The sequence below is a fragment of the Jatrophihabitans sp. genome (assembly GCF_036389215.1).
GTDB lineage: Bacteria > Actinomycetota > Actinomycetes > Mycobacteriales > Jatrophihabitantaceae > Jatrophihabitans_A.
Map to the genome: position 1 here is coordinate 1 of NZ_DASVQG010000182.1, position 57,375 is coordinate 57,375.

Genomic DNA, 57,375 nt, shown 5'->3' on the forward strand with positions numbered 1-57,375 from the left:
CCGCGACGCCGTAACGGTTGTTCAGAACCTTGGAGACGGTCGCCACCGAGACCCCCGCATGCCGGGCAACGTCGCGGATGGTCGTTCGAGGGCGTGGGTGCACTGTTGGAGCGTAACTCTGGATAACGTTATCGACAACGATTGACAAGCATGTTTCCAGGCCTGCAAACTCCTTCTACCCCCCACTCGCCGCACGGTGGAACGACACCGAGTGCGCCGAGGGCACGAAGGGACTCTCCTCATGCAGAACATCCGGAAATTCAGCGCTGTCGCGGTCGCAGCCACCGCCACGGTCGCGCTGGCCGCGGGCTGCGGCGGCAGCGGCGGCGGCGGAGGCGGCGGCGGAGGCGGCGCGAAGGCCGGCCAGCCCGTCACGCTCACCTGGTGGCACAACGGCACGTCGGACCCGCTGCTGAGCGTCTGGAAGCAGGCCGCCGCCGACTACCACAAGGCGAACCCGAACGCCACCATCAACGTGGTTCCGGTCCAGAATGAGCAGTTCACCACGAAGATGCCGCTGGCGCTGCAGTCCTCGACGCCGCCGGACATCTACTTCAACCAGGGTGGCGGCCGGCTGTCAAGCCAGAGCGAGTCCGGCCGGGTCGCCGACATCGGCGATGAGACCTCCGACTGGATCAAGGACTTCGGCGCTGTCGCCGAGGGCTGGCAGGTCGAAGGCAAGCAGTTGGGAGTTCCTTACAGCGCCCACGTGGTGGGCTTCTGGTACCGCAAGGACCTCTTCGCCAAGGCCGGCATCACCGCCACGCCGACCACGATGGACGAGCTGAACGCCGCGGTCACCAAGCTGAAGGCAGCCGGCATCGTGCCGATCGCGCTGGGCGGCAAGGACCGCTGGCCGGATGCCTTCTACTACGACTACTTCGCCGTCCGCGAGTGCTCGGTGGACACCCTGAAGTCCGCGATGAAGGACGCGAAGATGGACGACCCGTGCTTCACCAAGGCCGGCCAGGACGTGCTGGACTTCATCGCCACCAAGCCGTTCCAGGAGGGCTTCAACGGCACGCCGGCCCAGCAGGGCGCGGGTAGCTCCGCGGGCATGGTGGTCAACGGCAAGGCAGCCATGGAACTGCAGGGCGACTGGGATCCCAGCGTGATGGCCGCGCTGACCGCGAACAAGAACTTCCACTCCACCCTGGGATGGTTCCCGTTCCCCGCGATCAGCGGCGCGCCGGGCGACCCGACCGCGGCCCTGGGCGGTGGCGATGGCTTCAGCTGCACCACCAAGAACGCCGATGCCTGCGTGGCGTTCCTGAAATACCTCAGTGGCACCGAGATCCAGCAGAAGCTGGTGACCTCCGGCGCGGTGACGATCCCGGTCAATCCCGACGCGCAGTCGGCGATCCAGGACCCCACCATCAAGCAGGTGTTCGACTTCAATTCCAAGGCCAGCTACGTCCAGGTGTACTTCGACATCGCGCTGCCGACCGCAGCCGGTGAGGCACTGGATGACGCCGCCGCGGACCTGTTTGCGGGCAAGGGTGGCGCCGACGCCGTCGCCAAGGCCGTCAACGGCGCGGGCTGATCGTCATGACAAGCACCAGGACGGTTTCCCAGCCGAAGGCAAGCATCGCTCAGGTGGCCGGCAAGGTTCCGGTCCGCCCGCCCCGGCGGGGCACCAGCTCGCGGACCAAGCTCGAGCTGCTCCTGCTGCTGGCTCCGGCGCTGGCGCTCTTCGTGCTCTTCGTGCTAGCCCCGATGGTCGCCGCCATCTACTACAGCTTCTACCACTGGACCGGCTTCGGGCCGTTGAACGACTTCGTCGGGCTGGACAACTACCGCAAGGCACTGTCCGACCCGATCTTCCAGGGTGCGATCTGGCACAACGTGCTGATCGCGGTCCTCTCCCTGGTGGTCCAGTTGCCGCTCAGCCTGGGATTGGCGTTGCTGCTCAACGGCCGGATCCATGGCCGGGCGCTGCTGCGGACACTGGTGTTCGCCCCCTACGTACTGTCCGAGGCGATCACCGCGGTGCTGTGGCTCAGCATCCTGCAGCCAGGTGGCGCCGTCGACAAGATGCTTGCCGGCGTCGGCCTCAAGGGGCTGACGCATGAGTGGCTGGCTGACCGTGGGATCGTGCTGTACACCCTGTTCGCGGTGATCACCTGGAAGTACATCGGATTCGGGATCATCCTGTTCCTCGCCGGCCTTCAGGGCGTGCCGCCCGAGCTGAAGGAAGCCGCCGCGATCGACGGGGCGACCAGCTGGCAGACCACCCGGCGGGTCGTGATTCCGCTACTCGGGCCCACCGTCCGGATCTGGGCGTTCCTGTCGATCATCGGCGCGCTGCAACTGTTCGACCTGATCTGGATCATGACGCTCGGTGGTCCGGCCGGCTCGTCGGCCACCATGGCGACCTACCTCATCGACCGCGGGTTCCGCCGCTACCAGTTCGGATACGGCAGTGCGGTTACCGTGATCCTGTTCACCATCTGCTTCGTATTCGCCTTGCTGTACCAGCGGTTCGCATTGCGCCGGGATACTCAAGGCGCTATCACCCGGAGGGCGGGAGCATGAGCACCAGCACGCTTGACCGGCCAACCCCGACCCAGCCTGATCGCAAGCCGCCTTCCCACCGATCGGCCGCGACTCCGCTGCGCTACCTCGCGGCTCTCGCCATCGTCGCGGTCACCGTGGTGCCGCTGCTGTTCGTCATACTCGGCGGCTTCAAGACCAACGCCGACATCAACGCCAATCCGGCCGGCCTGCCGAAGTCGTGGGTGCTGTCGAACTACACCAAGATCCTCAGGTCGTCGTCCTTCTGGCACTTCGTGGTCAACAGCCTGGTCATCGCGGTCATCGCCACCGTGCTCGCAGTGGGGCTGGGATCGATGGCGGCCTTCGCATTGTCGCGCTATGCCTTCCGCGGCCGGGAATTCATCTACACCCTGTTCACCATCGGGCTGCTGTTTCCGCTCACGGTCGCGACGCTGCCGGTGTACTTGATGCTGCGGAAATTCCACCTGCTGGAGAATATGCTGGGGGTGGCGATACCCGAGGCGGCATTCTCGCTGCCCGTCACAATCATCATTCTGCGACCATTCATGATGGCTATTCCTGCCGAGTTGGAGGATGCCGCTGTGATGGATGGCTCCACCAAGTTGGGATTCTTCACACGGATCCTGCTGCCGTTGTCGCGGCCTGCGCTGGTGACCGTCGGCGTGCTGGCGTTCATCACCAGTTGGAACGGGTATCTGCTGCCGTTGCTGGTCTTCAATGAGCAACAGAACTTCACGCTGCCGCTGGGAGTGGCCACGTTCCAGTCGCAGTTCTCCCAGGACACGGCCGGCATCCTGGCGTTCACGGCCCTTTCCATGATCCCCGCACTGGTGTTCTTCATCTTCGCCGAGCGCAAGATTGTCGGCGGGCTGACCGGCTCGATCAAAGGCTGACACCGCCGCTGATTCCAGCGAAGGCCGGTGGGTATTTCCCGGCCTTCGCTGTTGGCATGCCCTTTGCTGGCAGCATGATTTCGCAGTGGTGAGAACAAGACTTTCGATACTTGTTTACACGCGAAAAGTATTGACGGCGCGCTGATCCGATGCTTAGCGTTGATAGTGATCGGCAGCATGCCAAAACAATTCGGCCTCCGACACTAGTAATCCCACCTCTTGCTTGGAGCCGTACATGAAACTTCGAAAGCTTGCCGTCGCGGTAGCGGGGGCAGCCGTGCTGACCAGCGGCGCCGTCGCCGCCGCCTCGCCGTCCAGCCAGTCCCACTACCGTCCACCGTCGGATTCACTACGCGCGCTGGCCGCCAAGGTCGGCCTGCGGATCGGCACCGCGGTGAACCCGTACGACCTCGACAACCCGGAGTACCGCAAGATCACCCGAACCCAGTTCTCGTCGGTGACACCGGAGAACGAGATGAAGTGGGAAACGGTGGAACCGACCCGGGGCAAGTACGACTGGTCCGCCGCTGACCGCCTGGTGGCCTTCGCCCGGAGCCACGGCCAGCTGGTGCGTGGCCACGTGCTGCTGTGGCACAACCAGATCCCCGGCTGGCTCACCACCGGCGTGCAGGACGGGACGATCGGCAAGCTTGAGCTGCGTGCCCTGCTGAAGAAGCACGTCACCGATGAGGTGACCCACTTCAAGGGCAAGGTCTGGCAGTGGGATGTCGCCAACGAGTTCTTCACCGACAGCAACCCCTCGATGATGAACCCGAACGACTTCTGGGTCGCGCACCTGGGCAAGGGCATCGTCGCCGACGCCTTCCGCTGGGCGCACGCCGCCGACCCGAAGGCGCTGCTGTTCTACAACGACTACAACATCGCCGGTGAGGACGGTTCCAACGCCAAGTTCGACGCGGCGTACGCGTTCGTGAAGGACTTGAAGGAGGACGGCGTCGCCATCGACGGGGTCGGTGACCAGGGCCACCTGGACACCCAGTACGGCTTCCCGACCAAGATGACGCAGGACCTGCAGCGGTACGCCGACCTGGGCCTGAAGGTCGCCATTACCGAGGCCGACGTGCGCACGTTCGTCAACAACGCCACCGAGCAGGTGCCCACCAATCAGCTGGCGATCTCGGCGCACGCGTTCTACTACGACCAGATGCTCAAGGCCTGCCTCGCCGTCCGCAGCTGCATCTCTTTCACGGTATGGGGATTCGGCGACGCGCAATCGTGGGTGCCGGGTGTGTTCACCGGTGAGGGCTACGCCGGGATCTACGACGTCAACCTGCAGCCCAAGCCCGCGTACACGGTGATGCAGCAGGATCTGAAGCTCGCCGCGTACGGAGCGCCGCACCGCACCGGCATCGGAGCGCGCCGGTAGCTGATCGAGCCGGTAGCTGATCGAGCGATTCTGACCCTCCAGCCGTGGGCCCCGCCGTAGACCGGCGGGCCCACGGGCCTGTTCGAGGCGCGTCACACCTGGTCAGGGGTGTACGAGCTGGATCGTTGGCCGCGCTACCGGGTGACACGCCGGGCGGCACTCCGCGGCGCGGCCAACGATCGGGATTGACGGCCAGGTGGCTGGCGCGCGTCACCGCATGCTGAAGTGTCATGCTCACGAGGGCGCTGCAGCGACCCGGGTGCAGGTCCCTCCGTCGGTCACCCGGCCGGGGGCCGCGCCATGGGGTCAGGTGCGATGCCGAGTCCGGGGTGAGGAGGCCGTAGATGGTGGACCAGCCTCGGTTCCTGGCGGCCGTGCCGGCCCTGCCGGTGTCGGACGAGCGGCGCGCGGTCGCGTTCCTGACCGACGCGCTCGGCATGCAGGAGTTGCGCCACGAAGGTCGCGGCATCGGGTTCCTGCACAGGGACCAGGTGCAACTCCAGCTGTGGGTGCCCGACGGCAGCGCTCCCGGTGCCGAGCGCTACCTCGCCGGGACGGCGTCCTGCCGGCTGGAGGTCACCGGCATCGACGAGCTGTACCGGCATTGCCTGGCGCTCGGCGTCGTCCATCCGAACGCGCCGTTGCGGGACCAGCCGTGGGGGATGCGGGAGTTCGCGATCCTGGATCCCGACCACAACCTGATCACGCTGTACCAGCGTCCGACTCCGTCCTGAAGGATCAGCCGCCCGAATAGCGGATCATGAAGTCGCGGTCGGTGTCGCGTCCGCCCTCGGGGTCTCGCGCGACGTTCGTGTCCTTGCTCTCTACGGTGTCTTCCAGCTTCACGCGCTCAGGCAGCCGCTTGAACCGCTGCGAGTCCGATGCCGGCTCGGCGATGGCGTCTCGATCTTCCTCGTTGTCACCCATGCTCGGATTATGCGCCCCTGCCGGCGCCGCCGCGCCCGTCAAGGATCACCGGTCGCCAGCGTGGGAGAAACCCCGGTCCAGCGCGTCAGCCACACTGGACGCATGGTCGAGGTAGATCCCGCTCGCTTCGAGGCGATGGTCGGTGAAGCGCTGGACGGGTTGCCACCGAACCTGGGCCGGCTGATGCGCAACGTGGCGGTCATCGTCGAGCACGATCCCGGCCCCAGGGGCTTGTTAGGGCTCTACCGCGGAGTCCCGCTGACGGAACGCACCAGCCAATACTCCGGCGCGTTGCCTGATCAGATCACCATCTACCACCAAGCGATTTGCTCCATCTGCAGCACCGAGGCAGAAGTCGTGGAGGAGGTGCGCCGGACGGTGATCCACGAAGTAGGCCACCACTTCGGCATCGACGACGATCGCCTGCACGAGCTGGGCTGGTAGTCCTGTAGTCGCAGCCCCACTGCCGACGGAGCTACCAGCCGCGGGCGCGCCATTCGGCCAGGTGCGGGCGCTCGGCGCCCAGCGTCGAGTCGTTGCCGTGACCTGGGTAGAACCAGGTGTCGTCGTCGTAGACGTCGAAGACCCGCTGCTCCAGGTCGTCCATCAGGGAGTTGAAGTCCGCGGGCGACGTCGTCCGGCCCGGACCGCCGGGAAATAGCGAGTCGCCGGTGAACAGGTGCCCGGAACCGTCCGGGTCCCGGAAGTAGAGTGCGACCGACCCTGGGGTGTGCCCGCGCAGGGTGATCACGGTCAGCTCGGCATCGCCGACGTGCACGGTGTCACCGTGCTCCAGCCGGCGCTCGGTCGGCACCGGGATGCCCGCGGCGTCGTCGGCTCCGGCCAGCGTCCGGGCACCGGTCTGGGCCACCACGGCGGCCAGGGCCTGCCAGTGGTCGGCGTGCCGGTGGGTGGTCAGCACCGTGCCCGCGGTCTCGCCGCCGAGCCGGGTCAGCTCGATCAGCCGGTCCGCCTCGTTCGCGGCGTCGATCAGCATCGCCCGGCCGCTGGCCTGGCAGCGCAGCAGGTAGGCGTTGTTGGACATCGGCCCGACCGCCAGCTTGGCGATCTTCAGGCCGGCCAGCTCCCGGACGTCGACCGGGCCGCCGACGCTGACCTCACCCGTGTACGTCATTCTCGGATCACCGGGAGCTCCTCAGTAATGGGATCTGTCAGCACCTTGATGTCGGCGTCGGGAAGCTTCGACAGCACCGTGTCGACGTAGTCGTCCACCGCGGCCTGCCGGCCCACGTCGTGCCCCAGTTGCTCCGACATCAACCACCGGTGCTCGGCGATCTCGTAGAACAGTTCGGCGTCGGGAAGCTTCTTGCGCAGCTTGGGCGGCACCATCTCCAGAACGCCGTAGAACTTCTCATCGAGCCACCGCCGCGCCGCCAGGTCCTCGGGGATGTCGTGCCCGACACCCTCGACCCATTTTGCGCGGAACCTGGCCAGGTCCGACAGGATCTGGCGTGCCTGGTTCTCCTGCACCCGCAGGCCGGTCAGGGCATAGACCCGGCGCTGGTGGTGACCGGGCTCGACGATGTGGGTCTCGAACCGGAGCTTGCGGCCGGCGTCCTCGGTCCGGATGCCGATCTCGGCGACATCGAAGCCGAGCGAGTTCAGCCGCCTCACCCGTTCCTCGATCCGGTAGCTCTCCGCGGAGGGGTACACCTCGTCGTCGGTCAGCTCGGCCCACAGCTGGTCATAACGCGGTTGCAGCGCCTGGGCCGTCTCGATCGGATCGTCGTCGTAGGACAGGAAGCCACCGGCCTGCAGGTCCATCAGCTCGCCGGCGATGTTCTCGGTGGCGATGGACAGGTCGTGCATCCGCTGGCCCCGGGACAGCTGCGGGTGCATCTCACCGGTCTCGGCGTCCACCAGGTAGGCCGCCAGCGCGCCGGCATCCCGCCGGAACAGCGTGTTCGACAGCGAGCAGTCACCCCAGAAGAACCCGGTCAGGTGCAGCCGGACGAACAGCTGGGCCAGCGCGTCCAGCAGCCGGGACCGGAGGTCCGGCAGCGAGCGCTCGGTGAACAGCGACCGGTAGGGCAGCGAGTAGGGCAGGTGCCGGGTGAGCAGCAGGCCGTCGAGGTGGTGGCCCTCGTGGTCGCCGCGGTCCAGCACGGTGCCGAAGGCCTCGACCACCGGCACCGAGGCCTCGGCCAGCTCGCGCAGCAGGTGGTGCTCGCGCATCACGTACCGCTCGGTGGCCTCCTTGATCGCGAAGATCTGGTTGTGGGCCCGGATGAAGCGCACCACGTGCCGGGAGATGCCGCGCGGGACCTGGACCAGCCGGGGGTCCTTCCACTCCTCCAGCGGCTGGTCGAAGGGCAGATCGAGAAGCTCGGTCGCCGCCCCGAGCGTGGTGATCGTGTAGTTGCCCATGACACCTCGAAGCCTAGTGCCGCTGGCGCCTGGTGCCGTTAAGGGCTGATTACGTCGACGCCCCGTAACGCCTACGTCCGGCACGCCTGACGGCTGGTGCTGTGGACGGCTGGTGGCGTGGACGGCTGGTGTCGTGGACGGCTGGTGCCGTTGACGGCTGGTGCCGCGCGCTGCCGCTACGGTGTCAGTCATGCCTGTGCGCTCCCTGGACGAGCTCGTCGAGACCGGCTGGGCCGGGGCGCTGCAGCCGGTGGCCGCCGAGATCCGGGCGATGGGGGAGTTCCTGCGAGCCGAGCTGGCCGCGGGCCGCTCCTACCTGCCGGCCGGCGAGAACGTGCTGCGGGCCTTCAGCCAGCCCTTCGACGAGGTGCGGGTGCTGATCGTCGGCCAGGATCCGTACCCGACGCCGGGGCATCCGGTCGGGCTGTCGTTCTCGGTCGCCCCCGACGTGCGGCCGGTGCCGCGCTCGCTGCAGAACATCTACCGCGAGCTGCGCGACGACCTGGGCGTGCCGATCCCGGCGAACGGCGACCTGACGCCGTGGACCAAGCAGGGCGTGCTGCTGCTCAACAGGGTGCTGACCGTGCAGCCCGGCAAGTCGGGCTCGCACGCCGGCAAGGGCTGGGAACGGGTGACCGACCAGGCCGTCCGGGCGCTGGCAGCCCGGGACCGGCCGCTGGTCGCCATCCTCTGGGGCCGGCAGGCGCAGTCGCTGGAGCCGCTGCTGTCCGACGCCGTCTGCCTGAAGTCGGTGCACCCGAGCCCGCTGTCGGCCAGCGGCGGCTTCTTCGGCTCGCGGCCGTTCAGCCGGGCCAACGCGCTGCTGGTCGAGCACGGCGGCGAGCCGGTCGACTGGCAGCTGAGCTAGCCAGTCGATTGGCGTCCGGACTGGCGGCTGGCCGGGTGGCTGATAGGCGACTGGAGGGTCCGCGGTGGGAATGCCGGTGGCCCGATCGGCGCTGACATAACGGGCTGACTGGCGTTCCGAGGCGGCTGGCAGCGAGGATGTCGTATCCCGCTATTACTCTTCCAGTGCGAGCCGCGCACCTTCGAGGTTGGTGGTGGCCGGAGCCAGCAACAGAGCCCAGCACAGCCCAGCACAGCCCAGCTAGAGAACCCAGCAAGACCGCCTGCTGAATCAGAAAGAAGACCGTGGCTGACCGTCTGATCGTCCGTGGTGCCCGTGAGCACAACCTCAAGGACGTCCATCTGGACCTGCCCCGGGACGCGATGATCGTGTTCACCGGGCTGTCCGGCTCGGGCAAGTCCTCGCTCGCCTTCGACACCATCTTCGCCGAGGGGCAGCGCCGCTACGTCGAGTCGCTGTCGGCCTACGCGCGGCAGTTCCTGGGCCAGATGGACAAGCCGGACGTCGACTTCATCGAGGGCCTGTCACCGGCGGTCTCGATCGACCAGAAGTCCACCTCGCGCAACCCGCGCTCCACCGTCGGCACCATCACCGAGGTCTATGACTACCTGCGGCTGCTGTACGCCCGCATCGGGCACCCGCACTGCCCGGTCTGCGGCGAGCTGATCAGCAAGCAGAACCCGCAGCAGATCGTCGACCGGGTGTTGGAGATGCCCGATGGCACCCGGTTCCAAGTGCTGGCCCCGGTGATCCGGGAACGCAAGGGCGAGTACGTCGACCTGTTCGCCGACCTGCAGACCAAGGGCTATTCCAGGGTCCGGGTGGACGGCACCAATTACCCGCTCACCGATTTCACAGCCTCCGGCGGCGCCGCAACGACCCTGAAGAAGCAGGAGAAGCACACCATCGAGGTGGTGGTGGACCGGCTGACCGCCCGGGCCTCCAGCAAGCAGCGGATCACCGACTCGGTGGAGACCGCGCTGGGCCTGGCCGGCGGCCTGGTGATCCTCGACTTCGTCGACCTGCCCGACGACGACCCACACCGCGAGCGCCGGTTCTCCGAGCGGCTGGCCTGCCCGAACGAGCACCCGCTGGCCATCGACGACCTCGAGCCGAGGTCCTTCTCCTTCAACTCACCGTTCGGGGCCTGCCCCGCGTGCACCGGCATCGGCACCCGCAAGGAGGTCGACCCCGACCTGGTGGTGCCCGACCCGGAGCGGTCGCTGGCCGACGGGGCTGTCGCCCCATGGGCCACCGGCCAGAACAGCGACTACTTCCTGCGGTTGCTCGAAGGTCTGGCCGACCAGATCGGCTTCAGCGTGCAGAGCCGGTGGGACCGGCTGCCGGCCCGGGCCCAGAAGGCGGTGCTGCACGGCAGCTCGGAGCAGGTGCACGTCAGGTACAAGAACCGGTACGGGCGCGAGCGCTCCTACTACGCCAGCTACGAGGGCGTGGTGCCGTGGCTGGAGCGCCGGTACGCCGAGACCGACAGCGACTGGAGCCGGGAGAAGTACGAGGGCTTCATGCGCGAGGTGGACTGCCCGACCTGCGGCGGCACCCGGCTCAAGCCCGAGATCCTGGCCGTCACGGTGGCCGGCAAGTCCATCGCCGAGGTCTGCGCCCTGTCCATCGGCGAGGCGGCGACCTTCCTGGCCGGCCTGCGGCTGACCGAGCGCGAGGAGATGATCGCGGTCCGGGTGGTCAAGGAGGTCAACTCGCGGCTGGGCTTCCTGGTCGACGTCGGGCTGGACTACCTGTCGCTGAACCGGGCCGCAGCCACCCTGGCCGGCGGCGAGGCCCAGCGGATCCGGCTGGCCACCCAGATCGGGGCCGGACTGGTCGGGGTGCTCTACGTCCTGGACGAGCCGTCCATCGGCCTGCACCAGCGCGACAACCGCCGGCTGATCGACACCCTGATCCGGCTGCGCAACCTCGGCAACACCCTGATCGTGGTCGAGCACGACGAGGACACCATCCGGGCCGCCGACTGGATCGTCGACATCGGGCCGCAGGCCGGCGAGCACGGCGGCCAGGTGGTGGTGTCGGGCACCTTTGAGGACCTGGTCGCGTCGCCGGACTCGATCACCGGCAGCTACCTGTCCGGCCGCCGGGCGATCGACGTGCCGGTGATCCGCCGGCCGGTCACCAACGGCCGGGAACTGATGGTCGAGGGCGCCCGCGAGCACAACCTTCGCAACATCGATGTCCGGTTCCCACTCGGGGTGTTCGTCACCGTGACCGGCGTGTCCGGGTCGGGCAAGTCGACGCTGGTCAACGACATCCTGTACGCGACGCTGGCGAACAAGATCAACGGCGCCAAGATGCCACCCGGACGGCACCGCAGGGTCACCGGCGTGGAGCAGCTGGACAAGGTGGTCGGGGTCGACCAGTCGCCCATCGGACGGACCCCGAGGTCCAACCCGGCGACCTACACCGGTGTCTTCGACAACATCCGCAAGCTGTTCTCCGAGACCACCGAGGCGAAGGTCCGCGGCTACCAGCAGGGCCGGTTCTCCTTCAACGTCAAGGGCGGCCGGTGCGAGAACTGCGCCGGCGACGGCACCATCAAGATCGAGATGAACTTCCTGCCCGACGTCTACGTGCCGTGCGAGGTGTGCAAGGGCGCCCGGTACAACCGGGAGACCCTGGAGGTGCACTACAAGGGCAAGACCATCTCCGAGGTCCTGGACATGCCGATCGAGGAGGCGGCCGAGTTCTTCAAGCCGATCTCCAAGATCGCCCGGCACCTGGAGACGCTGGTCGACGTCGGACTGGGGTACGTCCGGCTGGGCCAGCCGGCGCCCACCCTGTCCGGCGGCGAGGCGCAGCGGGTGAAGCTGGCCAGCGAGCTGCAGAAGCGTTCCACCGGGCGCACCATCTACGTGCTGGACGAGCCCACCACCGGCTTGCACTTCGAGGACGTCTCCAAGCTGCTCGGGGTGCTGCACTCCCTCGTCGACCGGGGCAACTCGGTGATGGTGATCGAGCACAACCTCGACGTCATCAAGACCGCCGACTGGGTGATCGACATGGGACCCGAAGGCGGCTCCGGAGGCGGCACCGTGGTGGCCGAGGGCACTCCCGAGGAGGTCGCCGGGGTGCCCGGGTCCTACACCGGGCAGTTCCTGGCCCACATCCTTGCCGACCGGCTGGAGGCTCAGGTTCAGGGCACGCAGGCCGCCGGCACGCAGGCCCGACCGAAGAAGTCCGCCGGCACGCCGGCCCCGGCCAAGGCGGCCGGCCCGGCCCGGAAGGTGCGCCAGCCGGTCGCCGCGGCGTCCGAGCCCGCGTCGGCGAAGAAGGCGGTGGCCAAGGCCGCGACGTCCAGCGCGCTTAGGACCTCCACCGTGATCAGAACGGCTAGCGTCACCAAGACGTCCAGCGCCGCCAAGACCAACGGCGCGGCCAAGACCAACGGCACAGCCAAGACCAACGGCACAGCCAAGACCAATGGCGCGGCCAAGACGGTGCGCGGGGGGACTGCCGCCGCCACCCAGCCGGCCGGTCGCAAGACGGCTGCCCGCGACGCCGAGCGCTGACGCATCCCGAGCGCCGATCGCCTTCCGGCTAACTAGGCTTGACCCCGTGGCTGACCCGTCCTCATACCGCCCGGCTCCGGGCACGATCCCGGTCGAACCCGGCGTCTACCGGTTCCGCGATGCCACCGGCCGGGTCATCTACGTCGGCAAGGCGAAAAGCCTCCGGTCACGGCTGAACTCCTACTTCGCCGACATCACCGCCCTGCACCCGCGAACCAGGCAGATGGTGACCTCGGCCGCCAGCGTCGAATGGACCATCGTCACCACCGAGGTCGAGGCGCTGCAGCTGGAATACAACTGGATCAAGGAGTTCGACCCCCGGTTCAACGTCCGCTACCGCGACGACAAGTCCTACCCGTCGCTGGCGGTCACCCTGAACGAGGAGTTCCCGAGGCTGCAGGTGATGCGCGGGCCGAAGAAGGCCGGCGTCCGGTACTTCGGCCCGTACGCCCACGCCTGGGCGATCCGGGAGACCCTCGACCTGCTGCTGCGGGTGTTCCCGGCCCGTACCTGCTCCAACGGGGTGTTCAAGCGGGCCGGTCAGATCGGCCGGCCCTGCCTGCTCGGCTACATCGGCAAGTGCAGCGCGCCGTGCGTCGGGCGGGTCGACGCCGCCGAGCACCGGGCCATCGTCAACGACTTCTGCGACTTCATGGCCGGCAAGACCGACACGATGATCCGCCGGCTGGAACGCCAGATGGCCGAGGCCAGCGCCAACCTCGAATTCGAGCGGGCCGCCCGGCTGCGCGATGACCTCGGCGCGCTGCGCCGGTCCATGGAGAAGCAGGCGGTGGTGCTGACCGACGGCACCGACGCCGACGTGGTCGCCTTCGCCACCGACGAGCTGTCCGCGGCCGTCCAGGTGTTCCACGTCCGGGGCGGCCGGGTCCGCGGCCAGCGGGGCTGGGTGGTCGACTCCACCGGCGCGCTGGAGGACGAGGCCTCGATCGGCGAGCTGGTCGAGCAGTTCGCGCTGCAGTTCTACGGCCAGGAGGACGCCCTGGTGCCGCGCGAGGTGCTGGTGCCCGAGCTGCCCGAGGACCACGAGGCGCTGGCCGAGCTGCTCAGCGAGCGGCGCGGCAGCCGGGTGTCGCTGCGGGTACCCCAGCGCGGCGACAAGCGGGCCCTGATGCAGACGGTGGAGCGCAACGCCGAGCAGGCGTTCCTGCAGTACAAGCTGCGCCGGGCCAGTGACCTGACCGCGCGCTCGCAGGCGCTGGCCGAGCTGCAGGAGGCGCTCGGCATGCCCGATGCCCCGTTGCGGATCGAGTGTTTCGACATCAGTCACGTCCAGGGCACCAACGTGGTGGCCAGCATGGTGGTGTTCGAGGACGGCCTGGCGCGCAAGAGCGAGTACCGGCGGTTCGCGATGCGCGAATCCGGCGGTGACGTCGACTGGATCGCCGAGGTGGTCCGGCGCCGGTTCGCCCGCTACCTGGCCGAGACCGCCGAGCCGGCCGACGGCTCGGTGAGCAACGGGGTCGCCCCGCTCACTCCGCTTTCTGAGGACGGCCGGCCGCGCAAGTTCGCCTACCCGCCGAACCTGCTGGTGGTCGACGGCGGCGCGCCGCAGGTGGCGGCCGCCCAGAACGTCCTGGTCGACCTCGGCATCACCGACGTCACGCTGGTGGGCCTGGCCAAGCGACTCGAGGAGGTCTGGGTGCCGGACGAGGACTACCCGGTGATCCTGCCCCGCGCCTCCGAGGCGCTGTACCTGCTGCAGCGGGTACGCGACGAGGCGCACCGGTTCGCCATCACCTTCCACCGTCAGAAGCGGTCGAAGTCGATGATCGAGTCCGAGCTGATCGGCATCGCCGGGCTCGGCCCGTCCCGGCGCAAGGCGCTGCTGGCCCGGTTCGGCTCGCTGCGGAAGCTGCGCGCGGCCTCCGCCGACGAGATCGCCCAGGTACCGGGCATCGGCCCGGAACTCGCCCAGCGGGTGGCCGAGACGCTGGCGGCCGGCGCCGCCGACCGCGAGCCTGCGGTCAACATGGCCACCGGTGAGGTACTCAGCTAGCAGACCGCCCCGGCAACCAGAACCGACCATGAAGCGCAACCGAAGGAGTTCCTCGTGATGGCCAGCGCAGAGCGCGGCGCACTGGAAACCGTGATCGTCACCGGCCTGTCCGGCGCCGGGCGCAGCACCGCGGCCAAATGCCTGGAAGACCTGGGGTTCTTCGTGGTGGACAACCTGCCGCCGGAACTGGTCGCGACCATGGTCGACCTCGGCAGCCGCAGCCAGGGTGCCGTCACCCGGCTGGCCGTGGTGATGGACGTGCGCAGCCGGGCGTTCTCCACCGACCTCACCGGCGTCATCGCCGAACTCGAGCGGCGGGAGCTGCAGCCCAGGATCCTGTTCCTCGAAGCCAACGACAACGTGCTCATCCGCCGGTTCGAGAGCGTGCGCCGGGCGCACCCGCTGCAGGGCGACGGACGGCTCTCCGACGGCATCACCGCCGAGCGCTCGATCCTGGCACCGCTGCGCGACATCGCCGACCTGGTGCTCGACACCTCCGAGCGCTCGGTTCCGCAGCTACGGCAGGCGATCGAGCAGGCCTTCGCCGTAGAAGGCCTGGACCTGCCCGAGCTGCGGGCGACGGTGGTCTCGTTCGGTTTCAAATACGGGCTGCCCGCCGACGCCGACCTGGTGGTCGACGTCCGGTTCCTGCCCAACCCGTACTGGATCCCTGAGCTGCGGATGCTGACCGGGGAGGACCCGGAGGTCGCCGACTACGTGCTCACCCAGAAGTCGGCCATGGAGTTCCTCGACATGTACGTCCCGATCCTGCAGCTGATCGGCGCCGGCTACCGCCGCGAGGGCAAGCACTACCTCACGCTGGCGGTCGGCTGCACAGGTGGCAAGCACCGCTCGGTGGCGATGAGCCGCGAGCTGGTGCGCCGGCTGAGCAGCCTGGGCATCCGGGCGACCGCGGTGCACCGGGACCTGGGCCGCGAATAGTGACCGCCGGAGCGCGGGAGGGCAGGGCGGCCGCGGGCAGCAGCCGGCCCAGGATCGTGGCGCTCGGCGGCGGCCACGGGTTGTATGCCTCGCTGTCGGCGCTGCGGCTGCTGGACGTGGACGTCACCGCGGTGGTGACGGTCGCCGACGACGGCGGCTCATCCGGCCGGATCCGGCGCGAGCTGGGACTGCTGCCGCCCGGTGACCTGAGGATGGCGCTGTCGGCGCTGGCGACCGGCTGGCTGGCGGGCAGCGCGGACCCCGCTGGAGACTCTGCCGGGCTGCCCTGGTCGACCGTCCTGCAGCACCGGATGGGAGGCGGCGGTGCGCTGGCCGGCCATCCGATCGGCAACCTCTTGCTCACCGGGCTGATGGAATTGCACGATGACGCGGTGACCGCCCTGGACGCCGTCGCCGACCTGATCGGTGCCCGCGGCCGGGTGCTGCCGATGTCGGTCAAGCCGCTGGACCTGATGGCCGAGGTGACCAGCGTGGACCCCGACGACGCGATCCGGTCCCGCCGGATCCGGGGCCAGTCGGCGATCGCGGCCACCGCCGGCCGGGTGCAGTCGGTGCGGCTGCTGCCCGAGGACGCCCCCGCCTGCCCGGAAGCGGTGCAGGCCATCCTGCGGGCCGATGCGGTGATCCTCGGCCCCGGTTCGTGGTTCACCAGCGTCATCCCGCACCTGCTGGTCCGCGAGCTGGCGGCGGCGCTGACGATGACCGACGCGGTGCTGATCACGGTGCTCAACCTCGAGCCGCAGGTCGGTGAGACCGACGGGTTCTCCCCGGAGGAGCATCTGCAGGTGCTGCGCGAGCACTGCCCGCGGCTGGAGATCGATGTGGTGATCGCCGACCAGGACGCGGTGCTGGACCGGCGCAGCCTGCAGGGCTATGCCGACAGCACCGGCGCGCGGCTGTTGTTGGCACCCGTCGCGGCGGCCGGCGCGCGGGCAAGGCATGATCCGGGCAAGCTCAGTCTCGCGGTCGCCGATGCGGCCGGGCTCAACCGCAGCGAGGGCGACGGTGGCCGGCACCGTGGCCGGACGATTGAAGGAGGGCTCTGATGGCGATGACGGCGGCTGTCAAGGACGAACTCAGCCGGGTGACCATCACCAGGGCCTCCGCGCGCCGTGCCGAGATCGCGACCATGCTGCGCTTCGCCGGCGCGCTGCACCTGGTCGCCGGCCACATCGTCATCGAGGCCGAGCTCGACACCGGCTCGGTGGCCCGCCGGCTGCGCAAGGAGATCGCCGAGGTCTTCGGGCACAGCGCCGAGATCCAGGTCGTCACCGGCGGCAGCCTGCGCAAGGGCACCCGCTACCTGATCCGGGTCAGCAAGGACGGCGAAGGCCTCGCCCGCCAGGCCGGCCTGGTGGACCTGCGGGGCCGGCCGGTCCGCGGGCTGCCCAGCCAGGTGGTGGCGGGCACCCTGTCCGAGGCCGAGGCGGCCTGGCGCGGCGCCTTCCTCGCGCACGGCTCGCTGACCGAACCCGGCCGGGCCGGCGCCCTGGAGATCACCTGCCCGACCAACGAGGCGGCACTGGCCCTGGTCGGCGCCGGCCGGCGGCTCGGCATCCTGGCCAAGGCCCGCGAGGTCCGGGGGGCCGACCGGGTGGTGGTGCGCGACGGCGACGCCATCGGCGCGCTGCTGACCCGGCTCGGCGCCCACGACTCGGTGATGGCGTGGGAGGAACGCCGGATGCGCCGCGAGGTGCGGGCCACCGCCAACCGGCTGGCCAACTTCGACGACGCCAACCTGCGCCGCTCGGCCCGGGCTGCGGTCGCGGCCGGCGCCCGGGTCGAGCGGGCGATGCACATCCTCGGCTCGGACGCGCCCGAGCACCTGCTGCAGGCCGGCCGGCTGCGCCTGGAGCACAAGCAGGCCTCGCTCGAGGAACTGGGCAGCCTGTCCGACCCGCCGATGACCAAGGACGCGGTGGCGGGGCGGATCCGCCGGCTGCTGGCGATGGCCGACAAGCGCGCCCAGGACGAGGGGATCCCGAACACCGAGGCCGCGGTCACTCCGGAGATGCTGGCTCCCTGACAACACGCTCCCTGACAACACGTCCCCTGACAACACGCCCCCTGACAACACGCCGCGTGCCGCCCCAGCCTTCTCCGAACCCGGGCGCGCTGCCCGCGGCCCTACTCGCCGGTATCAGCCTGGCAACATCGCGGCCTGACCCACCCGATAAAGTTGGTCGTGGGCCGGGCGGCCCGAGGTCAGCAGCGTCGCGGCCACGCACGATCGGTATGTGGTTCTTTCGCTGAAGCACACGCGATACACGATGTACAAGGAGACCTGGAATGACTGTTCGGGTGGGTATCAACGGTTTCGGCCGGATCGGGCGTAACTTCTTCCGGGCGCTGCAGGCTTCCGGCGCCGACATCGAGGTGGTGGCGGTCAACGACCTCACCGACAACAAGACGCTGGCCCACCTGCTCAAGTACGACTCGATCCTGGGCCGGTTCCCGGCCGAGGTCGGCTACGACGAGCAGAACATCATCGTCGCGGGCAAGCCGATCCGGGCGCTGGAGGAGCGCGACCCGGCGAACCTGCCGTGGAAGGACCTCGGCGTGGACGTCGTCGTGGAGTCGACCGGCTTCTTCACCAAGGCCGCCGACGCCCGCAAGCACATCGACGGCGGCGCGAAGAAGGTCATCATCTCCGCACCGGCCACCGACGACGACATCACCATCGTGATGGGCGCCAACCACGAGCTGTACGACCCGGAGCAGCACCACATCATCTCCAACGCCTCCTGCACGACCAACTGCCTGGCGCCGCTGGCCAAGGTCCTCAACGATGCCTTCGGGATCGAGAAGGGCCTGATGACCACGATCCACGCCTACACCCAGGACCAGAACCTGCAGGACGGCCCGCACAAGGACCTGCGCCGGGCCCGGGCCGCCGCGCTGAACATCATCCCGACCTCGACCGGTGCCGCGAAGGCGATCGGCCTGGTGCTGCCCGAGCTCAAGGGCAAGCTGGACGGCTACGCGCTGCGGGTGCCGGTGCCGACCGGCTCGGCCACCGACCTGACCGTGACGCTGTCGCGCGAAGCCACCCTCGAGGAGGTCAAGGCCGCCTACAAGGCAGCCGCCGACGGGCCGCTCAAGGGCTACCTGGTCTACACCGAGGACCCGATCGTCTCCGCCGACATCGTCACCGACCCGGCGTCCTGCATCTTCGACGCCACCCTCACCAAGGTGATCGGCGACCAGGTGAAGGTGATCGGCTGGTACGACAACGAGTGGGGTTACTCCAACCGGCTGGTCGACCTGGTCGGATACGTCGGCGCCAGCCTGTAACGCCCGAGCGGGCCAGCGGGACAGCCGAGACGGGGGAGTAGATCCGTATGCGCACGGTGGACGATCTGATCAAGGTCGGGGTGGCCGGGCGGCGCGTCCTGGTGCGCTGTGACCTCAACGTGCCGCTGTCCAGGGACGAGTCCCCGGTGGTCACCGACGACGGCCGGATCCGGGCGTCGCTGCCGGTGCTGGTGCAGTTGCTCAACCGTGGGGCCCGGGTGATCGTGGTGGCGCACCTGGGCCGTCCCAAGGGCGCGCCGGAACCGAAGTACTCGCTGCGCCCGGTGGCAGACCGGCTGGCGGCACTGCTGGGCAGCCCGGTCGAGTTTGCCCTGGACACCGTGGGCGAGAGTGCCCGGCTGCTGGCCGACGGCCTGCAGAACGGTCACCTGCTGCTGCTGGAGAACGTCCGGTTCAATCCCGGCGAGACCGCCAAGGACGAGGCTGAGCGGGCCGGCTTCGCGCGGGCGCTGGCCCAGCTCACCGGCGGCGAGGACGACGGCGGCGCCTACGTCGACGACGCCTTCGGCGCGGTGCACCGCGCGCACGCCTCGGTCTATGACGTGGCGCGGCTACTGCCGCACTACCTCGGCCCGCTGGTCCGTGACGAGCTCCAGGTGCTGCGCCGGCTGACCGGTGAGGCCGGCGAGGTGCAGCGGCCCTACGTCGTGGTGCTGGGCGGCTCCAAGGTCTCGGACAAGCTCGGAGTCATCTCCTCGCTGCTGCCGAAGGTCGACCGGCTGCTGGTCGGCGGCGGGATGTGCTTCACCTTCCTCAAGGCACAGGGTCACGAGGTGGGGGACTCGCTGCTGGAGGCCGACCAGGTGCAGACCTGCGAGCGCCTGCTGGCCGAGGCCGGCGACAAGATCGTGCTGCCCACCGACGTGGTGGTCTCGCCCGACATCTCCGACGACGCCACCACCGAGACGGTGCCGGCCGAGGCGATCCCGGCCGGTCAGAAGGGGCTGGACATCGGCCCGGACTCGGTGGCCCGGTTCTCCGAGGCGCTCGCCGGCGCCGGCACGGTGTTCTGGAACGGGCCGATGGGCGTCTTCGAGGTACGCCCGTTCGCGGCCGGCACCAAGGGCATCGCGGAGGCGGTCGCCGGCTGCGGCGGGCTGACCGTGGTGGGCGGCGGCGATTCGGCCGCGGCCGTCCGGGCGCTGAACATCGACGGAAACCGGTTCAGCCACATCTCCACCGGCGGCGGCGCGTCGCTGGAGTACCTGGAAGGCAAGACGTTGCCCGGTGTCGCCGTCCTCGAGGAAAGCTAGGTGGCACGCTCCGCGGTGACCCGGATGCCGCTGATCGCCGGCAACTGGAAGATGAACCTGAACCACCTGGAAGCCATCGCGCTCGTCCAGAAGGTGGCCTTCAGCCTCAAGCCGCAGCACTTCGAGACCGTCGAGGTGGTGGTGCTGCCGCCGTTCACCGACATCCGCTCGGTGCAGACCCTGGTGGACGGCGACAAACTGGCGCTGCGTTACGGCGCGCAGGACCTGTCACCGCACGCCGCCGGGGCCTACACCGGTGACATCTCCGGGGCGATGCTGGCCAAGCTCGGCTGCAGCTACGTCGTGGTCGGGCACTCCGAGCGCCGCGAGCACCACCAGGAGGGCGACGACCTGGTCAACGCCAAGGTCAAGGCGGCCTACGCCAGCTCGCTGATCCCCATCCTGTGCGTCGGTGAGCGGCTCGACGTCCGCGAATCGGGGGGCCACGTGGGCCACTGCGTCGACCAGTTGTGCGCGGCGCTGGCCGGCGTTCCCGCCGAGCAGGCCGTGAACGTCGTCATCGCCTACGAGCCGGTGTGGGCGATCGGGACCGGCAAGGTGGCCACCCCGGCCGATGCCCAGGAGGTCTGCGCAGCGGTCCGGGGCCGGCTGGCCGAGCTGTACGACCCGGAGCTGGCTGCCGGCGTCCGGATCCTCTACGGCGGTTCGGTCAAGTCGACCAACGCCGGTGACATCGTCGCCCAGCCCGATGTCGACGGTGCGCTGGTCGGCGGCGCCAGCCTGGACGGTGCCGAGTTCGCGGGGATCTGCATCGCGGCCGGTGGCGGGCCGGTGACCGGGTGAGGGGCCGGTTCTGGCCCGCGGCGCTGGATCAGACCCGGGAACAGGTATCCTCTTTCCACATGCCGCGTTACCAAGCTGTCACCATCGAGAACTGAGCGAGGCCGCCGAACCACATGATCATCACGTTGCTCTCGATCGTCCTGATCCTCGCCAGCCTGTTGCTGATGGTCCTGGTGCTGCTGCACCGGGGCAAGGGCGGCGGCTTGTCCTCGATGTTCGGCGGTTCCCTCTACTCCAGCCTGTCGGGCTCCTCCGTGGTCGAGCGCAATCTCGACCGGCTCACCGTCGTCGCCGGCCTGGTCTGGTCGATTTGCATCATCGGTTTGGAGCTGCTCTACAAGGCGAGTTGATTTCCCCTGCGACGGTCGCGCCAGGCGGCGCGCTCGGGTCGCACCGGAGGCCGAAGCCTCACAGTGACATCGAGTTACACAGTGACAGAAGTTGCACAGTGACATCGAGTTAGAGGAGTCGGAAACGTGGCAGGTGGCAGCGCAATCCGCGGCAGCCGGGTAGGGGCCGGTCCGATGGGTGAGCGGGAGCGCGGTGAGTCCGCTCCGCGCCAGTGGGTGTCGTTCTTCTGCGCCAACGGCCACGAGACCAAGCCGGCCTTCGCCTTGGATGCGCTGGTGCCCGACACCTGGGACTGCCCGCGCTGCGGCTTCCCCGCCGGCCGGGAGTCCGCCGCCCCGCCGGCCGCCCCCCGCAACGAGCCGTACAAGACCCACCTGGCCTACGTGAAGGAGCGGCGCTCGGACGCCGACGGCGACGCCATCCTCGAAGAGGCCCTGGCCCGGCTGCGGGCTCGCCGCGGCGAATCCTGAATCATCCGGCTCATCCAGTGCGGACTCGTTGAGAGGGTCGCAGAGGCCGGCGATCGTTGGCCGTCCAGCAGGGCGACTCGCCGAAAGTGCGGCTGCAGCAGGGCCAACGATCAGTCCGAAGTCTGACCGGCGGGCCGGAAGAGCATCAGCCCGAAGTCGGACCCGGGAGTCAAACAAGCGGGCCGGGAAGTCAGAGCATCGGACGGCCGTCGGGATGCCGCGGCAAGCCGGACGCCGCATCCCGGTCCACCAGCCACAGCGTCCGGAACCGGCCGCGCGGGCCGGCGGAGGGCACCTGCACCCGGCCGGCTCCACTCAACGCCAGCGCGACCGCCTGGGCCTTGCCGGCCCCGGAGACCACGAACCAGGTCTCGTTGGCGGCAGCCAGGCCCGCGAAGCTGAGCGAGATTCGCAACGGCGGCGGCTTGGGGGAGTTGCGCACCGCGATCACCGGGCCGGACTCGTCATAGGCGCTCGGGTGCCCGGGGAACAGCGACGCGCAGTGCCCGTCCGGCCCCACTCCGAGCAGCAGCACGTCGAAGTTCGGCAGCACGTCCGGATCGTCATCGCGCCGCGCGTCGGCCAGCCGCTGGGCGTAGCCGGCGGCGGCCTCGTCGATGCCGGCGTACGGCCCGTCGCTCGCCGGCATCGGAAACTGCCGGGCCGCCTTGAACGGCGGATGGGAGAACAGCAACCGGTTCGCCGGCCCGTCGTTGCGGTCCTCGGAGTGCGCCGGCACGTAACGCTCGTCGGCCCAGAAGACGTCCACCCGGGACCAGTCGACGGTATCCGGTGACGAGGTGGCGGCGATCGCCGACCAGACCCGCTCCATGATCGAGCCCGCGGTCAGCGCCAGCGCGGCCCGGCCCCGGTTCTGCTGGGCGCGGGCCAGCGTGGACAGCACCCGCACGGCGACATCGGTGGCCAGGTTCTCAGCGGTGGACTGGACGATCAGCTCCGGTTGGGCGGGCATCGAGTCCTCAGGCCTCCTGCTGCGCCAGCGCCGGATCGTGCCAGATGTGGGTACGCACGGCCGGCCGGTCGTTGAGCCCGGTCAGGCCCGAGACCGCGCCCAGCGCCTCGCCGTAGGGCTGGTCGGCGTCCAGCCTGCGCAGTTCCTCGGCGAGCATGTCGCCGGTGGTCCGCTGCGGGAACGGCTGAATGGTGTCGAGCTGCCCCGGCCGGCGCATCAGCAGCTTGTAACCCTCGTTGGTCATCTGCACCGTGCGGCCGTCCTCGAACTCCAGCGAGACCGAGACGATGTACTTGCCTTCGGCCTTCTGCACCGGAACGGCGATTCCGAGCCGGGACGACAGCCAGCCTGCCAGCAGCTGCGCCGAGGGATCCTGCGGATTTCCGGTGACGATCACCGACGTGGCCGGCGAGGACGCGGTGTCGAAGGCCGCCGCCAGCGCCGCCCGCCACGGCGTGATGACCGTCCAGGTCAGGTCGGTGTCACCCGGGGCGTAGTCGACCGCCCGCTGGCGCAGCGAGGCGGCCGGGTCGGCGTCGCGGATGACGTTGCTGATCCGGCGGTCGGCGAACACGCCGAGCGGGTCGTTGGCGATCACCTTGGGGGTCTCGGAGTACCACCAGGCGACCACCGGCGCGTCCGGTGCCAGCAGCGGCAGCGTGACGGACTCCGCGTGCAGCGCCAGCCGCCCGAACATCCGCAGCACCACCGCCTCACCGGGCCCGTGCCGGCCGCCGATCGACACCTCGGCGTCCAGCCGCGGCACCGGCGCGTCGATGTGGTGGCGCAGCACCATGATCACCCGCATCGGGTGCTTGGCCGCCGCCGTCGCCACGGCCGCCTCCACCACGGCGGTGTCCTTCTCCTCCAGCACCACCACCAGCGTCAGTGCCAGCCCGCTGGTCACCGCCCCGCCGGAGCGGCGCTCGGCAGCCAGGGCCTGCACCACCGCCGTCCCGGTGGTGTCCCAGAGTGTGGTCACAGCGAAACCCCCTCATCAGGAAAGCCTGGACGGGCTAGACAGTCTGAACGGACTGGGCGGCCTGGGCCCGGGCGGCTGGTCACGGCCGCCGCCAGCTTCGCCCGTCGCGGGCCAGCATCTCGTCAGAGGCCTTGGGCCCCCACTCACCGGCCCGGTAGGGCGCCGGCTCCTGGCCGGTCCAGAACTCCTCCAACGGGTCGATCACCCGCCAGGAGGCCTCGACCTCCTCGTTGCGCGGGAACAGCGTCGCGTCCCCGAGCATCACGTCGAGGATGAGCCGTTCGTAGGCTTCCGGTGAGGACTCGGTGAACGCCTCGCCGTACAGGAAGTCCATGGAGACGTCGCGCACCTCCATCATCGAACCCGGCACCTTCGACCCGAACTTCAAGGTCACGCCCTCGTCGGGCTGCACCCGGACCACCAGCTGGTTGTGCCCGAGTTCCTCGGTGTCGGTGTGGCTGAACGGCAGGTGTGGGGCCTTCTTGAACAGCACCGCGATCTCGGTGACCCGGCGCGGCAGCCGCTTGCCGGTGCGCAGGTAGAACGGCACCCCGGCCCACCGCCGGGTGTCGATGCCGAGCCGGACGGCTGCGTAGCTCTCGGTCTTGGAGTCATCCGGGACGTCCTTCTCGTCCCGGTAGGCCAGCACCCGCTCGCCGGCCAGCCAGCCCTGCTGGTACTGGCCCCGCACCGCGTAGGCAGCGCGGTCGGCCGGCAGCGTGATCGCCCGCAGCACCTTGAGCTTCTCGGTCCGGATCGCCTCGGCGGTGAACTCGACCGGCTCCTCCATCGCGGTCAGCGCGAGCAGCTGCAGCAGGTGGTTCTGCAGCACGTCCCGGGCGGCGCCGGTGGCGTCGTAGAAGCCGGCCCGGCCGCCGATGCCGACGTCCTCGGCCATGGTGATCTGCACCGAGTCGACGTAGTTGGCGTTCCAGACCGGCTCGAACAGCTGGTTGGCGAAGCGCAGCGCCATCAGGTTCTGCACGGTCTCCTTGCCGAGGTAGTGATCGATCCGGAAGACGTCCTCGGCGGTGAACACCTCGTCGACCAGCGCGTTCAACTCCTTGGCGCTGGGCAGGTCGTGCCCGAACGGCTTCTCCACCACCACCCGGCGCCACCCGCCGGAGGTGGCGTTGTCGGCCATCTTGGTGCGTTCCATCTGCCGCAGCACGACCGGGAACATGCTCGGCGGGACGGACAGGTAGAACGCCGCATTGCCCTTGATGCCGTGGCTGTTGCGCAGCTCGTCCAGGGTGGTGGCCAGGGTGTCGAAGGCCTGGTCGTCGTCGAAGGAGCCGGCCACGAACTTGATGTCACCCGACAGCCGCGCCCAGACCTCCTCGTTCCAGTCGGTGCGGGCGTGCTCCTGGGCCGCCTTCTTGGCCAGCGTCTCGAAGTCACCGTCCTCCCAGTCCCGGCGGGCGAAGCCCAGCAGCACGAAGTCCGCCGGCAGCAGGCCGCGGTGGGCCAGGTCATAGATGGCAGGCAGCAGTTTCTTGCGCGACAGGTCTCCGGTGACGCCGAAGACCACCAAGGCACAGGGTTCGGGAACCCTCGGCAGCCGCCGATCGCGTGGATCGCGCAGCGGGTTGGTTCGCAACCCGGCCTTGACCTGCGGTCCGTCGCCGGTGCCGATCGCGCGGGACTGGTCCTCGGTCAGACTCACGGATTCCTCCTCTACAGCCCTTGCACCAACTGTCTCTACAGCCCTTGCACTAACTGTCCGATGCCCGCGGCGCGGTCGGTGAGATGCAGGTGCAGCACCGGCCGTCCCTTGTCCGCGAGCACGGTGGCGTCACCCGCCGCCTGGGCCTGCTGCAGCGAGGCGAAGGTGTACGGGCGATCGGGCACTTCCAGATCTTGCTCACTGGCAGCGGTGATCTGCAGGAACACCCCGTTGGGATGCCCACCCTTGTGGTACTGGCCGGTCGAGTGCAGGAACCGCGGCCCCCAGCCGAAGGTGGTCTGCAGGCCGGTCCGGCGGGCCAGCGCCGGGCGCAGCGTTGCCGCCTCGGCGTCGGCGTGCCGGTCCAGGTAGGCCTGGATGCTGACGTAGCCGCGCTCCGGGGCCGCGGCCAGGAAGGCCTGCAGCGCGTCGGCGAGGGTGCTTGCCGAGGACAGGTCGAACCCGGTGCCGAACACCTCGACGGCGCCCTCGGTCAGGTCGGGGTCGTCGCCGCCGGCGTCATCCGAGGCGTCCAGCAGCGCCCGGGCCTGCTTCTTGGCCTCCTCGACGTTGGGCTGGTCGAAGGGGTTGATCCCGATGATCCGGCCGGCGATCGCGGTGGCGTACTCCCAGAGCAGCATCTGGGCGCCGAGCGGGCCGCTGACCGCCACGCCCCACCCGGAGGCGGGCCGGTAGGAGTCGTCGTAGCTGCCGAGCTGGACCAGGATCGCGTCCTGGCCGGCATCGGCATAGCCGGGGGCCTGCGGGTTCTCCACGACCACCGGCAGCAGGCCGCGGCCGTTCTTGCCGGTGGACTCGGCGATCAGCTGCTCGGCCCAGTCGCCGAAGCCGACGATGCCCGAACCGAGGTCGGCGAAGACCACCTTGTCCGAGCCGGCATTGTGGGCACAGCCCAGCAGCGCGCCGAGCCGCAGCCCGGGATTGGTCTCGGCGTCCGTCGACAGCACGGTGGCCGCCTCGGCCGCCTCATCCAGCAGCGCGGTCAGGTCGGCCCCGGCCAGGCCCGAGGGCACCAGGCCGAACGCGGTCAGCGCGCTGTAGCGCCCGCCGACGTTCGGATCGGCCAGGAACACCTTGCGGTAGCCGGCATCCTCGGCGGTCTGCTGCAGCGGCGAGCCCGGGTCGGTGACCACCACGATCCGTTGCCTGGGGTCGATGCCGTGCTCGGTGAAGGCCTTCTCATAGGCCCGCCGGTGCGAGTCGGTCTCGACGGTGCCGCCGGACTTGCTCGACACCACCAGGACGGTCCGGTCCAGGCTGTCGGCGATCGCCGCGCGCACCTGGCCGGGATCGGTGGTGTCCAGGGTCACCAGGTCGACGCCGGCGGTCGCGCAGATGACCTCCGGCGCCAGCGAGCTGCCGCCCATGCCGGCGAGCACCACGTGGTCCACGCCTTCGGCCCGCAGCTCCTCGCGCAGCGCGCTGATCTCGGCGACCAGCGGCCGGGAGGTGTCGGCCAGCGTCACCCAGGACAGTCGCTTGGCCGCCTCGGACTCGGCGTCGGCCCCCCACAGCGTGGGGTCCTGGGCGGTGATCTTGCTCGCTACCTGGTCCCGCACCAGCTCGGTCAGCGCCGCGGCGTAGGCCTGCTCGTCCGGGTAACCGAACTCCAACCCCAGGCCGCCACCGGTGACCGAGGCCAGCTCGCTCATGCCGACGCACCTGCCCGGTCGGCGTTGCCAGCCTTGCTCGGGTCGCCGTTGTCGGCCTTCTTCGCGCCGGCGGTCAGCTGCTTCTGCACGCCCTCCAGCAGGCTGGCCCAGGAATCCATGAACTTCTCGACGGCCTCGGTCTCGAGCAGCTCGGTGACCTCGTGCAGCTCGATGCCCAGTGCCGAGAGGTCACTGACCACCTGGCGGGCCTCGTCGTAGCCGGAGTCGGCGGTCGGGCCGCTGATCGTGCCGTGGTCGGCGACCGCGTTCAGGGTGGCCTCGGGCATGGTGTTCACGGTGTCGCGGGCGACCAGTTGGGTGACGTACATGGTGTCGTCGTAGGACGGGTCCTTCACCCCGGTCGAGGCCCACAGCGGGCGCTGCACATGGGCACCGGCCGCCTTCAGCTCGTCCCAGGCCGGGCCGGTGAACACCTGCTGGAACGCCTCGTAGGCCAGCCGGGCGTTGGCGATGCCGGCCTTGCCGCGAACGGCCTTGGCCTCGTCCGTGCCGATCTTGTCCAGCCGCTTGTCGATCTCGGTGTCCACCCGGGACACGAAGAACGACGCCACCGACCGGATGGTCGACAGGTCGATGCCGGCCTCGCGGGCCTGCCGCAGGCCGTCGAGGTAGGCGCCCATCACCTTGTGGTAGCGCTCGATCGAGAAGATCAGGGTGACGTTGACGCTGATGCCGGCCGCGGTGGCCGCCGCGATCGACGGGATCCCGGCCTCGGTCGCCGGGATCTTGATCATCACGTTCGGGCGGTCGACCAGCCACCACAGCGCGGTGGCCTCGGCGGTGGTCTTGTCGCTGTCGTGGGCGATCCGCGGGTCCACCTCGATGGACACCCGGCCGTTCTCGCCGTCGGTCGAGTCATAGACCGGGCGCATCACGTCGCAGCCCCAGCGGATGTCGTAGGCGGTCAGCAGCCGGACGGCCTCTTCCAGGGCCACCTCGCGCACCGCCAGGTCGTGCACCTGCTGGGCATAGGCGGAATCTCCGTCGGCGGCGCCCTCCATCGCCTTCTGGAAGATCGACGGGTTGCTGGTCACGCCGACGACGTGCTTGGTGTCGATCAGCTCCTGCAGGTTGCCACTGACCAGCCGCTCGCGGCTGATGTCGTCGAGCCAGATGGACACGCCTTGGGCCGACAGGTCGGCCAGTGCCTCGCTCATGATGGATCCTCTCTTCCGGAGTTCTTCCAGACGCCGCGGAGCGACCGCCTCAGTTGCCGGTCGTCGTGCCGGTGATCTTGCCTACTCGCTCCAGGGTGGTGTGGGCAGCCGTGACGACGTTGTCCGGGGTGAAGCCGAACTGCTCGAACAGCACCTTGACGTTCGCGCTGGCGCCGAAGTGGTCCAGCGCCACCATCTCGCCGGCCTCGCCGACGATCTCGCGCCAGCCCATCGAGACGCCGGCCTCGATGCTGACCCGGGCCTTGACCGACGGCGGCAGCACCCGCTGCTGGTAGGACCGGTCCTGGGCCCGGAACCACTCGATGCACGGCATCGAGACCACCCGGGTGGGGGTGCCCTCGGCCTCCAGCCGCTCCCGGGCCTCCAGCGCCAGGCCCACCTCGGAGCCGGTGGCGATCAGGATCACCGTCGGCATCCCCTCGGAGGCCTCCTCCAGCACGTAACCGCCCTTGCCGGCGTCGACCACCTTGGCGGGGTCCAGCACCGGCAGTCCCTGCCGGGACAGCGCGAGGCCGGCCGGCCGGTCGGTGTGCTCCAGCACGGTGCGCCAGACCACCGCGGTCTCGTTGGCATCGGCCGGGCGGACCACGTCCAGGCCCGGGATGGCGCGCAGCGAGGCGAGGTGCTCCACCGGCTGGTGGGTCGGGCCGTCCTCGCCGAGGCCGATCGAGTCGTGGGTCCAGACGTAGATGGTGGGCAGCTGCATCAGCGCCGCCAGCCGGACCGGCGGGCGCATGTAGTCGCTGAACACCAGGAAAGTGCCGCCGTAGACCCGGGTGCCACCGTGCAGCGTGATGCCGTTCATGATCGAACCCATCGCGTGCTCGCGGATGCCGAAGTGCAGGGTGCGCCCGTACGGCCCGCCCGGCCATGCCTTGGTCTGCCGGTCGGGCGGCACGAAGCTGGGCTCGCCCTCCATGGTGGTGTTGTTGGACTCGGCCAGGTCCGCCGAGCCGCCCCACAGCTCGGGCAGCACCGGCGCCAGCGCGCTGAGCACCTTGCCCGACGCCGCCCGGGTGGCCAACGAGTGGGGCTTGCCGTCCTTCTCGGTGGGGAAGGTGGGCAGCACATCGGCCCAGCCGGGCGGGAAGCTGCGGCTGACCAGCCGGTCGAACAGTTGCTTGCGCTCGGGGTTGCCCTCGGCCCACTTGTCGAAGCTGGGCTGCCACTGCTCCCGGTCCGCCCGGCCGCGCTTGGTCACCTCACGGGCGTGTGCGATCACCTCGCCGTCCACCTCGAAGGTCATGTCCGGATTGAAGCCGAGCAGTTCCTTGGTCTTGCGGACCTCGTCCTCGCCGAGGGCGGCCCCGTGCGCCTTGCCGGTGTTCTGCATGGTCGGCGCCGGCCAGCCGATGATGGTGCGCACCGCGATGATGGACGGCCGGTTGGTCTCGGCCTTGGCCGCCTCCAGCGCCGCCTCCAGGGCCACCACGTCCTCGCCGGACTCGACGTACTGGGTGTGCCAGCCGTATGCCTCGTAGCGCTTGAGGACGTCCTCGGAGAACGCCACGTTGGTGTCGTCCTCGATCGAGATGTGGTTGTCGTCGTAGATCAGGGTGAGGTTGCCCAGCTGCTGGTGCCCGGCCAGCGAGCAGGCCTCGCTGGACACGCCCTCCTCCAGGCAGCCGTCGCCGGCGATCACGTAGATCTGATGGTCGAACGGCGACTCGCCGGCGGCTGCGTCCGGGTCCAGCAGGCCGCGCTCGCGGCGGGCCGCCATCGCCATTCCGACCGCGTTGCCGACGCCCTGGCCGAGCGGTCCGGTGGTGGTCTCCACGCCGATGGTGTGACCGTGCTCGGGATGTCCGGGGGTCAGCGAGCCCCAGGTGCGCAGCGACTTCAGGTCCTCCAGCTCCAGGCCGTAGCCGGAGAGGTAGAGCGGGATGTAGAGGGTGAGCGAGGCATGCCCGTTGGACAGCACGAACCGGTCGCGGGCGACCCAGTTCGGGTCGGTCGGGTCATGGCGCATGGTCCGCTGGAAGAGCAGGTAGGCCAGCGGCGCCAGGCTCATCGCCGTGCCGGGATGGCCGTTGCCCACCTTCTGCACCGCGTCGGCCGCCAGCAGCCTGGCGGTGTCCACCGCTTTGGAATCGAGTTCGGTCCACCAGTCCGGGTGGGTCTGAACGATGCCGGGTGCGGTCTCGGTCACGTGCCTCTCCTGCTCTGTAGATATCGCGGTAGGGCCTGAATCCGAGCCTAACCGCTTTCAGCCTGGTGTCGTCGGGGGGTCCCACCGCCCTGGCCGGCGCTCGCGCGGCGGCCGTCCGGGATCTGATGTTGCGGTGTCGCGAGGCCCGTCAGCGACGCCGGATGCGGGTGGCGGCCGTGGTTTCGGCCGGGCGTTACGCTGGGCCAGTGACGCAGACCCCGGTTGCCCGCACTCGCTCGGGGAACTCGGGCGTCGCTACCGGCTCGGCGATGACCTCGGTACGAGCCTACGTGGCTCTGACCAAGCCACGCATCATCGAGTTGCTGCTGGTTACCACCCTGCCGGCGATGGTGTTGGCCGCGGGCGGCCTGCCGCGCTGGCAGACGGTGCTCGCCACCCTGGTCGGCGGGACGCTCGCCGCGGGCTCGGCCAATGCGCTGAACTGCTACCTCGACCGCGACATCGACGCGCTGATGCGCCGCACCGGGCACCGCCCGCTGGCCACCCACGACGTCTCGCCGGCCGGCGCGCTGCGGTTCGGAATGCTGCTCGGGGTACTGGCGGTCGCGCTGATGGCGCTGTCGACCAACCTGCTCGCGGCCGGGCTGACGGCGCTGGCGATCGCCTTCTACGTGATCGTCTACACGATGCTGCTGAAGCGGCGGACGTCGCAGAACATCGTCTGGGGCGGCGCGGCCGGCTGCATGCCGGTGCTGATCGGCTGGTCGGCGGTCACCGGCTCGCTGGGCTGGCCGCCGGTGGTGCTGTTCGGGGTGGTGTTCTTCTGGACGCCGCCGCACTTCTGGGCGCTGGCGATCCGCTACAAGGACGACTACGCCCGGGCCGGCGTGCCGATGCTGCCGGTGGTCGCCTCGCCGGTGCAGGTCGCGCGCCAGATCATGGCGTACTCGTGGCTGACGGTGGCGACGTCGCTGGTGCTCTGGCCGCTGGCCACCGGCTGGGTGTACGGGGTGCTGGCGCTCGGTGCCGGGGCGGCGCTGCTGGCCGAGGCGCACCGGCTGTACGCCGCCGCTGGGGCCGGGCAGGCGGGCCACCCGATGCGGCTGTTCCACCTGTCCAACAGCTACCTGGCCTTCGTGTTCCTGGCCGTCGCGGTGGACACCTTCCTGCGCTGAGCTGGTCGCGCTCCTCGCGCGGGCGATTCACGCTCCTCGCGCGGGCGATTCACGCTCACCGCGCAGCCCGGTGATCCACGCTCACCGCGCAGCCCGGTGACCCACGCTCACCGCGCAGCCCGGTGATTCACGCTCACCGCGCAGCCGAGTGATCATTGGCCTCCTGGCAGGGCGACACGCCGAGCGGCCTGCCGCAGCGCGGCCAACGATTGCCGCTCGGCCGTGGGGTCTGGCCTTCGCGCCGGGACTCTCGCCGACCCGCAGCACCTAGGATCGGCGGGATGAGTAGCCGTATCGCCCTCGCCAGCTGCCTGGACATGCCGACCGGCGACGGCGACGACCTGCCGCTGGTGAAGGCGCTGACCGAGCTGGGCCACCAGGCGAGCATGGTGCCCTGGGACCAGCCCGGTGTGGACTGGGCGGCCTTCGACGTGACGGTGATCCGGGCGACCTGGGACTACACCACCCGGCGGGAGGAGTTCCTGGACTGGGTGGCCTCGGTGCCCAGGCTCCACAATCCCGCGCCGGTGGTGGTGCGCAACACCGACAAGAGCTACCTGGCCGACCTCGCTGACGCCGGCCTGCCGGTGGTCGCCACCCAGCTCGTCCCGCCCGGCACCGAGCCGGAGCTGCCGGAGTCGGGGGAGTTCGTCCTCAAGCCCTCGATCGGCGCCGGCTCACGGGGGGCGGGCAGGTTCGACGCCAGCCGCCCCGGCGCCCACCAGCAGGCCCGCGAGCACGCCGAGCGGCTGCACGCCGCCGGCCGGACGGTGCTGGTCCAGCCCTACCTGGACGCCGTGGACACCGCCGGTGAGACCGCGCTGATCTTTTTCGACGGGGTGTTCAGCCACGCCGTCCGCAAGGGCCCGATGCTGCGCCCGGACGCCCGGCACCAGGTGGAGGGTGAGGCCCTCTATGTCGAGGAGAACATCACCCGCCGCACGCCCTCGCAGGCCGAGCTGGCAGTGGCCGAGCGGGTCTTCTCCTACGCCAACGCCGGCCTGCCGGAGAACCTGCTCTACGCCCGGATCGATCTGCTGCCCGGCCCGGCCGGCCCGGTGGTGGTCGAGCTGGAGCTGGTCGAGCCGTCGCTGTTCCTGCTGTATGCCGACGGTGCCGCCGACCGGCTGGCCGCCGCGATCAGCGCCCGGGTGAACTGATGGCTGCCCATTCGGCGGGGCGGGCAGCGGCCGGAAAGCCGGCCGGCTCAGCTGGAGCCTCCGATCATCGGCCGCCGGTACCGGACGTGCCGGTGCTGGCGCTGGCCGGTGACGCCGAGCGGCGGCTGGGGCTGCGCCGGATGAAGGTCGTCGCCACCGGCGGCCTGGTGCTGGCCGCGGTGATCTTCGTGATCTGCAAGCTGGTCGGTGACGACAAGGGCATCTGGCCGTTCCTGCAGGCGGCCAGCGAGGCGGCCATGGTCGGTGGGCTGGCCGACTGGTTCGCCGTGACCGCGCTGTTCCGGCACCCGCTGGGGTTGCCGATCCCGCACACCGCGATCATCCCGCGCAAGAAGGACCAGATCGGGGAGAGCCTGGGCGACTTCATCCAGCAGAACTTCCTGACCCCCGAGGTGGTCGGTCCCCGGCTGCAGGCTGCCCGGATCCCGCAGCGGATCGGGGAGTGGCTGGCCACCGGGGACCGCCCGGAGAAGCTCTCGCACGAGTTCGGGGTCGCTCTGGCCGGCGCGAACACCGTGCTGGCCGACGAGGACATCCGGCAGGCCATCGAGAACTTCGCCGACGCCCAGCTGCGCCGGCTGCCGGCGGCACCGGTGGTGGCCAAGGTGCTCGACCTCGCGGTGGAGGGCAACCAGCACCAGATCCTGATGAGCGAGGGGCTGCGGTCGCTGATGCGCTTCCTCGACGACAACCGCGACGTCTTCCGCAAGCGGGTCGCCGACGAGTCCCCGGAATGGGTGCCCGAGTGGGTGGACGGCAGGGTCTTCAACAAGCTGTTCTCCAGCGTCCAGAACTTCCTCGCCGACGTGGCCATCGACCCCGAGCACGCGCTGCGGCAGCAGTTCGACCAGCGGCTGCGCCAGTACGCGGTGCAGCTGCGCACCGATCCGGCGGCCGCCGGGCACCTGGAGCAGTGGAAGTCCGACCTGCTCGACCACCCCGCCGTGCGCAACGCGCTGGCCTCGCTGTGGCTGCCGCTGAAGAAGGCGGTGCTCGACGCCGCGCTGGACCCGAATTCCGAACTGCGCCGGGTCGGCACCTCGATGATCCGGCAGACCGGCATCGCGCTGCGCGACGATCCCAACCTGCAGGCCAAGTGCGATCGCTGGCTGCTCGCTGTGATGGAGCACGTGCTGGCGCACTACTCCGGCGAGCTGTCCGGGGTGATCACGCACACGGTCTCGCGCTGGGACGCCGACTCGACTGCTCGCCGGCTGGAGCTGCAGGTTGGCCGTGATCTGCAGTTCATCCGGATCAACGGCACGGTGGTCGGCTCACTTGTGGGCCTAATGATCTATTCCGCCAGCCGGTTCCTGTGACGCCAGCTAGCCTTGTACCGGATCGCTGAGTCAACAGCGGCTCCAGGTGGGCTGGGGAGAGCACTATTTCTGAGGACGCAAGCACCGGCGCCGCCGCCGGTGCTGAGAGAAGCACGGGTCCGGACGGTCCGGATCTCGGCCCGGCGACCGAGGCCATGCCGGCCCCGCCGCGTGCCGAGGTCGACGCTGTGCCACCGGCCCCACCGGCCCCACCGGCCCCACCGCTCGCCGAGGTTGAGGCTGTGCCGGCCGCATCGCTTGCCGAGGTCGACGACGCTGTCCCACCGGCCCCACCGCAGCCTGGCGAGCCGGGCTGGTTGCTGGGTGGCCGCTACCGGGTGATCGACCGGATCGGCGCCGGCGGCATGGCCGAGGTGTTCCGCGCCCACGATCAGCTGCTGGCCCGCGATGTCGCGGTCAAGGTGTTCCGCTCCCACTCCGACCCCGACGACGTGACCGGCGGCGTGCAGCGCCAGGAGCTGGAGCTGCAGACGCTCGCCCGGCTCAGCCATCCGAACCTGATCACCCTGTTCGACGGCTCGATCGGCTCGGACGGTGAGCCGGCCTTCCTGGTGATGGAGTTGATCAACGGCCCCAGCCTGGCCGCCCAGATAGCGCAGGCCCCGCTCACCGAGCCCGAGACCCGCGAGATCGCCACCCAGATCGCCGGCGCGCTGGCCTACGTGCACTCCCAGCACATGGTGCATCGCGACATCAAGCCCGCCAACATCCTGCTCGGCGCCGACGGCACCACCGGCGACACCACCGTTCGGGCCCGGCTGTCGGACTTCGGGATCGTCCGGCTGCTGGGCAGCGAGCACCTGACCAGCGCCGACTTCATGGTCGGTACCGCCTCCTACCTGGCTCCGGAACAGGCCCGTGGCGCCGAGGTCGGCCCGGCTGCCGACGTCTACGCGCTCGGCCTGGTGCTGATCGAGGCGCTCACCGGCCGGCGCTCCTACGAGGGCCCGGCGCTGGAGGCGGTGCTGGCCCGGCTGGATCGCTCGCCCGAGATCCCGGCCGGCCTGCCGCAGCCCTGGCCGGAGTTGTTGCAGGCGATGACCGCGATGGACCCGCAGCTCCGGCCGGGCGCTGCCGAGGTGGCCCGGACGCTGCGCGAGGGCGTCGCGATGCCGACGCCCATGCTCGCCGGCGGCTCGGGCCTGCTGGCCGGCGACGCCGTGCTGGCTGGTGACGCGGTGCTTGCCGGCGGCGCGCCGCTGGCCGCCGCCTCGGGACTGACCGGGACCACGGCGGTGCCCGGCGGTGCCGGCGCCGCGGTCGTCGGGGGAGCGCTGGCCGGTGGGGCCCTGGCCGGTGCGGGACTGGCCGGTGCGGGACTGGCTGGTGCAGTGAGCCCCGGTGACGCGCTGGCCGATGCCACGGTGGCCGCCCCCGCGCTGGTCACGCCTATGACAGCCGGCCCGGTGGGAGCAGGCCCGGTGGGAGCAGGCCTGGCTGGAGCGGGCCCGGTCACCGGCGCCCCGCTGGCGGCACCGGCAGTGGACTACGGCACGGCTTTTCCCGCCGGGTCCGGCGGCATGGCCCCGGTCTGGACGACCGATCCTGCCGCCAGCCCCGACCTCGCCACCGCCTTCATCGCCACCGGCCTGCCGCCGATGCCTCCGCCGGTTGACGACGAGGTCGACACGCCGGTCGAACCGGAGCGACGTCCCGGTAGCCGTGGGCCGCTGATCGGAGCGGCGGTCGCCGCGGCCGTCCTGGTCACCGCGCTCACGGCCGGCGGCCTGGCCCTGGTGCGTCAGCCGTCGACGAACAACCCGGGCGTGCTGCCAGGGCAGGCGGTGTCCACCAGCACCAACCGGCAGCCGAACGCCACGCCGACCACCAGCCCCACGTCGGTGGCCCCGATCGGCTCGATCCCGAGCTCGGGAAGCGGCAGCAGTTTCACCGGCGGCAGCCGCTCGGCGAGCGGCACGCCGACCAGGAGCGGCACGCCGACCAAGAGCAGCGCGCCGGCATCGAGCAGCGCCGCGCCGTCCAGCAGCGCGCCCGCGTCGAGCAGCAGTGTCGCATCCTCGACCCGCGCGAGCTCGTCCGGAAGCGCGACGGCAACCACCTCGACCAGCCCCAGCGCCAGTGGCACCGCGTCCGGCACCGCGACCACCACTGCGGCTCCGGCCGGTGCCACCAGCCCAGGAACCGCCACCACCAAGCCCAAGAAGAACGGCTAGTCAGGCCGGATAGCCGCCGGCTGCGTGCCGCTCCGGGGCGAGCCGATCAGCGGGCACGGATGCCGGACGCGGAACGCGTGGCCACTCTCGGGGCGTCCGCCGGGGCGATCGGAGACGGTGCGGGCAGCGTCCGGGCGAGCAGGGCGAGGGCGGCCAGCCACACCAGGCAGGCGCCGAGCATGTGGAAGCCGACCAGCACCGCCGGGACGTGGGTGAAGTACTGGACGTAGCCGATCAGGCCCTGGGCGAGTTCCACGGCCAGCAGCAACCAGGCCGCCCGGCGTAACCGGTCGCCCGCCCCCGCCGCGTGGGCCAGCACCGCGAAGCCGAGGCTCACCCCGATCAGCAGCATCACCAGGTCGGCGTGCAGCTGGGACACCGACGCCGGGTCGAAGGCAATCCGGTGGGTAGCGCCCCTGTCACCGGCATGCGGGCCACTGCCGGTCACCACCGTGCCGACCGCCAGCACCGCCGCGGTCACTGCCACGATCGCCCAGGCCGCCGCCCGCAGGCCGCCCGGCGCGGCGCCACGCAGGCCCGGGGCGGCCGGGTCCTCCCGAAGCCGCCACCACAGGGCGAAGGTCACCGCGATGATCGCCATCGACAGCAGGAAGTGCGCGGCCACCGTCCACGGATTGAGGTGGGTCAGCACCGTGATGCCGCCCAGCACCGCCTGGGCGGGGATGCTCGCCGCCACCAGCACCGCGAGCCTCACCTGCCGCCGGGCCAGCACCGCGACCACCAGGGTGGCCAGCACCACCGCGCTGAGCACGAAGGTCAGCTGCCGGTTGGCGAACTCGATGATCCCGTGCAGGGCGTACTCCCTCGTCGGGGTCAGCGAGGCGTCGGTGCAGGACGGCCAGGTCGGGCAGCCCAGCCCCGACCCGGTCAGCCGGACCGCCCCGCCGGTCACCACGATCACCACGTTCGCGATCAGCGAGGCCAGCGCCAGCCGGCGCAGGGTGGCCGGCCGCCGCAGCCAGCGGGCGTCCCTCATTCCCACCGGAACCACCTCGCCGCGGCCGGCAATGCCACCGCCGCCCAGACCAGCAACGTCAGGGCCGGCCGCACCGGCAGCCCGCCGCCGTGCTGGAGCACCTGGTGCAGGCCGTCGGACAGCGCCGCGGACGGCAGGTAGCGCAGCACGTCCACGGCGGCCTGCGGATAGCGCGACAGCGGCACCGCGATGCCGCCGGCGAACAGCAGTACCAGCCAGATCAGGTTCGCAGACGCCAGCGTGATCTCGGCCCGGACGGTGCCGGCCAGCAGCAGCCCCAGCGCGCCGAAGGCGAAGGTGCCCAGCACGATCAGCACCGCCGCCGACACCGCGCCGCCGCTCGGCTGCCAGCCCAGCACCAGGCCGAACAGGCAGATCAGGACGGCCTGCAGCCCCTGCAGGATCAGCACCGCGCAGGTCTTGCCGAGCAGCAGCACCCGGCGCGAGAGCGCGGTGGCGCCCAGCCGCTTGAGCACCGCGTACTTGCGCTCGAAGCCGGTGCCGATGGCAAGGCCGGTGAACGAGGCGCTCATCACCGCCAGCGCGAGCACCGAGGGCACCACGAAGTCGATCCGGCGCGGCACGTCCAGGGAGTACAGCAGCGGCAGGTTGAAGAAGAACTCCAGCAGCAGCGGGATGACCAGGGTGAGCGCTACCTGCTCACCGTTGCGCAGCAGCAGCCGCAGCTCCATCCGGGTCTGGGCGGCCAGCATCCGGGTGGCCGGGGCGGCACCCGGAGCCGGCGCGAAACTGGTGGTCATCGGCCGCCGGCCCTCGGCAACGGCGGCACCGGAGGCAACGGCGGCACGGGCGGCACGGGCGGCACGGGCGGCACTGCCAAGGCCAGGAAGACGTCCTCCAGGCTGCGCCGCTCGACGCTGAGCCCCTCGGCCAGCACGTCGCGGGCCGCGCACCAGGACGTGATGCCGGCCAGCAGCGCCGGGGTGACCTCACCGGCCACCAGGTACCGCCCGGCGGCCGGCTCGCTGACCTGGGTGCCGGCGGGCAGGGCGGCTCGCAGGTCGGCGACCGGCAGCCCGGCCGGGGCCCGGAACCTCACCTGACCCGCAGACCCGGCCCGGGTCAGCTCAGCTGGGCTGCCCTCGGCGACGATCCGGCCGGCGTGCAGCATCACGACGTGGTCGGCCAGTTCCTCGGCCTCGTCCAGGTAATGGGTGCTGAGCACGATGCTGACGCCGTCCCGGCGCAACCGGCGGATCAGGTCCCAGGTCCCGCGCCGGGCCTGTGGGTCCATGCCGGCGGTCGGCTCGTCCAGGAACAGCAGCTCCGGACGCGAGATCAGCGCCATCGCCAGCGACAGCCGCTGCTGCTGCCCCCCGGACAGCCGCTTCACCGGGGTGCTGGCCACGTCGGCGAGGCCCACCTCCTCGAGCAGGTCGGCGGCGTCCAGCGGATGGGCGGCGTAGCTGGCGAACAGCTGCAGCAGTTCCAGGGCGCGGGCCCCGGTGTAGCCGCCGACGCCGTCCTGCAGCATCACCCCCACCTTGGGACGCAGCTGGTCGCTGTCGGTGACCGGGTCCAGTCCCAGCACCCGTACCCGGCCGCTGTCGGCGCGCCGGAAGCCCTCGCAGATCTCGATCGTGGTGGTCTTGCCGGCGCCGTTGGTGCCCAGCAGAGCCAGCAGCTCACCGCGTGCGACCGTCAGCGAGATGCCGTCCACCGCGGCCCGGCCGGCATAGCGCTTGACGAGATCGGTGATCTCGACGGCGGCAGCGGCGGGCACCGGTCAAGTCTAGGTAGTCCGCGGGCTGCCGGCGCATGGCCTCCCGCGGGCGTGACCGGCGCGACCGCGGGCGTCAGTCGCTTGTCAGTCCCGGGTCACTCCGAGGACTTCACCGAGCTGCCGTAGGTGTCGACGTAGTCCTGCCCGGAGAGCTTCTGCACCGCCTCGCGGATGGTCTCGGTCACCTCGCGCAGCATTCGCGACGAGCGCTCGTCCTCGGCGCGGCCGGAGAAGTCCAGCGCCGGGCCGTAATGCACCTCCACCGGCGAGCGGTACCAGTGCCGGTCACCCTCGATCAGCACCTGGCCGGTGCCGATCAGGCCCACCGGGATCACCGGCGCGCCGGTGCGCAGGGCCAGCCTGGCGACCCCGGTCCGGAACTTGTGCAACCGGCCGTCCGGTGACCGGGTGCCCTCGGGGTAGATGCCCAGCGCCTTGCCCTGGCCCAGCAGCTCGACGCCGGCATCGATGGTGTTGGCCGCGGCCCGCGGGTTGTCGCGGTCCACCGGCACGTGACCGAACTCGCGGAAGGCCCAGGCGTTGACCCGGCCCCGCAGGCCGGCGCCGGTGAAGTACTCGGCCTTGGCGAAGTACAGCACCTGGCGGCCGGCGGTGATCGGGGTGAACACCTCGTCCGCGGCGGACAGGTGGTTGGCGGCGATGATCGCGGGTCCGGTGCGCGGCACGAACTCCTGGCCGGTTGCCTGCGGCCTGAAGTAGGCACGCAGCAGTGGCGAGACCAGGAGCTCGGCGGCGCGGTACAACACCCAGCGAACCTACCGCCTCGCCCGGTGCGCCCGCGCCGACCTCCTGACCTCCGCGCGCCCGCCCCGGCGGATCGGGGGGTGCAGCCGCCCGCACCGTGCCCGGAATGGCCCGGTCGGTGCCGAAGATGCCGGAAGAAGCGGCAGTATGAGACGCACGCCACCGCGACACCGCCGTTGCCGAGGGGCCCCGGCTGGGATCGTCCCCGGAAATACGTCATACTTATCTTGTGAAATTCGCAGGCGCCCCCACGGCCTCGACACCGGTCTCAGCACCGGCTGCCGACGCGGTGTCCGGTGCTGCCCGCGAGGCCGCCGCGGCCGGCACCGCCGAGGGCCGGACCCGCGACGCGGTGACCCGGCTGGTGCAGGAATCCGGCCCGCTGACCGCCGCGGCGCTGGCCGAGCGGCTGCAGCTGTCCGCGGCCGCCGTCCGCCGGCACCTCGACGCGCTGGTGGCCGACGGCATCTTCGTCGAGGTGCAGCCGCGCACGTCCAACCTGCGCCCGCGTGGCCGGGGCCGCCCGGCCCGCGCCTACGCCCTCACCGACGCCGGCCGCGCCAGCTTCGGCCACGCCTACGACGACCTCGCCTCGACGGCGCTGCGCTACCTGCGCGACACCGGCGGCGAGGCGGCGGTGGTGGCCTTCGCCGAGCACCGGGCCAGCACGCTGGCCGACCGGATCGGCACCCAGCTGGCGGCGCCGGAGTTCGCCGAGGCAGATCCGCGCCGCAAGGCCGCCCTGGTCGCCGCGGCGCTCACCGCCGAGGGCTATGCCGCCAAGGTCGCCCCGGCCGGCAATGCCGGGCAGGGCAGCCAGATCTGCCAGCATCACTGCCCGGTCGCGCACGTCGCCGCCGAGTTCCCGCAGCTGTGCGAGGCCGAGACCCGGGCGCTGGCCTCGGTGCTCGGCACCAACGTCCAGCGGCTGGCCACCATCGCCCACGGCGACGGCGTCTGCACCACCCACGTCTCGCACACCGGCCGGTTCGTGGCCGGCGACGGCCGTCAAGCACCCGCCGAGGCGCACTCCGAAGTACTTACCGAAACACAGATCACGCGCACGACCACAGAAACGGTAGTCCCGAACCGGGAGGCACATACATGACCACAGCAGCTGAGCGCGCTCTTATCCAGGGCGAGCAGATCGAGGCGCTGTCGACATACAAGTTCGGCTGGTCGGACACCGACGTGGCCGGCTCCACCGCCCGCCGGGGCCTGAACGAGGATGTCGTGCGCAACATCTCGGCGCTGAAGAATGAGCCTGCCTGGATGCTGGAGCGCCGGCTCAAGGCCCTGGAGATCTTCCGCAAGAAGCCGATGCCGAACTGGGGTTCGGACCTGTCCGGGATCGACTTCGAGAACATCAAGTACTTCGTGCGCTCGACCGAGAAGCAGGCCGCCTCCTGGGACGATCTGCCGGCCGAGATCAAGAACACCTACGACAAGCTGGGCATCCCCGAGGCCGAGAAGCAGCGGCTGGTGTCCGGGGTCGCGGCGCAGTACGAGTCCGAGGTCGTCTACCACAAGATCCGCGAGGACCTTGAGGCCCAGGGCGTGCTGTTCCTGGACACCGACACCGCGCTGCGCGAGCACGAGGAGCTGTTCAAGGAGTACTTCGGCACCGTCATCCCGTCCGGTGACAACAAGTTCGCGGCGCTAAACACCGCTGTGTGGTCGGGTGGCTCGTTCATCTACGTCCCCAAGGGCGTGCACGTCGACATCCCGCTGCAGGCCTACTTCCGGATCAACACCGAGAACATGGGCCAGTTCGAGCGGACCCTGATGATCATCGACGAGGGCGCCTACGTGCACTACGTCGAGGGCTGCACCGCGCCGATCTACTCCTCCGACTCGCTGCACTCTGCCGTCGTGGAGATCATCGTGAAGAAGGGCGGCCGCTGCCGCTACACCACCATCCAGAACTGGTCGAACAACGTCTACAACCTGGTCACCAAGCGCGCCGTGGCCCAGGAGGCCGCGACCATGGAGTGGGTCGACGGCAACATCGGCTCCAAGGTCACCATGAAGTACCCGGCGGTCTGGATGACCGGTGAGCACGCCAAGGGCGAGGTGCTCTCGATCGCCTTCGCAGGCGAGGGCCAGCACCAGGACGCCGGCGCCAAGATGGTGCACGCCGCGCCGCACACCTCCTCGACGATCATTTCCAAGTCGGTGGCCCGTGGCGGTGGCCGCACCTCCTACCGCGGCCTGGTGCAGGTCGAGCCCGGTGCCCACTCCAGCAGGTCCACGGTCAAGTGCGACGCGCTGCTGGTCGACACCATCAGCCGGTCCGACACCTACCCCTACGTCGACGTCCGCGAGGACGACGTGTCGATGGGGCACGAGGCCACGGTCTCCAAGGTCAGCGACGACCAGCTGTTCTACCTGATGAGCCGCGGCCTGTCCGAGGACGAGGCGATGGCGATGATCGTGCGCGGCTTCGTCGAGCCGATCGCGCGGGAGTTGCCGATGGAGTACGCCCTGGAGCTGAACCGGCTCATCGAACTGCAGATGGAAGGCGCGGTCGGTTAAGTACCCCACCAAGTTTTCTCGTAAAGAACACTCGAAAAACTTGTCGGGCAGCGCCGACGCGAACGAGCCACGGCGCTTGCCGTGCGCGAAAGGCAGAGAATGACAGCGTTGTTGAACAAGACCGGGTCTCCGGCCGAGCGGTTCACCTCCCGCAATCCCGACGACTTCGCCGTGCCGAGCGGCCGGGAGGAGGTCTGGCGGTTCAGCCCGCTGCGCAAGCTGCGCCCGCTGTTCCAGCCGTTCGTCTCCCAGGACTCCTTCCGGTTCGAGACCGAGCTGCCGGCCGGCGTCACCGTCCGGGTGGTCGGCCGCGATCACGAGCTGGTCGGCACGGCGCTGACCCCGGCCGACCGGGTCAGCGCGCTGGCGGCGGCCAACGTCGCGCAGGTCGTGCTGGTCACCATCGCGGCCGAGGCCCAGCTGTCCGACCCGATCACGCTGCGCTCGATCGGCAAGCCGGGCCTGAACTACGGCCACTTCGTGATCGACGCCCGGGCCTACAGCTCGGCCACCGTGGTGATGGACCACCTCGGCGAGGCGACGGTGGCCGCCAACGTGGAGGTGCTGGTGGGCGACGGCGCGAACCTCACGCTGATCAGCGTCCAGGACTGGGACGCCGGAGCCGTGCATGTCGCCGCGCACGCCGCGCGGCTGAGCCGGGACGCCCGCTACACCCACATCGCGGTCAACCTCGGCGGTGCCGTGGTGCGGCTGAACCCGACGGTGACCTACGCCGGCCCCGGCGCCGCGGCCGAGCTGTACGGCCTGTCCTTCGCCGGCCACGGCCAGCACCAGGAGTCCCGGCTGTACGTCGACCACTCGGTGCCGCACTGCAGCTCGCAGGTGACCTACAAGTCGGTGCTCGACGGCGACACCGCGCGGACGGTGTGGATCGGCGACGTCCGGATCCGGCCGGCAGCCGTGGCCACCACGACCTACGAGCTGAACCGCAACCTGCTGCTGACCGACGGCGCCCGGGCCGACTCCGTCCCCAACCTCGAGATCGAGACCGGTGAGATCGCCGGCGCCGGCCACGCCAGCGCCACCGGCCGCTTCGACGACCTGCAGCTGTTCTACCTGCAGTCGCGTGGCATCGCAGAGGACGAGGCGCGCCGGCTGGTGGTGCGCGGCTTCTTCGCCGAGGTGATCGATCACATCACGGTTCCCGAACTGCACGACCGGTTGATGGCCAGCATCGACGCCCGCCTCGGAGGCACGCCGGCCGGGCTGGAGGAGGGCTGATGGCAACCAGGCTCTGCGCGCTGGCCGAGCTCAGCTCCGGCGTCCCGCTGCGGGTCGAGCTCGACGATCTCGAGATCGCCGTCGTGAAGGTGGGTGAGGAGGTCTTCGCGATGGAGGATGTCTGCTCGCACGCCGACTTCCCGCTGTCCGACGGCGAGGTCGAGGACTGCACCATCGAGTGCGTTCTGCACGGCTCCCGCTTCGACCTGCGCACCGGCAAGCCGACCGGGCCGCCGGCGACCCGGCCGGTGCCGGTCTTCGCGACCTCGGTCCTCGACGGCGACGTCTACGCCGATCTCGACACCTGACCGCCGGCCCCGGCCGGCACCCGCACGTAACTGGAAACCTAAGGAGCACCAAGCAATGTCCGAGCTCGAGATCCGTGACCTGCACGTCGCCGTCGACGACACCCCGATCCTCAAGGGCGTCAACCTGACGGTCGCCTCCGGCCAGACGCACGCGATCATGGGTCCCAACGGTTCCGGCAAGTCCACCCTGGCGTACTCGATCGCCGGCCACCCGAAGTACACGGTGACCTCCGGCCAGGTGCTGCTGGACGGCCAGGACGTGCTGGCGATGGCCGTTGACGAGAGGGCCCGAGCGGGACTCTTCCTGGCCATGCAGTACCCGGTCGAGGTGCCGGGGGTGTCGGTGTCGAACTTCCTGCGCACCGCCGCCACCGCGATCCGCGGCGAGGCCCCCAAGCTGCGCACCTGGGTCAAGGAGGTCAACACCGCGATGGCCGAGCTGGAGATGGACAAGTCCTTCGCCGAGCGCAACGTCAACGAGGGCTTCTCGGGCGGCGAGAAGAAGCGCCACGAGATCCTGCAGATGGCGCTGCTCAAGCCGAAGATCGCCATCCTGGACGAGACCGACTCGGGCCTGGACGTCGACGCGCTGCGGACAGTCAGCGAGGGCGTCAACAGAGTCCGTGAGACCGGGATCGGCACCCTGCTGATCACCCACTACACCCGGATCCTGCGCTACATCAAGCCGGACTTCGTGCACGTCTTCTTCGACGGCCGGATCGTGGAATCAGGTGGCGCGGAGCTCGCCGACGAGCTCGAGGCGCACGGCTACGCCCGCTACGGCGCGAACGAGCCGGCGGCGGTGTTGTAGTGGTGGCCAGCGCTCCGACCTTGACCTCCGAGGCCGCTTTCGACGTCGAGGCGATCCGCAAGGACTTCCCGATCCTGTCCCGGCAGGTGCACGGGGTTCCGCTGGTCTACCTGGACTCGGCCAACACCTCGCAGAAGCCGCGGCAGGTGCTCGACGCCCTGGACGACTTCTACTCTCGGCACAACGCCAACGTCGCGCGTGCGGTGCACACCCTCGGCTCCGAGGCGACCACCATGTTCGAGGCGGCCCGCGACAAGGTGGCGGCGTTTATCAATGCCCCCCGCCGCGAAGAGGTGATCTTCACCAAGAACATCTCCGAGTCCCTCAACCTGCTGGCGTACTCGCTGTCGAACGCCACCACCTTCCCGGGTGCGGAGAAGTTCCGGATCGGCCCCGGCGACAACATCGTGGTGACCGAGATGGAGCACCACTCCAACCTGGTGCCCTGGCAGTTGCTGGCCCAGCGCACCGGTGCCGAGTTCCGCTACATCCCGATCGACGAGGACGGCCGGCTGGTCACCTCGGCGATCGCGGAGCGGATCGACGCGCGTACCAAGGTGGTGTCCTTCGTCCACCAGTCCAACGCCCTGGGCACCGTCAACCCGGTGGCCCGGATCGTGGCCCGGGCCAAGGAGGTCGGGGCACTGACCATCCTCGACGCCGCCCAGTCCGCGCCGCACCGGCCGGTGGACGTCCAGGCTCTGGGCGTCGACTTCCTCGGCTTCACCGGGCACAAGCTGTACGGGCCGACCGGCGTCGGCGTGCTCTGGGGCCGGTATGAGCTGCTGGCCGAGCTGCCGCCGTTCATGGGCGGTGGCGAGATGATCGAGACCGTCGACATGACCGGCACGACCTACGCCGCGCCGCCACACCGGTTCGAGGCCGGCACCCCGATGATCGCCGAGGCGGTCGGGCTGGGCGCGGCCATCGACTATGTCAGCGCCATCGGGATGGAGAACATCCAGGCGCGCGAGGACGAACTCACCGCCTATGCGCTGCAGGCGTTCGCGACGGTGCCCGGCCTGAAGGTGATCGGCCCGAACTCCCCGCAGGAGCGCGGCGCCACCATCTCCTTCGTGGTGAAGGGCATCCATCCGCACGACGTCAGCCAGCTGCTCGACGAGCAGGGCATCGCGGTGCGGGCCGGGCACCACTGCGCCCGCCCCGTGTGCGTCCGCTACGGCATCCCGGCCACCACCCGGGCCTCGTTCGGCATCTACACCACCACCGCCGAGATCGACGCCCTGGTCGCGGGACTAGCGCGGGTCCAGGAGATGTTCGGATGAGTGAGCATCGCAGCGAAGCGAGGAGCGGAGCGAATCAGGCGATGAGCGCTCGCGCGAAGAGCTGGGGAACAGTATGAGCCTGTCGATGGACTCCATGTACCAGCAGATCATCCTGGATCACTACAAGCACCCGCAGCACCGCGGCCAGATCGAGCCGTACGACGCCGAGGTGCACCACGTCAACCCGACCTGCGGCGACGAGGTGACGCTGCGGGTCCGGCTGGCCGACGGCGAGATCGCCGAACTCGGCTGGGTGGGCGAGGGCTGCTCGATCAGCCAGGCCTCCACCTCGGTGATGAGCGACCTGGTGGTCGGCAAGCCGATCGAGAATGCGATGCGGCTGCAGGAGAAGTTCCTGGAGCTGATGCAGTCGCAGGGGCAGAGCGAGCTGACCGAGGACGAGGCCGAAGCCCTCGAGGACGCGGTGGCCTTCGAGGGAGTGTCGAAGTACCCGGCGCGGGTCAAGTGCGCGCTGCTGGGCTGGATGGCGATGAAGTCGGCCGTGGCAGCGGCCAGTAGCGGTAGCGAACAGGGAGCACAGTCATGACTGAAGCCGGCACCATTCCCAAGCCGTCGCACGATGACGTCGAAGAGGCGCTGCGCGACGTGGTGGACCCCGAGCTCGGGATCAACGTCGTCGACCTGGGCCTGATCTACGGTCTGGACATCGCCGACGACGCGACCGTGACCGTCGACATGACGCTGACCTCGGCGGCCTGCCCGCTGACCGACGTGATCGAGGAGCAGGCCGAGTCCGCGCTGACCGGCGGGCCGAAGCCGCTGGCCAGCGCGCTGAAGATCAACTGGGTCTGGATGCCGCCGTGGGGGCCGGACAAGATCACCGATGACGGCCGCGAGCAGCTGCGGGCGCTCGGCTTCAACGTCTGACGCCGCGACTCGTTAGCAGCGTGGCTCGCGCCCTCGGGGCGTGCAAAGTGGCCAATTGCTAGCTACCATCCGCCCGCCAATCCTGCGGTGCTGTAGCTTGGAATAGTCGAGCGCGAGTGTGGTACGTCCATGGCTCGGGTCGCATAACACTTGTTGTGCAACACAAGTAGCTTTCGTTATTGTAAACACTCTGAGGTCGTGGCGACGTGATCGATCAGCCGAGCAAACAGATCAGGTCTAAACTGGCGAACAATCGCCGCATTGGAACTCCTGCAGCGGTCATTCCGAGGGCTGACAACGCAGAGCTTAAGCACCGTCGAGGCGGCCTATGGCAAAGGTCAGCCAAGTGGTTATTCCCGAATTCCGTGGCCACCGCTGCGTTTCTCGCCGTTTATTCCTGGGTTTGCTCGTACTGGTATTTGAGCGGTTTCGAGGCAGGCTTTGGAACGAACCTCGATCGGCTGGGTCTTGACCAGAGCATTGTTACTGGCCGGATTATCGCTTCAGTTTTCGTGATCTTACCCATCTACCTACTATTTGCCGCAGTAATAGTCTCTGTAGCGCTGTTATTGGTAACGGGCCTGGTTGGCGCGATAGTTCTGGCGATCCTTGCTGCCTCGTCGAGGGCAACACTTCTGCGGCTTTGGCGTAAGCTGCGCGGGTGGGTGACGAAGTTTCTGGCCGGTAATTCGTATGTCCTTCGCGCGTACCTTCTTATGCTCGCCGTCATCATCCTTGTCGGGACTCCCATTGTCCTGAATACAGCGGGGTACAGGGATGCCCATCGCATACTTAGCCAAACTACCTTCGTCGATGATTCGACGCAGCTCCAATTCTTCTTCCGTGCGCAAGTTCAACCGGTACAGGCCCATTGGATGTCGCCGACTCCCAGCCCTCTAAACGGTACTCCTGAAGAGCCCGAGGCCATTGTGAATGGGTTCTTTCTGGGTGCGTATAACGGGACGACGATCTTTTACAATCTGGATGACTGCTCGATCTATTACCTCCCCACCGGGAGTGTTTCCCTCGTGGAGCGAATCGGCGCATCATCCGATGGTGCAGTTAGCGAGAGCCCCTCAAAGCCTCAATGTTAGTTGTGACCAAGATTTGATCACGACGTCCCGGCGGTACCGTGAGGTGGCTCCGTACGTTCACTCTCTGCCAAGGTGCCGGAGGTCAGCCGAGGCTGGACGCGCTGAAGGTGTCGCAACCGCCCGGGTCGCCGCCGCGGTAGCCGGTGCCAAACCACTTCTGCCGCTGCGCGGACGATCCGTGGGTGAACTTGCTCTTGTCCACCCCGCCGCTGCCCAGGTGTGACTGGATCCAGTCGTCACCGATCCGCCCGGCCGTGTCGAGCGCCGCGTTGATGTCGGACTGGGTGAGGTTCTCGATGAACGGCCGTCCGTTGGCGGCCGGCACCGTGGTGGCGTGGTTGGCCCAGACGCCTGCCAGGCAGTCGGCCTGCAACTCCAGGCGCACCGAGTCCGAGCTGGCGCCGCTCTGGCCGTGGTTGACCCGGTCCTCGATGCCCAGCAGGTCCTGCACGTGGTGGCCGTACTCGTGGGCGAGCACGTAGGCGTTGACGAACGCCCCGCCGGTCGCGCCGAACTGGGTCTTGAGCTGGTCGAAGAACGACAGGTCGATGTAGACCTTGGCATCGGCCGGGCAGTAGAACGGGCCGACACCGGCATCGGCGGCACCGCAGCCGGTGTTGACCTGGCCGGTGAAGAACACGGTGGGGGACTTGCTGTACCGGGTGCCCTGCCGGGGCAGCTCGGTGGCCCAGAACGCCTGGATCGAGTCGATGTCGGCGACGATCGCGCAGTCGGAGCGCTCGTTGGCGTCAGCACCGGTACGGCACTCGCTGCTGAGGTCGGAGTTGCTGATCGAGTTGGGGTTCGAGCCCTGGCCGAGGCTGCCCAGCCCGCCGGGCAGCGCGCCGGTCGAACTGCCGCCGCCACCGCCGCCCAGGACGTTGAACAGGACCACCACGATCAGCCCGACCAGGCCGAGGCCACCGCCGCCGGCGGCCAGCCCACCCCTGCCGAAACCGCCGCCGCCACGGGCGTCCTGGACCTGGGAGGTGTCGAGCTGGGCGTCGTCGTTGAACTGCATGGCGCGGTCTCTCCTTGCGGTGCGAACGGGCGGCTGTGGCGGGAACTCGTTCTCACGGTAACCGGCCCAGTCCCCGGGCGGATGTCATCGAGTAATGAATTGCCTGGGCGACACTAGGTCTCATCGAAGGATTTAGGGCGGCACCCTGACCTAATTTCCGCACACCAACCCGCGAATAGGCCCATTTGACCGGTTCCGCTGCTACCCTGCACGGCGTAAAAGACGATCCCGTCCCGGGCCGGAATTGAAGGTGGCTAGGTTCATGCGGCAGCCTGACCCGGAAGAGTCCGATCCCAGCTTCCGAAATGCTCTGCGGGTGCGCGAGTACCGGCTGTTGTGGATGGCCGGCGCGCAGTCCAGTGCCGGTGATCAGCTGGCCCGGATCGCCATCGTGCTGCTCGTCTACGCGCGCTCGGGCTCGGCGGCGGTCAGCGCGGTTACCTACGCCCTGACGTTCCTGCCGGCGCTGGCGGGCGGGGTGTTCCTGTCGGGGCTGGCTGATCGTTTCCCGCGGCGGACGGTCATGGTGACGTGTGACCTGATCCGGTTGCTGTTGCTTTTGCTGATGGCCTCGGCCGACCTGAGCACGCTGGTCATCGATGTGATCCTCGTTCTGCTCGTCCTGGTGGGGGCGCCGTTCTCGGCTGCCTCGGTGGCGGTGATGCCCGATGTGCTGCCACCGAGGCACTATGTCGCCGGCGTCTCGCTGACCGTGGTCACCGGGCAGTTGGCGCAGCTGCTCGCCTTCGCCGCCGGCGGGGTGTGCGTCGCCTTCCTCGGCGTCCGGACGACGCTGCTGATCGATGCCGCCACCTTCGCTATCTCGGCCGCTGTCGTCCGGTACGGCCTGTCCGACCGGGTCGCGCCGCTGGCGTCGGCGGCCGACGGCGCCGTACGGGAGTCCTACCTCCGCAGGCTCTCCGGCGGCATGCGCCTGATCTCTCGCGATCCGCTGCTGCGCTGTCTGGTGCTCTTCGCCTGGTTCCCGGTGTTCTACATCGCGCCGGAGGCGATCGCCCCCGCCTACGCGCGGTCACTCGGCGGCGGCCCCACCGCGACCGGGCTGTTGATGGCGGCGATGCCGGCCGGCACCGCGATCGGGGTCTGGGCGTTCGGGCGGCGCGGTTCGGATGCGGCCCGGGCGCGGGCGGTGCCGTACCTGGCCGCCGGCGCGGGCGCGGCGCTGATCGGCAGCTGGCTGTCGCCGACGCTGGCGGTGTCGCTCCTGCTGTGGCTGGTGTGCGGGGTGTGCTCCGCGTACTACATCTCGGTCACAACCCGCTTCGTCCGCCGCACGCCTGCTCACCTGCGCGGTCAGGTGGTCGGCCTGGGAGGCGCCGGCCTGACCGCGATGCAGGGCGTCGGATCGGTCGCCGCGGGAGTTCTGGCCTCAGCCTGGTCGCCGCCCGCCGCTGTCGGCATCGCAGGCGTTGCCGGCGTGCTGAGTGTCGCGGCACTCCTGGTTCCGCTGCGCCGTGCCGAACGGCACGCTGCCCACGAGCCGCTCAAGCTCACCACGACCGCCTACCCGGATCAGCGCGCCCTCACCGTCACCGACTGAACCCGGCCGGTTCGTCCAACCCCGTCACCGACTGAACCCGGCCGGTTCGTCCAACACCGAGCGAGCTCGGCCGGTCGAACACCGACCGAAGAGTTCCGCGTCGGCCCGGCCGGCCACCCCTCCCCGATCGCGGCCGGAGGGGCGAACCGGCCCGATGCGGTAATCTGGACCCGTGGCCACCGTCCGGGATTGATCGCGCACTCGTCGCCAGCTGACCACCCGACCCGCCGCCCGAGCAACCGGAAAGACCTCCCATGATCACCGCCACCGACCTCGAACTGCGCGCGGGTGCCCGGCTGCTGCTGCAGCCCACCACCCTGCGGGTCCAGGCCGGCGACCGGATCGGCCTGGTCGGGCGCAACGGCGCCGGCAAGACCACCAGCCTGAAGGTGCTCGCCGCCGAGACCCTGCCGCACGGCGGCCAGGTGAGCAGCACCTCGCCGGTCGGCTACCTTCCCCAGGATCCCCGTACCGGCGACCTGGCACAGACAGCCGGTGACCGCGTGCTGTCGGCCCGCGGCCTGGACGAGATCCTGCACGAGCTGACCGCGGTCGGTCACCGGCTCGCTGACGAGCACGGCGACGAGGCGCTGGTGCGCCGCTACGGCCAGCTCGAAGAGCGGTTCTCAGCGCTCGGCGGGTACGCCGCCGAGGCCGAGGCCGCCCGGATCTGCGCCCACCTGGGGCTGCCCGAGCGAGTGCTGGCCCAGCCGCTGGGCACCCTGTCCGGTGGCCAGCGCAGGCGCATCGAGCTGGCCCGGATCCTGTTCGCCGACTCCGCCGGCGAGCCGACCACGCTGCTGCTGGACGAGCCCACCAACCACCTCGACGCCGACTCGATCGTCTGGTTGCGCGACTTCCTCAAGGGCCACCGGGGCGGGCTGATCGTGGTCAGCCACGACGTCGAACTGCTGGACGCGGTGGTGAACAAGGTCTGGTACCTCGATGCCAACCGCAGCGCCGTCGATGTCTACAACGTCGGCTGGAAGACCTACCTCAAGCAGCGCGAGGCCGACGAGCGCCGGCGTCACCGGGAGCGGGCCAACGCCGAGCGCAAGATCGATTCGCTGCGCGGCCAGGCCGACAAGATGCGGGCCAAGGCCACCAAGGCGAAGGCGGCCCAGCAGATGCTGCGCCGGGCCGATGCCCTCAACGCCGGGCTGGCCGAGGTCCGGGTCCACGACAAGGTGGCCCGGCTGCGCTTCCCCGACCCGGCGCCGTGCGGGCGCACCCCGCTGACCGCCGACGGACTGTCGAAGTCCTACGGCTCGCTGGAGGTCTTCACCGACGTCGGACTGGCAATCGACCGGGGCACCCGGGTGGTGGTGCTCGGGCTGAACGGGGCGGGCAAGACCACCCTGCTGCGGCTGCTGGCCGGGGCCGAGAAGCCCGACACCGGCGAGGTGCTGCCCGGACACGGCCTGCGGCTGGGCTACTACGCCCAGGAGCACGAGACATTGGACACCGAGCGGACGGTGCTGGAGAACATGCGCAGCGCCGCTCCGGACCCGGCCGACCTGCAGCTGCGCAGCATCCTCGGGGCGTTCCTGTTCTCCGGCGAGGACGTCGACAAGCCCGCCGGGGTGCTCTCCGGCGGTGAGAAGACCCGGCTGGCGCTGGCGATGCTGGTGACCAGTGCGGCCAACGTGCTGCTGCTGGACGAGCCCACCAACAACCTGGACCCGGCCAGCCGCGAGCAGGTGCTGGACGCGTTGCACCGCTATGCCGGGGCGATCGTGCTGGTGACTCACGACGAGGGTGCGGTGGAAGCGCTTAACCCCGACAAGGTGATCTTGCTGCCCGACGGTGTCGAGGACAGTTGGAGCCCCGATCTTGCCGACCTGGTGGCGCTGGCCTGACCTGCTGGATCACGTTGCCCATTGCGGTGCGGTGGCCAGCCTGCTAGCAAGGTGATGCGTGCAAAACGGATCACTGCACCACGGTGCTGCGCTGCGTTATCCAATGAGAGGACTGACGGTGGCTGATCTGAAGAAGGGCGCCCGCATCACGGGGTCCGATAGGAACAAGTTGGCGAGCGAAGTGAAGAAGCAGTATGAGAAGGGCCGCAGCATCCGCGAGCTGGCGGACACCCACGGCCGTTCGTACGGTTTCATCCACCGGCTGCTGAGCGAGAACGAGGTGTCGCTGCGCAGCCGCGGCGGCGCCACCCGGGGAAAGAAGAACGTCTCCTGACCCCCGAAAGCGGCCTTCAGCCTCCAGAAATCCCGGCCGTCGCCGGGTTCAGCGTCGAACTGTCGCACGCCGGCCAGCTCGCCACGTTCACCCTGAACCGGCCCGCCAAGCGCAACGCCCAGAACCCGCTGACCTGGGCCTGGCTGAGCCGGACGGTCAACGCGCTGCCCGGCACGGTCCGGATGCTGGTGGTGCGGGGCGAGGGACCGTCGTTCTCAGCCGGCCTGGACCGGGCGATGTTCACCCCGGAGGGTCTGGACGGGATTCCGAGCGTGCACGAGCTGGCCCGGGCCGGGCACGACGAGGCCAGCGCCGAGATCGCCGGTTACCAGCACGGCCTCGCGGTCTTCGCCCGGCCGGCCCTGGTCAGCCTCGCGCTGGTGCAGGGGCACGCGGTCGGCGCCGGCTTCCAGCTCAGCCTGGCCTGTGACGTCCGGATCGCGGCCGAGGACGCCCAGTTCAGCATGGCCGAGGTCACCCTCGGCCTGGTGCCCGATCTCGGCGGCACCAAGCGCCTGGTGGAGCTGGTCGGTTACTCGCGTGCCGCCGAGATCTGCCTCACCGGACGCCGGGTGGACGCCACCGAGGCGTTGCAAATCGGGCTGGTGAGCAGCGTGGTGGGCTCCGGCGATCTGGCCGAGGCGGGGGAGCGGTTCGTCACCCGGATCCTGGAACAGCCGGTCACCGCCGTCACCGAGATCAAGGCGTTGCTGCTGGCCGCCGCCGACCGGTCCCAGGGTGAGCAGGAGCGGGCCGAGCGCGAGGCGCAGCACCGCCAGCTCCGGGCGCTGGCCGGCCTGGCCGAGTAACGCGGGCCGAGCGCCGGAGTAGTCCCGGACTAACGCAGCGGAGCAATCCGCCGGCACGCGCGTCGCAGTGAGCGCTGGCCGAACGCTGCTTGGATCGTTGGCCGCGCTGCCGAGTGCCGATCGGCGTGTCGCCCTGCTAGGCGGCCAACGATCCCTTGAGCGGCCCTGCTAGGCGGCCAACGATCCCTTGAGCGGCACTGCTAGGCGGCCAACGATCCCTTGAGCGGCCCTGCTAGGCGGCCAAACCATCGGCTTGCCGCCACGAGCGGCGACCCGATCCCAGCAGCGCTAGCCGGCTGACGCGCCCCAGCGCGGCCGCATCGTTGGCCGCGCTGCCGAGTGCCGATCGGCGTGTCGCCCTGCTTGGCGGCCAGCGAGCGGCGGGTTGCGCTGCCAGCGAATTAGGCGGCCAGCAAGCCGCAGCCGTTCCCGGACGCGCGGATAATTGACGGGTGATGACGCGATGATGCCCGGAGCGGGTGGCAACTACTCGGTGATGCGCTCGATGCGCCGGGACTCGACGCTGTCCAAGCGCCCGCTGCGCGACGGCACCGCCCGCCGGGTGATCGCCTTCGCCCGGCCGTACCGCGCGGAGCTGGTGCTGTTCCTGGTGATCATCGGGCTGGACGCGCTGATCGGGGTCGCCACCCCGGTGCTGGCCGGCCGGGTGATCAACCAGATCACCAGCCGCGGCGAGGTCCGGGTGGTGATCTGGATCGCGGTGATCATCGCCGGCCTGGCGGTCATCGACGCGGGGCTGTCCCTGCTGCAGCGGTGGTTCTCCTCCCGGATCGGCGAGGGCCTGATCTTCGACCTGCGTACCAGCGTCTTCGACCACATCCAGCGGATGCCGCTGGCGTTCTTCACCCGGACCCAGACCGGCGCCCTGGTCAGCCGGCTCAACAGCGACGTCCTGGGCGCCCAGCAGGCGTTCACCTCGACCCTGTCCGGGGTGGTGAGCAACGTCATCAGCCTGGTGTTCACGGCGGCGGTGATGTTCACCCTGTCCTGGCAGATCACCGCGCTGGCGCTGGTGCTGCTGCCGGTGTTCGTGCTGCCGGCCAAGCGGGTCGGCAGCACCCTGCAGGCCATCACCCGGGAGTCCTACGGCCTGAACGCCTCGATGAACGCCACCATGACCGAGCGGTTCAACGTCTCCGGGGCGTTGCTGGTGAAGCTGTTCGGCAAGCCGGTGGACGAATCGGTGTCGTTCAGCTCCCGCGCCGCCCGGGTCCGCGACATCGGCGTCCGGTCGGCGATGTACGGCCGGGCCCTGTTCGCCGCGCTGAGCCTGGTGGCAAGCCTGGCGCAGGCGCTGGTCTACGGCCTGGGTGGTTACTACGCGCTCACCGGGCAGCTCTCGACAGGCACCGTGGTCACCCTGGCGTTGCTGCTGTCCCGGCTGTACGGCCCGCTGATGTCGCTGTCCAACATCCGGGTCGACGTGATGAGCGCCCTGGTGAGCTTCGACCGGGTCTTCGAGGTGCTCGACCTGGCGCCGCTGATCGACGACGCCCCGGACGCCGTGCCGATCGACATCAAGCCGGCAGCGGCCTCGGTCGAGTTCGATGACGTCTGGTTCTCCTACCCGACCGCCTCCGAGGTCTCGCTGGCCTCGCTGGAGGACGTCGCGGTGCTGGACCAGACCCCCAGCCAGGACGTGCTGCGCGGCGTCAGCTTCACCGCCGCGGCCGGCCAGATGATCGCCCTGGTCGGCCCGTCCGGTGCCGGCAAGACCACCATCAGCCAGCTGGTTCCGCGGATTTATGACGTCCGGACCGGCGCGGTCCGGGTCGGTGGCCAGGACGTCCGGTCGGTCACCCAGCAGTCGCTGCGGGACGTGATCGGGGTGGTGAGCCAGGACGCCCACCTCTTCCACGACACGATCGCCGCCAACCTGCGCTACGCCCGCCCGCAGGCCACCGACGCCGAGCTGTGGCAGGCGCTGCGGGCGGCCAATATCGGCGACAAGATCGCCGAGCTTCCGGACGGGCTGGAGACGGTGGTCGGCGACCGTGGCTACCGGCTGTCCGGCGGGGAGAAGCAGCGGATCGCGATCGCCCGGCTGCTGCTGAAGGCCCCGCCGATCGTGATCCTGGACGAGGCCACCGCCCACCTGGACAGCGAGAGCGAGCGGGCGGTGCAGCAGGCGCTGGCGGGTGCCTTGCAGGGCCGGACGTCGCTGGTGATCGCGCACCGGCTGTCCACCATCCGGGCGGCCGACCGAGTGCTGGTGATCGACGAGGGCCGGATCGTGGAGTCCGGCACCCACGACGAGCTGCTGCGGGCCGGCGGGCTGTACGCCGAGCTCTACCGCACCCAGTTCGCCCCCGGCAGGCAAGCGCGTGTCGACGAAGTTGACACTGAGGTAGCAGCTAAGGCGTGACCGAGTGGTTCACTTTTGATGGTCATCCCCCCAAGGGCCGAACACCGTAACGCTGGATTGGACTGAATTCAGGTTTCGCCTGGACCCGAATCAGGGCCTATAATCTCGTGCATGCAGACGACGTCCCTGTCCGACCTCAAGGCGCACCTGTCGGAGTACACGGAGCGTGCGGAGGTGGAACACGAGCAGTACACCATCACGCGCAACGGCCGGCCCGCGGTTGTGATCGTGTCGGTCGATGAGTGGGAGTCGATGCAGGAGACGCTGTTCTGGCTGTCGCAGCCGCGCATCCATGAGGATCTCGCCGAGGCCGAAGACGACATCGCCGCGGGGCGGGTCTATGACGAAGCCCAGATCCGCCAGGCACTGAACTTGCCGCCGCGGCGGTGACAGGCAGTACGCCGGAGTACCGGACGGTGCTTACGTCGGCCGCGCTGCGCAGCGTGCAGGCGGTCCCGCCGCGGATCGCCGAGCCGCTGTTGGCCTTCGTCTTCGGCAGTCTCGCCGAAGAGCCGAGGCGCCGCGGGAAGCCTCTGCAAGGTGAGTTGGCGGGGCGATGGAGCGCCCGCCGCGGTGACTACCGTATCGTCTATCGACTCGACGATGACACCAAGACGATGTACGTGCTCAAGATCGCCCGCCGTGTGGATGTCTACCGCCCAGGATGAGCGCTGACGACACCGATCTTGAGGACGTCCGGCTGCGCGGTTAGCCGGGCAGGCGACCCGGCAGGCGCCTCCGGTGACGGTGCGGCTGAGCGGCGGCCGCCCGCGGGTCAGCGCACCCGGTCCGGCGTGAACGGGGTCAGGCAGAACGGATGGCCGGCCGGGTCGAGCAGCACCTGCCAGCGTGGGTCCGGCTGCTCCGGCAGGGTGGCCCCCAGCGCGACGGCCTGCTCCGCGGCAGCGCCGAGGTCGGCGCCGGTCAGGTCCAGGTGCACGATCGACGTCCCCGGCCAGGCCGGGGGCACGTAGCCATCGACCCGCTGGGCTACCAGTACCGCGCCGGGCACCTCCACCCCGACGCTGGATTCCTTGGCCCACAACTGGCGGCCGCCGAGCAGCGCCCGGTAGAAATCCGCGAGCCGCTGCGGGTGGGCACAGTCCAGCGAGATCCCGACCAGCCGCGCCAGGGGAATCTGGGTCACCCGCGGCACGCTACGCCGGACCGGCGGCGAGCAAGAGAGCTAGGTGCATGCCCGCCGGTGAGCGGTAGTGCCGGCAGGGCGGGTGACCGCTCAGCGGACGGGATGTTCCTGCCGGGCGTCAGTTCGCGGCCAAGGAGGCGACCAGCGAGTCCGGCGAGGTCAACAGGGCCTGGAACGCCAGCTCCGCGGCACCGATCAGCGCCGAGTCCTGGTCCAGTCCCGGCAGCAGCACCTGCACGCCGGCCCGGGCGGCGGCCATCGCCCGCCGGTCGAGTTCGGTCTCTACCGACGCCCGGTCCAGCCGGACCACCTCGGCCAGCGAGCCGCCCACCACGATCGCCTGCGGGTTGAAGCAGTTCACCACGTTGGCAAGGCAGCGGCCCAGCCAGACGGCCACCGTGCGCACGGCGATCACCGCCCGCT

At 69.8% G+C, this 57,375-nt stretch carries 53 protein-coding genes and 1 pseudogene (1 of these 54 only partly in view); 37 read left to right on the plus strand and 17 right to left on the minus strand.

Annotated features, from left to right (window positions below; all coding sequences use genetic code 11):
• Window positions 1–103, minus strand: a 103-nt coding sequence (locus VF542_RS09390; protein ID WP_408651487.1) for a LacI family DNA-binding transcriptional regulator, incomplete at its 3' end; no start/stop codon positions are given.
• 138 nt (window positions 104–241) lie between these two features.
• Here VF542_RS09390 and VF542_RS09395 point away from each other — a divergent pair.
• The 5 genes from VF542_RS09395 to VF542_RS09415 all read left to right on the plus strand — a co-directional run bounded on the left by VF542_RS09395 (window position 242) and on the right by VF542_RS09415 (window position 5,531).
• Window positions 242–1,543 carry an ABC transporter substrate-binding protein gene (locus tag VF542_RS09395; protein ID WP_408651440.1) on the plus strand — a complete coding sequence of 434 codons (1,302 nt, stop codon included), beginning with the start codon at window positions 242–244 and terminating at the stop codon, window positions 1,541–1,543.
• Between the two features lie 5 nt (window positions 1,544–1,548).
• Entirely contained in the window at window positions 1,549–2,535 is a 987-nt protein-coding gene (locus tag VF542_RS09400; protein WP_408651441.1) for a carbohydrate ABC transporter permease, read from the plus strand.
• Window positions 2,532–3,410: a carbohydrate ABC transporter permease gene (locus tag VF542_RS09405; protein ID WP_408651442.1), complete on the plus strand. Its 879-nt coding sequence runs from the start codon at window positions 2,532–2,534 to the stop codon at window positions 3,408–3,410. The genes VF542_RS09400 and VF542_RS09405 overlap by 4 nt, the downstream gene beginning before the upstream one ends.
• A gap of 235 nt (window positions 3,411–3,645) precedes the next feature.
• Window positions 3,646–4,797 carry an endo-1,4-beta-xylanase gene (locus tag VF542_RS09410; RefSeq protein WP_408651443.1) on the plus strand — a complete coding sequence of 384 codons (1,152 nt, stop codon included), beginning with the start codon at window positions 3,646–3,648 and terminating at the stop codon, window positions 4,795–4,797.
• Between the two features lie 344 nt (window positions 4,798–5,141).
• A complete protein-coding gene (locus VF542_RS09415; RefSeq protein WP_408651444.1) occupies window positions 5,142–5,531 on the plus strand; it encodes a bleomycin resistance protein in 390 nt (129 codons plus the stop codon).
• Between the two features lie 4 nt (window positions 5,532–5,535).
• Here VF542_RS09415 and VF542_RS09420 read toward each other — a convergent pair whose 3' ends face one another.
• Window positions 5,536–5,724 (minus strand): hypothetical protein, encoded by a 189-nt coding sequence (locus VF542_RS09420; protein WP_408651445.1) that lies wholly within the window; start codon window positions 5,722–5,724, stop codon window positions 5,536–5,538.
• 102 nt (window positions 5,725–5,826) lie between these two features.
• On the opposite strand from VF542_RS09420, the gene VF542_RS09425 reads away from it, so the two are divergent.
• Complete coding sequence (locus tag VF542_RS09425; protein ID WP_408651446.1) at window positions 5,827–6,168, plus strand: metallopeptidase family protein; 342 nt, start codon at window positions 5,827–5,829, stop codon at window positions 6,166–6,168.
• A 31-nt stretch (window positions 6,169–6,199) separates the two neighbouring features.
• Here VF542_RS09425 and VF542_RS09430 read toward each other — a convergent pair whose 3' ends face one another.
• On the minus strand, window positions 6,200–6,859 hold the full coding sequence (locus tag VF542_RS09430) for an MBL fold metallo-hydrolase (protein WP_408651447.1): 660 nt from the start codon (window positions 6,857–6,859) through the stop codon (window positions 6,200–6,202).
• Window positions 6,856–8,112: a DUF4032 domain-containing protein gene (locus VF542_RS09435; RefSeq protein WP_408651448.1), complete on the minus strand. Its 1,257-nt coding sequence runs from the start codon at window positions 8,110–8,112 to the stop codon at window positions 6,856–6,858. The genes VF542_RS09430 and VF542_RS09435 overlap by 4 nt, the downstream gene beginning before the upstream one ends.
• A gap of 190 nt (window positions 8,113–8,302) precedes the next feature.
• Between VF542_RS09435 and VF542_RS09440 the strand changes: the two genes are divergently transcribed.
• The 11 genes and pseudogenes from VF542_RS09440 to VF542_RS09490 all read left to right on the plus strand — a co-directional run bounded on the left by VF542_RS09440 (window position 8,303) and on the right by VF542_RS09490 (window position 21,692).
• Window positions 8,303–8,980 carry a uracil-DNA glycosylase gene (locus tag VF542_RS09440; protein WP_408651449.1) on the plus strand — a complete coding sequence of 226 codons (678 nt, stop codon included), beginning with the start codon at window positions 8,303–8,305 and terminating at the stop codon, window positions 8,978–8,980.
• 284 nt (window positions 8,981–9,264) lie between these two features.
• Window positions 9,265–12,216: pseudogene (gene uvrA, locus VF542_RS09445) on the plus strand (excinuclease ABC subunit UvrA); the annotation flags it as partial.
• Between the two features lie 349 nt (window positions 12,217–12,565).
• Complete coding sequence (gene uvrC / locus VF542_RS09450) at window positions 12,566–14,536, plus strand: excinuclease ABC subunit UvrC (protein ID WP_408651450.1); 1,971 nt, start codon at window positions 12,566–12,568, stop codon at window positions 14,534–14,536.
• 57 nt (window positions 14,537–14,593) lie between these two features.
• On the plus strand, window positions 14,594–15,478 hold the full coding sequence (rapZ, locus tag VF542_RS09455; protein WP_408651488.1) for an RNase adapter RapZ: 885 nt from the start codon (window positions 14,594–14,596) through the stop codon (window positions 15,476–15,478).
• Window positions 15,478–16,545 carry a gluconeogenesis factor YvcK family protein gene (locus VF542_RS09460; protein ID WP_408651451.1) on the plus strand — a complete coding sequence of 356 codons (1,068 nt, stop codon included), beginning with the start codon at window positions 15,478–15,480 and terminating at the stop codon, window positions 16,543–16,545. The genes rapZ and VF542_RS09460 overlap by 1 nt, the downstream gene beginning before the upstream one ends.
• The gene (whiA, locus tag VF542_RS09465) at window positions 16,545–17,525 is read left to right on the plus strand and encodes a DNA-binding protein WhiA (protein WP_408651452.1); all 981 of its coding nucleotides are present in this window, start codon (window positions 16,545–16,547) and stop codon (window positions 17,523–17,525) included. The genes VF542_RS09460 and whiA overlap by 1 nt, the downstream gene beginning before the upstream one ends.
• Window positions 17,526–17,788: 263 nt before the next feature.
• Window positions 17,789–18,793: a type I glyceraldehyde-3-phosphate dehydrogenase gene (gene gap, locus VF542_RS09470; RefSeq protein ID WP_408651453.1), complete on the plus strand. Its 1,005-nt coding sequence runs from the start codon at window positions 17,789–17,791 to the stop codon at window positions 18,791–18,793.
• A gap of 41 nt (window positions 18,794–18,834) precedes the next feature.
• Window positions 18,835–20,067, plus strand: a complete 1,233-nt coding sequence (locus tag VF542_RS09475; RefSeq protein WP_408651489.1) for a phosphoglycerate kinase — start codon at window positions 18,835–18,837, stop codon at window positions 20,065–20,067.
• Window positions 20,068–20,082: 15 nt separating this feature from the next.
• A complete protein-coding gene (gene tpiA / locus VF542_RS09480) occupies window positions 20,083–20,871 on the plus strand; it encodes a triose-phosphate isomerase (protein ID WP_408651490.1) in 789 nt (262 codons plus the stop codon).
• A 113-nt stretch (window positions 20,872–20,984) separates the two neighbouring features.
• On the plus strand, window positions 20,985–21,221 hold the full coding sequence (secG, locus tag VF542_RS09485) for a preprotein translocase subunit SecG (protein ID WP_408651454.1): 237 nt from the start codon (window positions 20,985–20,987) through the stop codon (window positions 21,219–21,221).
• A 126-nt stretch (window positions 21,222–21,347) separates the two neighbouring features.
• The gene (locus VF542_RS09490; RefSeq protein ID WP_408651455.1) at window positions 21,348–21,692 is read left to right on the plus strand and encodes an RNA polymerase-binding protein RbpA; all 345 of its coding nucleotides are present in this window, start codon (window positions 21,348–21,350) and stop codon (window positions 21,690–21,692) included.
• 190 nt (window positions 21,693–21,882) lie between these two features.
• Here the strand turns inward: VF542_RS09490 and pgl are convergent, their stop codons facing one another.
• The 6 genes from pgl to tkt form a co-directional block, all read right to left on the minus strand.
• Window positions 21,883–22,665 (minus strand): 6-phosphogluconolactonase, encoded by a 783-nt coding sequence (pgl, locus tag VF542_RS09495; RefSeq protein ID WP_408651456.1) that lies wholly within the window; start codon window positions 22,663–22,665, stop codon window positions 21,883–21,885.
• Window positions 22,666–22,672: 7 nt separating this feature from the next.
• Window positions 22,673–23,647 (minus strand): glucose-6-phosphate dehydrogenase assembly protein OpcA, encoded by a 975-nt coding sequence (locus VF542_RS09500; protein WP_408651457.1) that lies wholly within the window; start codon window positions 23,645–23,647, stop codon window positions 22,673–22,675.
• 79 nt (window positions 23,648–23,726) lie between these two features.
• On the minus strand, window positions 23,727–25,247 hold the full coding sequence (gene zwf, locus VF542_RS09505; protein WP_408651491.1) for a glucose-6-phosphate dehydrogenase: 1,521 nt from the start codon (window positions 25,245–25,247) through the stop codon (window positions 23,727–23,729).
• A 101-nt stretch (window positions 25,248–25,348) separates the two neighbouring features.
• Window positions 25,349–26,986, minus strand: coding sequence for a glucose-6-phosphate isomerase (locus VF542_RS09510; protein WP_408651458.1), 1,638 nt, complete (start codon window positions 26,984–26,986; stop codon window positions 25,349–25,351).
• Window positions 26,983–28,164: a transaldolase gene (gene tal, locus VF542_RS09515; protein ID WP_408651459.1), complete on the minus strand. Its 1,182-nt coding sequence runs from the start codon at window positions 28,162–28,164 to the stop codon at window positions 26,983–26,985. Before tal ends, VF542_RS09510 begins: the two co-directional genes overlap by 4 nt.
• 49 nt (window positions 28,165–28,213) lie before the next feature.
• Window positions 28,214–30,334, minus strand: coding sequence for a transketolase (gene tkt / locus VF542_RS09520; protein WP_408651460.1), 2,121 nt, complete (start codon window positions 30,332–30,334; stop codon window positions 28,214–28,216).
• 161 nt (window positions 30,335–30,495) lie between these two features.
• Between tkt and VF542_RS09525 the strand changes: the two genes are divergently transcribed.
• The 4 genes from VF542_RS09525 (at window position 30,496) to VF542_RS09540 (ending at window position 36,165) form a co-directional block, all read left to right on the plus strand.
• Entirely contained in the window at window positions 30,496–31,470 is a 975-nt protein-coding gene (locus VF542_RS09525) for a heme o synthase (RefSeq protein ID WP_408651461.1), read from the plus strand.
• A 281-nt stretch (window positions 31,471–31,751) separates the two neighbouring features.
• Window positions 31,752–32,630: an ATP-grasp domain-containing protein gene (locus VF542_RS09530; protein WP_408651462.1), complete on the plus strand. Its 879-nt coding sequence runs from the start codon at window positions 31,752–31,754 to the stop codon at window positions 32,628–32,630.
• The gene (locus VF542_RS09535) at window positions 32,630–33,970 is read left to right on the plus strand and encodes a DUF445 domain-containing protein (protein WP_408651463.1); all 1,341 of its coding nucleotides are present in this window, start codon (window positions 32,630–32,632) and stop codon (window positions 33,968–33,970) included. Before VF542_RS09530 ends, VF542_RS09535 begins: the two co-directional genes overlap by 1 nt.
• A 242-nt stretch (window positions 33,971–34,212) precedes the next feature.
• Window positions 34,213–36,165, plus strand: a complete 1,953-nt coding sequence (locus tag VF542_RS09540) for a serine/threonine-protein kinase (protein WP_408651464.1) — start codon at window positions 34,213–34,215, stop codon at window positions 36,163–36,165.
• A 46-nt stretch (window positions 36,166–36,211) separates the two neighbouring features.
• On the opposite strand, the gene VF542_RS09545 is transcribed toward VF542_RS09540, so the two are convergent.
• The 4 genes from VF542_RS09545 to VF542_RS09560 all read right to left on the minus strand — a co-directional run bounded on the left by VF542_RS09545 (window position 36,212) and on the right by VF542_RS09560 (window position 39,673).
• Window positions 36,212–37,162: a COX15/CtaA family protein gene (locus VF542_RS09545; protein WP_408651492.1), complete on the minus strand. Its 951-nt coding sequence runs from the start codon at window positions 37,160–37,162 to the stop codon at window positions 36,212–36,214.
• Window positions 37,159–37,923, minus strand: a complete 765-nt coding sequence (locus VF542_RS09550; protein WP_408651465.1) for an ABC transporter permease — start codon at window positions 37,921–37,923, stop codon at window positions 37,159–37,161. The genes VF542_RS09545 and VF542_RS09550 overlap by 4 nt, the downstream gene beginning before the upstream one ends.
• The gene (locus VF542_RS09555; protein ID WP_408651466.1) at window positions 37,920–38,906 is read right to left on the minus strand and encodes an ABC transporter ATP-binding protein; all 987 of its coding nucleotides are present in this window, start codon (window positions 38,904–38,906) and stop codon (window positions 37,920–37,922) included. Before VF542_RS09555 ends, VF542_RS09550 begins: the two co-directional genes overlap by 4 nt.
• A 95-nt stretch (window positions 38,907–39,001) precedes the next feature.
• The gene (locus VF542_RS09560; protein WP_408651467.1) at window positions 39,002–39,673 is read right to left on the minus strand and encodes a lysophospholipid acyltransferase family protein; all 672 of its coding nucleotides are present in this window, start codon (window positions 39,671–39,673) and stop codon (window positions 39,002–39,004) included.
• A 227-nt stretch (window positions 39,674–39,900) separates the two neighbouring features.
• Here VF542_RS09560 and VF542_RS09565 point away from each other — a divergent pair, with 227 nt between their 5' ends.
• The 9 genes from VF542_RS09565 to VF542_RS09605 all read left to right on the plus strand — a co-directional run bounded on the left by VF542_RS09565 (window position 39,901) and on the right by VF542_RS09605 (window position 47,835).
• Complete coding sequence (locus VF542_RS09565) at window positions 39,901–40,779, plus strand: helix-turn-helix transcriptional regulator (protein WP_408651468.1); 879 nt, start codon at window positions 39,901–39,903, stop codon at window positions 40,777–40,779.
• Window positions 40,776–42,206, plus strand: coding sequence for a Fe-S cluster assembly protein SufB (gene sufB, locus VF542_RS09570; protein ID WP_408651469.1), 1,431 nt, complete (start codon window positions 40,776–40,778; stop codon window positions 42,204–42,206). Before VF542_RS09565 ends, sufB begins: the two co-directional genes overlap by 4 nt.
• Before the next feature lie 99 nt (window positions 42,207–42,305).
• Entirely contained in the window at window positions 42,306–43,448 is a 1,143-nt protein-coding gene (gene sufD / locus VF542_RS09575) for a Fe-S cluster assembly protein SufD (protein ID WP_408651470.1), read from the plus strand.
• A complete protein-coding gene (locus VF542_RS09580) occupies window positions 43,445–43,756 on the plus strand; it encodes a non-heme iron oxygenase ferredoxin subunit (protein ID WP_408651493.1) in 312 nt (103 codons plus the stop codon). Before sufD ends, VF542_RS09580 begins: the two co-directional genes overlap by 4 nt.
• Before the next feature lie 55 nt (window positions 43,757–43,811).
• Window positions 43,812–44,567 carry a Fe-S cluster assembly ATPase SufC gene (gene sufC, locus VF542_RS09585; RefSeq protein WP_408651471.1) on the plus strand — a complete coding sequence of 252 codons (756 nt, stop codon included), beginning with the start codon at window positions 43,812–43,814 and terminating at the stop codon, window positions 44,565–44,567.
• On the plus strand, window positions 44,567–45,853 hold the full coding sequence (locus VF542_RS09590) for a cysteine desulfurase (protein WP_408651472.1): 1,287 nt from the start codon (window positions 44,567–44,569) through the stop codon (window positions 45,851–45,853). Before sufC ends, VF542_RS09590 begins: the two co-directional genes overlap by 1 nt.
• Before the next feature lie 79 nt (window positions 45,854–45,932).
• Entirely contained in the window at window positions 45,933–46,400 is a 468-nt protein-coding gene (gene sufU, locus VF542_RS09595; protein WP_408651494.1) for a Fe-S cluster assembly sulfur transfer protein SufU, read from the plus strand.
• The gene (locus VF542_RS09600) at window positions 46,397–46,741 is read left to right on the plus strand and encodes a metal-sulfur cluster assembly factor (RefSeq protein WP_408651473.1); all 345 of its coding nucleotides are present in this window, start codon (window positions 46,397–46,399) and stop codon (window positions 46,739–46,741) included. Before sufU ends, VF542_RS09600 begins: the two co-directional genes overlap by 4 nt.
• 206 nt (window positions 46,742–46,947) lie before the next feature.
• Window positions 46,948–47,835 carry a hypothetical protein gene (locus VF542_RS09605; RefSeq protein WP_408651474.1) on the plus strand — a complete coding sequence of 296 codons (888 nt, stop codon included), beginning with the start codon at window positions 46,948–46,950 and terminating at the stop codon, window positions 47,833–47,835.
• An 82-nt stretch (window positions 47,836–47,917) separates the two neighbouring features.
• On the opposite strand, the gene ypfJ is transcribed toward VF542_RS09605, so the two are convergent.
• Window positions 47,918–48,856: a KPN_02809 family neutral zinc metallopeptidase gene (gene ypfJ / locus VF542_RS09610; protein WP_408651475.1), complete on the minus strand. Its 939-nt coding sequence runs from the start codon at window positions 48,854–48,856 to the stop codon at window positions 47,918–47,920.
• A 262-nt stretch (window positions 48,857–49,118) separates the two neighbouring features.
• Here ypfJ and VF542_RS09615 point away from each other — a divergent pair, with 262 nt between their 5' ends.
• From VF542_RS09615 to VF542_RS09645, 7 genes are all read left to right on the plus strand, one after another.
• Entirely contained in the window at window positions 49,119–50,417 is a 1,299-nt protein-coding gene (locus tag VF542_RS09615; RefSeq protein ID WP_408651476.1) for an MFS transporter, read from the plus strand.
• 254 nt (window positions 50,418–50,671) lie between these two features.
• Window positions 50,672–52,276: an ABC-F family ATP-binding cassette domain-containing protein gene (locus VF542_RS09620; protein WP_408651477.1), complete on the plus strand. Its 1,605-nt coding sequence runs from the start codon at window positions 50,672–50,674 to the stop codon at window positions 52,274–52,276.
• A gap of 118 nt (window positions 52,277–52,394) precedes the next feature.
• Window positions 52,395–52,610 carry a helix-turn-helix domain-containing protein gene (locus tag VF542_RS09625; protein ID WP_408651478.1) on the plus strand — a complete coding sequence of 72 codons (216 nt, stop codon included), beginning with the start codon at window positions 52,395–52,397 and terminating at the stop codon, window positions 52,608–52,610.
• A 59-nt stretch (window positions 52,611–52,669) separates the two neighbouring features.
• Window positions 52,670–53,419, plus strand: a complete 750-nt coding sequence (locus tag VF542_RS09630; protein WP_408651495.1) for an enoyl-CoA hydratase/isomerase family protein — start codon at window positions 52,670–52,672, stop codon at window positions 53,417–53,419.
• Between the two features lie 445 nt (window positions 53,420–53,864).
• Entirely contained in the window at window positions 53,865–55,805 is a 1,941-nt protein-coding gene (locus tag VF542_RS09635; RefSeq protein WP_408651479.1) for an ABC transporter ATP-binding protein, read from the plus strand.
• Window positions 55,806–55,916: 111 nt separating this feature from the next.
• Window positions 55,917–56,195, plus strand: a complete 279-nt coding sequence (locus tag VF542_RS09640; RefSeq protein ID WP_408651480.1) for a type II toxin-antitoxin system Phd/YefM family antitoxin — start codon at window positions 55,917–55,919, stop codon at window positions 56,193–56,195.
• A complete protein-coding gene (locus VF542_RS09645; protein WP_408651481.1) occupies window positions 56,192–56,473 on the plus strand; it encodes a type II toxin-antitoxin system RelE family toxin in 282 nt (93 codons plus the stop codon). The genes VF542_RS09640 and VF542_RS09645 overlap by 4 nt, the downstream gene beginning before the upstream one ends.
• Window positions 56,474–56,580: 107 nt before the next feature.
• Here the strand turns inward: VF542_RS09645 and VF542_RS09650 are convergent, their stop codons facing one another.
• Together VF542_RS09650 and VF542_RS09655 are read right to left on the minus strand one after the other, a co-directional pair.
• Entirely contained in the window at window positions 56,581–56,952 is a 372-nt protein-coding gene (locus tag VF542_RS09650) for a VOC family protein (protein ID WP_408651482.1), read from the minus strand.
• 118 nt (window positions 56,953–57,070) lie between these two features.
• Window positions 57,071–57,375, minus strand: the 3' portion of a protein-coding gene (locus tag VF542_RS09655) for an ROK family protein (protein ID WP_408651483.1). It continues 907 nt past the right edge of the window; the window shows 305 of its 1,212 coding nt (coding positions 908–1,212); the start codon falls outside the window, past its right edge; it ends in the stop codon at window positions 57,071–57,073.

Excerpts from the sequence above, each read along its gene's own strand:
- VF542_RS09415 (WP_408651444.1), top strand. The coding sequence starts at position 5,142 with ATGGTGGACCAGCCTCGGTTCCTGGCGGCCGTGCCGGCCCTGCCGGTG.
- VF542_RS09420 (WP_408651445.1), bottom strand. The coding sequence starts at position 5,724 with ATGGGTGACAACGAGGAAGATCGAGACGCCATCGCCGAGCCGGCATCG.
- VF542_RS09640 (WP_408651480.1), top strand. The coding sequence starts at position 55,917 with ATGCAGACGACGTCCCTGTCCGACCTCAAGGCGCACCTGTCGGAGTAC.
- VF542_RS09535 (WP_408651463.1), top strand. The coding sequence starts at position 32,630 with ATGGCTGCCCATTCGGCGGGGCGGGCAGCGGCCGGAAAGCCGGCCGGC.
- VF542_RS09615 (WP_408651476.1), top strand. The coding sequence starts at position 49,119 with ATGCGGCAGCCTGACCCGGAAGAGTCCGATCCCAGCTTCCGAAATGCT.
- secG (WP_408651454.1), top strand. The coding sequence starts at position 20,985 with ATGATCATCACGTTGCTCTCGATCGTCCTGATCCTCGCCAGCCTGTTG.
- sufC (WP_408651471.1), top strand. The coding sequence starts at position 43,812 with ATGTCCGAGCTCGAGATCCGTGACCTGCACGTCGCCGTCGACGACACC.
- VF542_RS09550 (WP_408651465.1), bottom strand. The coding sequence starts at position 37,923 with ATGACCACCAGTTTCGCGCCGGCTCCGGGTGCCGCCCCGGCCACCCGG.
- VF542_RS09600 (WP_408651473.1), top strand. The coding sequence starts at position 46,397 with ATGACTGAAGCCGGCACCATTCCCAAGCCGTCGCACGATGACGTCGAA.
- VF542_RS09395 (WP_408651440.1), top strand. The coding sequence starts at position 242 with ATGCAGAACATCCGGAAATTCAGCGCTGTCGCGGTCGCAGCCACCGCC.
- VF542_RS09530 (WP_408651462.1), top strand. The coding sequence starts at position 31,752 with ATGAGTAGCCGTATCGCCCTCGCCAGCTGCCTGGACATGCCGACCGGC.
- pgl (WP_408651456.1), bottom strand. The coding sequence starts at position 22,665 with ATGCCCGCCCAACCGGAGCTGATCGTCCAGTCCACCGCTGAGAACCTG.
- tal (WP_408651459.1), bottom strand. The coding sequence starts at position 28,164 with ATGAGCGAGGCACTGGCCGACCTGTCGGCCCAAGGCGTGTCCATCTGG.
- sufD (WP_408651470.1), top strand. The coding sequence starts at position 42,306 with ATGACAGCGTTGTTGAACAAGACCGGGTCTCCGGCCGAGCGGTTCACC.
- VF542_RS09400 (WP_408651441.1), top strand. The coding sequence starts at position 1,549 with ATGACAAGCACCAGGACGGTTTCCCAGCCGAAGGCAAGCATCGCTCAG.
- VF542_RS09410 (WP_408651443.1), top strand. The coding sequence starts at position 3,646 with ATGAAACTTCGAAAGCTTGCCGTCGCGGTAGCGGGGGCAGCCGTGCTG.
- VF542_RS09435 (WP_408651448.1), bottom strand. The coding sequence starts at position 8,112 with ATGGGCAACTACACGATCACCACGCTCGGGGCGGCGACCGAGCTTCTC.
- rapZ (WP_408651488.1), top strand. The coding sequence starts at position 14,594 with ATGGCCAGCGCAGAGCGCGGCGCACTGGAAACCGTGATCGTCACCGGC.
- VF542_RS09405 (WP_408651442.1), top strand. The coding sequence starts at position 2,532 with ATGAGCACCAGCACGCTTGACCGGCCAACCCCGACCCAGCCTGATCGC.
- VF542_RS09425 (WP_408651446.1), top strand. The coding sequence starts at position 5,827 with ATGGTCGAGGTAGATCCCGCTCGCTTCGAGGCGATGGTCGGTGAAGCG.
- ypfJ (WP_408651475.1), bottom strand. The coding sequence starts at position 48,856 with ATGCAGTTCAACGACGACGCCCAGCTCGACACCTCCCAGGTCCAGGAC.
- VF542_RS09510 (WP_408651458.1), bottom strand. The coding sequence starts at position 26,986 with ATGAGCGAGCTGGCCTCGGTCACCGGTGGCGGCCTGGGGTTGGAGTTC.
- sufB (WP_408651469.1), top strand. The coding sequence starts at position 40,776 with ATGACCACAGCAGCTGAGCGCGCTCTTATCCAGGGCGAGCAGATCGAG.
- VF542_RS09525 (WP_408651461.1), top strand. The coding sequence starts at position 30,496 with ATGCGGGTGGCGGCCGTGGTTTCGGCCGGGCGTTACGCTGGGCCAGTG.
- VF542_RS09620 (WP_408651477.1), top strand. The coding sequence starts at position 50,672 with ATGATCACCGCCACCGACCTCGAACTGCGCGCGGGTGCCCGGCTGCTG.
- whiA (WP_408651452.1), top strand. The coding sequence starts at position 16,545 with ATGGCGATGACGGCGGCTGTCAAGGACGAACTCAGCCGGGTGACCATC.
- VF542_RS09440 (WP_408651449.1), top strand. The coding sequence starts at position 8,303 with ATGCCTGTGCGCTCCCTGGACGAGCTCGTCGAGACCGGCTGGGCCGGG.
- VF542_RS09430 (WP_408651447.1), bottom strand. The coding sequence starts at position 6,859 with ATGACGTACACGGGTGAGGTCAGCGTCGGCGGCCCGGTCGACGTCCGG.
- gap (WP_408651453.1), top strand. The coding sequence starts at position 17,789 with ATGACTGTTCGGGTGGGTATCAACGGTTTCGGCCGGATCGGGCGTAAC.
- VF542_RS09545 (WP_408651492.1), bottom strand. The coding sequence starts at position 37,162 with ATGAGGGACGCCCGCTGGCTGCGGCGGCCGGCCACCCTGCGCCGGCTG.